This is a genomic window from Collinsella sp. AM20-15AC, assembly GCF_003471405.1.
Taxonomy (GTDB): domain Bacteria; phylum Actinomycetota; class Coriobacteriia; order Coriobacteriales; family Coriobacteriaceae; genus Collinsella.
In genome coordinates, this window is record NZ_QRJA01000003.1 from 41,243 (window position 1) to 98,621 (window position 57,379).

The window sequence follows — 57,379 nt, forward strand, 5'->3', positions numbered from 1 at the left end:
CCCCGGGGACGATGGGACCTACTCCGTCTCGCCCGGTCGAGCGCCGCGGGCCAGGGCGTCCTGGTACTCCTTGACGGCCTTGATCCTCTGCATCGGCTTCAGTCGCTCGAACATGGTGTTGCCGTGCAGGTGATCGATCTCATGCTGCAGGCACACGCAGAACAGATCGCCCGAGGCCTCATAGCGAATCAGGTTGGCGTCCAGGTCATACGCCTCGACGACGACATGGTCGGGACGCTCGATCTCGCAGTTAATCCCGGGGATAGACAGGCAGCCCTCGCTAAACGGCACCAGATGGTCACTCTGCTCAACAATAACAGGGTTGATGAGCACGTACGGGTCGTAGTCGTTCTTGTCGCTGTAGTCGCAGTCGATGGTGACGAGCTGAATAAGCTCGCCGATCTGCGGAGCAGCCAGGCCGCAGCCGCCGTTCTCGAACATCATCTTCTTCATCTTCTCGGCAAGCGCCTCGATCGCCGGGGTGATCTCCTCGATGACGGCGCACTCCTGGCGCAGACGAGGGTCGGGCGACAGTACGATTCCGTTGGCTTCCATGGCCATCCTTTCGGGTTGTTACATCAAATCATAGGCGTCGACGTCAACGCTCACGCTCACGCCGCGCACAGAGCCCACCTCTTTGAGGCAGGCGTCGATATCATCAGAGACATGGTACCCCACGGGCGACTTCACAAGCAGATGGAAGCGGTAACGGTCCTTGGCTCTCTCGATTACACACGAAGCCGGGCCTAGCACCTGCGGCACGGCACTCCCCGCCCGCAAAAAATCGGGCGCGGCGGCATGCCAGCGGCGCTTAAGAAGCTTTGCAATGCGCCCAATGTAGTCCTGCGCGTCGTCTCGGTTCGCCGACCACACCAAAATGTTGACCAGACGCACAAACGGCGGATACAGCGCGTCGCGACGCTGGTCCAGGTCGTAGTCGGTAAAGATCGAACGGTCGTGCTTAGCGACGGCGCGAATGACCGGATCCTCGGGCAGGTAGGTCTGGATGATCACCTCACCGGGACGATCGCCGCGACCGGCACGGCCCGCCACCTGTTCCAGCAGATCGTAGGCGCGCTCCCCTGCGCGGAAATCGGGCAGCTTGAGGGCGAAGTCGGCATTGACCACGCCCACGAGCGTGACCTCGGGAAAATCGAGACCCTTTGCGATCATTTGGGTGCCCAGCAACACGGCGCAATCGGCCGCATCGAACTGCTCGAGCAGCTTTTTGTGCGAATCCTTGCCGCGCGTGGAATCGGCATCCATGCGGATGATGGCGACGTCCTCGGGCAGCATCTGGTGCAGTGCGTCCTCGATCTGCTGCGTGCCCAGCCCCATTTTTGCCAGGTAGCGGCTGCCGCACTTGGGGCAACGACTCGTGGGCGCGGGATACGGCTGCACGCGCCAGGAGGATCCGCATGTGTGACATTGCAGCGTGTGCGTGCGCTCGTGATACGTAAGCGCTGTGGAGCAGTGGTTGCAGGTGGGAACGCAGCCGCACTCGCGACACATCAGGAACGGCGCAAAGCCACGGCGGTTATGCAGCAGCACGGCCTTCTCGCGACGCTCGACCACACGCTCCAAGCCCTCCATCAAGGGTTTTGAGAACATGGAGCGGCTGCCGTGTGAAAACTCACGGCGCAGGTCGGCAATGCGGACCGTAGGCAGCACGGCGAGTCCCGGGCGCTCGGGCATCTCGACACGCGTCCAGGTAGCACCGTTGTATGTACCGCGGCGGCAGCGGTCGAGGGCCTCGGCAGAAGGCGTGGCCGAGCCCAGCACAAGTGGGCAGCGATAGCGGCGCGCCATCTCGGCCGCAACCTCGCGCGCATGGTAGCGCGGGCTGGAGCCCTGCTTGTAACTGGTCTCGTGTTCCTCGTCGATGATGATGAGGCCCAAGTCGCTGAGCGGGCAAAAGAGCGCCGAGCGAGCGCCGACGACCACGCGGGCCGCACCGCTGGCAACCATATCCCACTGGTCCAGGCGCTCGCCGGCCGAAAGCCGCGAATGGAACACGGCGACCGTCTCGCCAAAGCGCGAGCGGAAGCGGCCGACGGTCTGGGCTGTCAGCGATATCTCGGGCACCAGTACGCAGGCTGAGCGGCCGGCCGCGAGCACGCGCTCGATAGCGGAAAGGTAGACCTCGGTTTTGCCGGATCCAGTGACTCCATCGACTAGGACCACGTCGCCGTGAGCGTCAAGGCGTGCGCGCTCAATCTGCGCGAGGGCCTGTCGCTGACCGTTGGTGAGTGCCATCGGGGCCTTGCCGCTCGCCGAGGACAGCGTGGTCTGCTCGTTGCAGCCACGCCAGGCGCGGCGCTCCTCCACAACCACGACGCCGCGTTTTTCGAGCGCCTTGATGGTCGCCGACATGCTGTTATAGAGAAGGTTGAGGTCGCGCGTCGTGACCGGGCCGCACTGGAGCGCCTCGATGAGTTGGCGCTGGCGGACCGCGGTCTTGGGCGGCGTATAGTCGAAGCCTTCGGGCGTGAGCATAACCCAGCGATTTTGGATGGGTTTGACGGCTGGACGTTCAACCGTCCACACGCCGTCGTCACCCTTGACCACACGCGGACTGCCGCCCGGGGGCAAAAACAGGCGCAGGCACTCGGAAAGCGTTGCGACGTACTCGTGGCTCATCCAGCGTGCGATACGGGCGGCTTCGGCGGTAAAGAGCGGTTTGCTGAGGATAGCCTCGACGGCTTTAATGCGCGCGGGGTCGAGGGCGTTGTTACCCTGCAGATCGCCCAGCTCAGGCGCAATGTCGACGACATAGCCCGCGGCGGCACGGTTACCAAAGTGAACCAGGACCGTAGATCCGATCTGCGCCTCGTTGGCAAGGGACTGGGGAATGCAGTAGGCGAATGGCTCGGACAGCGCTCGGGTAGGAATGTCGAGAACCACGCTCGCGTAGGCAGCGATGGGCTCAGGTGCAGGCTTAGGCTGAACCGAGGCAGCGGCAGGCATGAGCTTCACCAGAGCCTCCTCCGGTTCCGGCGAACCAAACAGCGACAGTTGTTGAGCCATACACCACCTCTAACGAACGGACCTGAAAGGACTGGGACAAAATAATCAGTAGTGTTTGTCCCATGGCCGATACGAGTGTCGAGCTTGTTGCGTCGCTCGAATATGGGACAAACACTACTGATTATTTTGTCCCAGCAACCCACTCATCGGTACAGAAACAAGAGCCCCGCTCGGGGTGAACGGGGCTCGGATACATGCATTTGCGCGTCTACTACAGCGCCATCGTGCGGGCGCGGTCGATGCGCGCCAGGCAATCGTCGCGGCCGACGAGCGCCATGGTCTCGCCCAGCGGAGGGCTCACCATGTTGCCGCAGACGGCGACGCGCACGGCCTGGAACACAACGCGCTTCTTGAGGTCCATCTGCTCGGGCAGCGGCTCAAGCGCAGCGTCGATGGCCTCGGCGGTCCACTCGTCCACGCCCTCGAGCGCGGCCTTGGCGGCGTCCAGGATGGCACCCATGCCTTCCTTGGCCAGGCCCTTGTTGACGGATTTCTCGTCATACTCGAGCGTCTCGGCCGTAGCAAAGATGGGAGCGGCGACGGTCACGGCGTCGGCCGGCATCTTGGTGCGCGGCTTGACGATGGCGGCAAGCGCATCGATCCAATCCTCGCCGTACTCGACGTTGCCCTCGATGAGACCCGCCTCGTGCAGCTCGGGGACCATGATCTCGTCGGCAAACTGGGCATCGGACATGCCGTTGATGTACTCGGCGTTGACCCAGTCGAGTTTCTTGGGGTCGAAGGTCGCCGGGTTCTTGGAGATGCGGTCGAGCGAGAACTTGCTGGCCAGGACATCGCGCGGAATGATTGTGGTCTCGCCGTCGAGCGACCAGCCGAGCAGCGCCAGATAGTTGACGAAGGCGTCGGACAGGTAACCAGCGTCGCGGTACTCCTCCACCGAGGTGGCGCCGTGGCGCTTGGAGAGCTTCTTGCCGTCGGCACCCAAGATCATGGAAATGTGGGCGAACGTAGGCACGGGCGCGCCGAGGGCCTCGTAGACCATGACCTGACGCGGGGTGTTGGACAGGTGGTCGTCGCCGCGGATGACATGGGTAATCTTCATCATGGCGTCGTCGACGACGGTCGCGAAGTTGTACGTGGGCGTGCCATCGGAGCGGAAGATGACAAAGTCGTCGAGCTCCTTGGCGTCGAAGGTCACCTCGCCGTGGACGGCGTCGTGGACGACGACGTCGCCGCGGTCCTCGGGCACCTTGATGCGCAGGACGTAGGACTCGCCGGCCTCGATGCGGCGGCGGGCCTCCTCGGGATCAAGATCGCGGCAACGACGCTGATAGCCCTGGAAGGGGTCCTTGCGCTCCTGCGCGGCCTTGCGGTCGGCATCGAGCTGCTCCTTGGTGCAGAAGCAGGGATAGGCCTTGCCCTCATCCCAAAGCTTCTGGGCGGCCTGCTTGTACAGGTCCAGGCGCTCGGTCTGGGCATAGGGACCATAGTCGCCGCCCACCTCGGGGCCCTCGTCCCAGTCCAAGCCCAGCCAACGCATGGCGCGCAAAATGATCTGCGTGTTCTCGTCGGTGGAACGGGTGGGATCGGTGTCGTCGATGCGCAGAATGAACGTACCGCCGTTTGCGCGGGCGAAAGCCCAGTTATAGATAGCGGTGCGGGCGCCGCCGATGTGCAGCTTGCCCGTCGGTGAGGGTGCAAAGCGGACGCGAACGTCTGATGCCATGGAAATCTCCTCGGTTGCAGGATGGATGTCTAACCGCACCAGTATAAAGCATCAAAGCAACCTCCGCACAAAGGGCACCGACCCACTCATTGGGGACTACTCATTGGGGACAGACTTAAATGACCAATCGTTGTAGTCATTGGGGACATTCTTGGTTTAAGACTGGTCATTTAAGTCTGTCCCCAATGAGTACTATTGGCTGGTCATTTAAGTCTGTCCCCAATGAGTAGGTGCGGAAAGGGTGTGAATGTTTGATTTACGCGCTATGATGTGCCCTTGCATAGAGAGCCCGGCGGAATGGTAACGGTCGCTGGGACACGTTTTTGAAAGGACAATCATGTCAGAAGAACTTCGTTCCATCCCACCCCAACACGGGTCCTTTGTTTTTACGTCGGAGTCGGTGACCGAAGGTCATCCCGATAAGATCGCTGACCAGATCAGTGACGCCGTCCTCGACGCAATCCTCGCCAAAGAAATAGAGCTCCAGGAGCAGGGCTACATCGCCCCCAACGGCGTGCCTGCCAACGCGGAGAACGTCCGCTGCGCCTGCGAGACCCTCGTGACCACCGGCACCATCATCGTTGCCGGCGAAATTCGCACCCAGGCCTACGTCGACGTACAGGAAATCGCCCGCGGCGTCATCCGCCGCATTGGCTACAACCGTGCCAAGTTCGGTTTTGACTGCGACACCTGCGGCGTTATGAGCCTCATCCACGAGCAGTCGCCCGATATCGCCCAGGGCGTTGACGAGTCCTTCGAGACCCAGACCGGCGCTACCACCGACCCGATCGACCTGATCGGTGCCGGCGACCAGGGCATGATGTTCGGTTATGCCTCCAACGAGACCAAGACCCTCATGCCCATGCCACACTACCTGGCAAGCCGCCTGGCCGAGCGCCTGGCCGCCGTGCGTCACGACGGTACCCTCGCCTATCTGCGTCCCGACGGCAAGACCCAGGTCACCGTGCGCTACGAGGAAGGCAAGCCCGTCGAGGTCACGACCATCGTCATCTCCACGCAGCACGCCGCCGAGATCGAGGACATGGGCAAGATCAAGGCCGACCTCATCGAGCACGTCATCACCCCGGTCATGGCCGCCGAGAACATGCCGTGGGACAACGCGGAGATCTACGTGAACCCCACCGGTCGCTTTGTCGTGGGCGGCCCCATGGGCGACACGGGCCTCACCGGCCGCAAGATCATCGTCGACACCTACGGCGGCTACGGCCGTCACGGCGGTGGCGCCTTTAGCGGCAAGGACTGCACCAAGGTCGACCGTTCCGCCGCGTATGCCGCGCGCTGGGTCGCTAAGAACGTGGTCGCCGCCGGTCTGGCCGACCGCTGCGAAGTCGAGCTTGCCTACGCCATCGGCGTTTCCAAGCCCCTCTCAATCATGGTCGACACCTTCGGTACCGCTAAGGTCGCCGAGGACAAGATCGTCGAGGCCGTTGAGAAGACCTTCGACCTGCGCCCGGGGGCTATCATCCGCGACCTAGACCTGCGTCGCCCCATCTACGAAAAGACGGCAGCCTACGGTCACTTCGGCCGCGAAGACGCCGACTTCACCTGGGAGAATACCGACCGAGTCGAAGAACTCAAAGCAGCCTGCGGCCTGTAAGCTAACGAGAAAAGCCACAGCCAAATAGAAACACGCCAAAAAGAGGTACCGGAACAACCGGTACCTCTTTTTTATTAACCGGTGGCGAAGATGAGTCGACATGGGACGCAGAATAGGTTCCCAGCTGATGAATTTTGCAGCAAGCGTGCCCCTACCATGTATCCTAAGTTCCGAGGGCTTTGGTATTTGGTCGATCGCGAGTTCCGCACGAGCCGGAGGCCACTTAATGTGGCCTCCGTGCGAGTCAGGACTGTAGAGCAGGCGACCAAATACCAAAGCCCTCGGAACGACGGGATAGAACAGGAGCGCATATGGCAGGCAAGCCGCAAACACTAGCTACGACCTCGGCATTCGAGATCTTGGGCCCCGTCATGGTCGGCCCCAGCTCATCGCACACCGCCGGCGCCCTGCGCTGCGCCCAAGTTGCCGCCAGCCTGCTGGAAGGCCGCATCACTAAGGTCACCTTTGGCCTGTGGAACTCCTTTGCCCACACCTACCGCGGCCACGGCACCGATCGTGCGCTCGTCGCGGGCATCCTGGGCCTCGACACCGACGACGAGAACATCAAGCAGGCCTTCGACCTCGCACGCGAGCAGGGCCTCGAATATCACTTTGACATCAAGGGCGACGACGCCTCCATCCACCCCAACACCGTCGACATTGACATGGTCGACGACACGGGTGCGACGGCACAGGTCCGCGGTGAGAGCCTGGGCGGCGGCAAGATGCGCATCAGCCGCATTAACGGCGTCGGCGTTGACATCTCGGGCATGTACTCAACGCTCTTCGTGGCGCACTACGACGTCCCCGGCGTGCTCGCCGCGCTCACCAACCTGCTCGCCTACGCACACGTGAACATCGCCTTCTGCCGCACCTACCGCACCGAAGTGGGCGGCCAGGCCTACTCCGTCTTTGAGACCGACGGCGCGCCCGACGACACTGTTGTCCCGATGCTGCGTAAGCTCGACAATGTCGATTACGCGACCTTTATCGAGCTCCCCGGTTCTGCTTCGTCGCTCTCCCCCGGCGTCTCGGCCAAGGAAATCTTCGACGACGGCGAGCAGCTGCTCGATGCGTGCGAGGAACTGGGGCTCAGCATCGGCGCCGTCATGGCCGTTCGCGAGGCGCGCCTGACCGGCGAGGCCCACGCCGTCGCCGCCATGCGCCGCGTGCTCGACGTCATGCGCGAGGAGACCACGGCCCCCATTTCCAATCCGCAACGCTCGCTCGGCGGCCTCATCGGCGGCGAGGCAAAGCTCGTCGATGCCACCGGCCGAAACGATCTGAGCACAAGCCTGATGGGCGCCGTCCAGACCGACGCCGTGGCCCACGCCATGGCCGTGCTCGAGCGCTCAGCCACGATGGGTGTGATCGTCGCTGCCCCCACGGCAGGCTCCGCAGGCGTAGTACCCGGCTGCGTGCTGGCGCTCGCCGACCACCTGCAGCTCGACGACGAACAGGTCATAGACGCGCTCTACTGCGCCGCCGCCATCGGCCTCAACCTCACCACGAGCGCCTGCGTTGCCGGCGCCGAGGGCGGCTGTCAGGCCGAGGTCGGAAGTGCGGCCGCCATGGCCGCCGCCGCGCTGGTGCAGATGCTCGGCGGCACACCCGAGCAGGCGCTCGACGCCAGTTCCATCGCGCTAAGTAATCTGCTGGGCCTCGTTTGTGACCCCGTCGGTGGCCTCGTGGAGGTGCCCTGCCAAAACCGCAACGCCATCGGCGTGGCAGCCGCCTTTAGCTCCGCACAACTCGCCCTCGCCGGCATTAAGAGCCTGGTGCCGTTTGACCAGATGGCACACGTCATGCTCTCGGTGGGCCACGCGTTGCCGGCCACGCTGCGCGAGACGGCAAAGGGCGGCATCGCGCAGGCTCCGGCCGCACTTTCGGCCTGTGCAAAATGCGGTGTGTGCGGATAGCGACAAAGAACGACTCGAAGGTGGGACAAATGTCCCACCTCTTTTGAATGCCACCGTTTCCATACCACAAACAACTAGGTAATCGCTATAATGCAAGCCCAGTAAAAACACGATGAGCCGCAAGGCGAAATTCGAAGGATATGCATACGATGTCGCAAAACGATCGAACTCAACTGATTCCCGATCCGCAGCAGCCGAGCAGGCACACCGGCGGCGTTCAATCGCCGCGTCCTATCGCGCCGAGCCGCGGTCAGCAGCGAGGTGCGGCAAACGTTTCCCAACGTCCGAACAAGCAGCATCAGCAGCGCCAGACAAATGGCAATGCGCCCAAGCAGCCCCCCACGCACGCTCGAGGCGATCGCGGCCCCGCACGCAAACCCGCCGAGAACAATAAGTCGGGCAAAAAGACGACGCTCTTTGTCGTTCTGGGTCTTATCGTCATTGTCTATATCGTAGGCGTCGTAGCGTTTTCGCAGGTAGCCTACCCCAACACCACTATCGCCGGCGTCGATGTCTCGTTCTCCAACGCTTCGTCTGCCGCCACCAAGGTCAACTCGGCTTGGAAGCACTATAAGCTCACCGTGACAGGCGATGACTTTAGCTGGACCTATCAGCCCGAGTCCGATGAGCCCATTGTCGACGGCGAAGCTGCCGCAAAAGAGATTATCAGCCGCAACGAAGCCATTGTATGGCCGGTTCGCCTTGTAGAATCCTTAAGCGGCAAGACCAAAACAACCGCTAGCTCCAACGAAGTCGATCTTGATCAAGACGTCGACCTGTCCATGCTCTCCGACACCTTTGACCAAAAGCAGTTTGAGAAGGATCTGGGCGCCGCCATCGACGAGTTTAACGAGGGGCGCTCGGGCACGTTCGAGGCCAATAGCTCCTATGACGAGCAGGCCGGCAAGTTTACCGTCGAGAAGGCGCGCTCCAACGAAAAACTCAACCGCGAGCATGTCATTAAGTATGCCGAGCTCGAGCTTGCCTCGCTGGCCGAGACCGTAGATCTTTCCAAGCTCGGCAACGATGCCTATGAGCCGCTCAATGGAACGCTGACCGATGATCAGATTCAGGCCGCATGCGATGCCGCCAACAACTTCTTGGGCGTCAACGTGACCCTCAAGCTCAACGGCGAGGATGCCGGAAAGGTTGATGGCAGCTCCGTGTTGCAGTGGATCAGCTTTGCCGATCCTGCCAACCCCACGCTCGATACGTCGCAAATCAGCAGCTGGGCAGCCGAGCTCGCGAACGGCTTTAATACCGTGGGCTCCACTCGCTGGTGGACACGCGCCGATGGCAAGCAGTGTGCCGTTGAAGGCGGTGACTTTGGTTGGTCCATCGACAGCAGCTCGCTCGCCAAGCAGGTCGAGGACGCCATTAACAACAAGCAGACCGGCGAAATCGAGATCAAGTACTCCCAGAAGGCCGACACCTTTACCGCAAAGGGAGAGCCCGACTGGAAGGCGTATATCGACGTCGATCTGTCCGAGCAGCACGCGCGCTACTATGACGAGAACGGTAATATCGTTTGGGAGGCCAACTTTATTTCTGGCAAGCCGGGAGAGGACGCCACCCCCGAGGGCGTATGGCAGATCAACAGCAACAATGGCGCCAGCAAGCTTATCGGTGCCAAGGACCCCGAGACCGGCAAGCCCAAATACGAGAGCCCGGTCAGCTATTGGATGCCGTTCGAGGGCAATATGGTCGGATTCCACGACGCCACCTGGCAAAACGACAAGAGCTTCGATAATGCCGAGTCGTACAAGTGGTGCGGCAGCCACGGTTGCATCAACCTGCGCCTGGCCGATGCAAAGGCACTTCACGACTGCATCAAAGTCGGCCTGTGCGTGGTTGTCCACTCGTAGTGCAACGCGCGCATTCCCACAACGTGGAGCCGCTGCGACCAATCTAACAGTTCCGAAAGAATCCGCCATATGCGCCCGCCTTACGCGACGGGCGCATATACTTATTGAGGAACTTTCTATAAAGGAGACGCTATGCCGAATGTCCCCACCATCACCCCAGGCCCGGATGATGCCGAGTACACGCCCGAAGGTGCCACCGAAACGATTCCTTTGATTACAAACGTACATGCCGAAAAGCAGAGCGGACGCACGAACGATACCGCCGATATCTCCGATGAAGAAGCCTATGCAAAGCTCAAGGCAAAGCGTGCCGAGCGTCGGCGCAAAAAGCTCATCCGATGCGGTATCGCCGTCGGTGTCGTTGTTGCCATCGCGCTCATTGCCATCATCGCAACGCTGGTCATCAACGCGCAACCCGCAGGCACCAACGGACCGGTGACCGACATGGTCACCGAAGGCACGTTTACCACCACAGTCGAAGCCAAGGGGCAGCTTAAGCCCATCTCGGCATCGGTCGTCTCCCCTTCTGTCGACGGTACGGTTGAAAAGATCAACGTGCAGGCCGGACAGAGCGTCAACGAGGGCGACGTACTCATGACCATTAAGAACGACGCGCTCGATAGCGCTGTTTCCGAGGCGCAGCGCGCGGTCGCGGCCGCCCAGGAAGACCTGAACAATGCAAAGGTGGCACTCGCGGCCGCACAGGCCGCACCGACAACGGACAGTGACGGATCGACCGGCCCATCGGACGCAAACGCCAACGCAAATGCCGTCTCGACCGCCCAGCGCAACCTCGCCTCGGCCCAGGCAACGCTGGAGCAGGCAACTGCAAAAGCGGCCGAGCGCACCGTAAAGGCCCCCAGTTCGGGCAACATCGTCGAGCTCAACGCCAAAGTCGGTGCCACGGTGACCGGAGGCACGATCATGGGCGAAGGCGACACGAGCGGCGGCAAGCAGTGCATGCAAATCGCCGACCTGTCCAAGATGAAGGTGACGGTTCAGGTGGGCGAAAAGGATATCGCCAAAATTGCCGTGGGCCAAAGCGCCAACGTGACCTATCCCGCGTTTCCCGATATCGTGAGCCAGGGCACCGTCACGGCTATCGCCTCGGTGGCAAACTCTGACTCCGGCTCCGGTAGCGGCGGCAGCGTGACCTTTAACGTCGACATCCTCATCGAAGCACCCGACAGTCGCCTTAAGCCGGGTATGACTGCCGAGGTCTCGGTAGTGACCGAGAAGCTCGACGACGTGGTTATGGTGCCGACCATGGCGCTGATGACCGAAGATGGCGAGCACTATTACGTCAATCTGGCCACCGATTCGGAAGGCAAGAAGACGCGCCGCGTGAAGGTGACCGTCGTGACGCAAAACGACAACGAGGCTGTAGTCGGTAAGACGCAGGTCAAGCGCGACGACCAGGGCAACGAGATCAACCCAGACGTCCCGGTTACCAAGTTACGCGACGGCGACACCATCGTGACGGATACCGGCGCAGGCATGACGGCAGACGGCGGCGACAATATGTCTGCCGACGAGGGCAAGTAATGCGTCCCGTCATCGACATCCGCAACGTGCACCGCATCTTTGAGAGCGAGGCCGGTTGCGCCCACATCCTGCACAACGTGAGCCTGGCGGTGAACCCCGGTGAGTTCGTCGCCATCACCGGCCCCTCGGGCTCGGGCAAGTCGACGCTCATGAACATCCTGGGCTGCCTGGACAAGCCGACGGCGGGTGATTATTTCCTGCAAGGGCTCAACGTCGCCGAGCTCGACGATGATGAGCTCACCGAGGTGCGCGCGCTGAGCATCGGCTTTGTCTTTCAGAGTTTTAACTTGCTGCCGCGTCTGACGGTGATCGAAAACGTCATGCTGCCGCTGTCCTACACCAATGTGCCGCGTAGCCAGCGCGAGATGCGCGCCGTGCACGCGCTGCAAGCCGTCACACTGCCGGTCGACCATTGGGACCACCGCATATCGGAACTCTCGGGCGGACAGATGCAGCGCGTCGCCATCGCGCGCGCCCTCGTCAACGACCCGCCCATCATTTTGGCCGACGAGCCAACGGGAAATCTAGACTCGACAACCGGGGCGCTCGTCATGGAAACCTTCCACAAGCTCCAGAAACGCGGCAAGACCATCGTACTCATTACGCATGACCCCGGCATCGCCGCCGAGGCCGATCGAGCCGTAACCATCCGTGACGGGCGAATCCATGACGGCGCATATGTCGCGCATACACCGAATACGTTACGCGGGGCCGTCAAAAACCTGCCCGAGATTTCTGCAACCACCAATCAGCCGAAAGGAGCGAAGGCATGAGCACCCGCGATCTTGTCCAAGAAGCCCTTCACTCGCTCGAGGCCAACAAGGGACGCAGCCTGCTCACCATCCTTGGCATCGTCATTGGCATCGCCTCGGTCATCGCCATGACTTCGCTCATCGGCGGTATCCAAAACAGCCTGGTCAACAGCCTGGGCCTCAATGCAGCCCGCATGGTAGAGATCTATTCGTCCCAAGAACTCACCGATTCGGATGTGGAAAAGCTTCGCAAACTGGTGCCGCAGATTGAGCAGATCGGCATCGTCGATAGCGCCTATTCCGAGTACAAGGTCGGGGATAAAAGCTATACCGTCATGGCACACGGCGTCGATAGCGACATGCTCGATGCCGTGGGCGCCAGCAAGCTCGTTGCGGGACGTGTCTATTCACAGGCAGAGTCTCAATCAGGCTCGCGCGTGGCGCTCATCAGCCGCGGCGGCGCCGATCAGCTTTACGGCAACGAACAGGACGCACTGGGGAAAACCATCAAGGTGTCCAACGGCGAGGTGCAGATTGTAGGCGTGATTGATGGCGGCAGCGACTCCATGGGCTCGCTCACGCTGTATATGCCACGCGAAACCATCTCCGGCCTGTTTGGCGACGAGAATCCTTCATTTCCCAGCGTGACGGCACTTGCCGCCGAGGGCACAGACATGGACGAGCTCTGCAAGACCATCGAGTCTAAGGTGCGCGCGATGAAGGGCATCTCGGAGGATGATGAGTACGACAGCGTATCGACGACCTCCATGAAAAGCGCCATCGATGCACTCAACTCGTTTATGGGCGCCTTCTCGCTCATCATGGGCGCTGTCGCCAGTATCTCACTGCTTGTCGGCGGAATCGGCATTATGAATATGATGCTTACCAACGTGACTGAGCGCATCCGCGAGATCGGTATTCGCCGTGCCTTGGGCGCCAGTCGCCGCGATATCACCGCGCAGTTTTTGGCCGAGTCCTCGGCGCTGTGCGTCACCGGTGGCCTGCTGGGTGTCCTGATTGGCTATCTGCTGGCCTGGGGCCTCGCGATGTTTGCCGCAGGATCAGGGGTTCTCAACGAGCTCGGTGCCAGTGGGGAGATCACACCGAGCTTTTCAATCGCCACGGTGCTGCTGGCCTTCGGCGTCTCCGTCGGCATCGGCGTAATCTTTGGCTTCTACCCCGCTCGCCGCGCGGCAAAGCTCAACCCGGTGGAGTGCCTACGCTACCAGTAAGCCACCACCAGCTACCAGTAAGCCACCACCAACAAGTTGCGGTGAATTAGGGACTGAATATGCTATCTAGCAGCAAAAACAGACACTATTTCACCGCAACTTATTGAAGGGCTGTTTGCGCCAGTTCTGGGCGTCGTCCTCGAGCTATTGATGGATAACGGGCTTGTACGGGTCGAGCTTGCTCGGGACGCTCCTCCTCGCGGGCGGGAGGGCGCGCAGGCGCGGCAAGCGCCTAGCGCGCGAACTCCCGTAAGAGCACGTCTTCCACTTCCCGAAGCGAAAGGGCCCCGCTTCCCTCGGCGGGACGGGTGACCACGATGCAGCGCGCTCCCACGTCGCGCGCGGCGGCGAGCTTCTCGGCCGTGCCGCCTACGGTTCCCGAGTCCTTAGTCACAAGCCACTGGGCGCCCACCTGCCGAAGCATCGCCTCGTTGAGCTCGCGGGTGAAGGGCCCCTGCATGCCGATGACGTGCGACGGCGAAAACCCCGCGTCGATGCACTTCGTTATAGCACCGGGCAGCGGGAGCACACGCACGAAGAAGCGCTCCGCGAAATCGGCGACGCTCGTGTAGGGAGCAAGCTCCTTGCTCCCCGTCGTGAGAAGCGCGCGACCCGGGTTCTCGGAGAGAAAGCGCGCCGCGCAGGCGATCGACGCGACCGGCACGACGCCTTTGGGCAGCGCCTCGACCGGGCGCGCAAGGCGCAGGCATCGTGCACCCACGGCGAGCGAAGCGGCCCGGATGTTGCCGCTTGCGAGCGTAGCGAAGGGGTGCGTGGCGTCGACAACGATGCACGCGCCGGAAAGCTCGCGCTCCATGTCGGCATCGTCGAGCCTGCCCGCATGCACCTCGATGCCCGGAAGCTCGCCCAAAAGCTCGCCTCCGTACTCGGTTGCCGCGTAGGCACGGGCGGGGATGCCCGCCCTGCTCGCCCATTCGCACAGAAGGCGGCCCTCGGTGGTGCCGGCGAAGATGCGCAGCGCCGGCGCGGATGCGGGCGCCGTCACTTCGGGCCGCCTGGGCGCGTGATCTGGTAGAGCAGCGCGTTCATAATGGCAGCCGCCACGGTCGAGCCGCCCTTGCGACCCCTCGCGACGATGGCTGGCACGCGTCGTGCGAGTAGCTCCTCTTTCGCCTCGACCACGTTCACAAACCCGACCGGCACCCCAACGACGAGCACGGGCGCGATCTTCCCCGCGTCCATGAGCTCGGCGAGGCGCAGAAGTGCTGTGGGAGCGTTGCCGACGGCCACGATGAGCGGACCCTCGATGCCGCAAGCTTTGTCCATGCTCGCAACGGCGCGAGTCGTGCCCGCGGCGCGCGCAGCCGCGGCGACATCAGGGTCGGCCATGAAGCACACGGCCTTGCAGCTGAGCTTCGCGAGCGCGGGCTTGCTTATGCCTGCGAGCGCCATGTTCGTGTCGGTGAGCACCGTGGCCCCTGCGCGCAGTGCGTCGAGCGCACAGTGCGCGGCGTCATGGGTAAACACGAGGGAATCGGCGTACGAGAAGTCGGCAGTGGTGTGGATGACGCGCTTCACGACGAGCTCTTCGAGCGGCGGGAACGTGCGGCCGCCGAGCTCTTCGGTGATGATCTCGAAGCTGCGCCGCTCGATGTCGCCGGGCGCCATCTCCTTGGAATCCATCTAGTACTCCACTCCTTCCCTTGCACATATCCCCTGCTCGTAGGGATGTTTCTTGCACCGCATCTCGGTTATGTAGTCGGCCTTCTCCACGATCTTGCGGGAAGGCGCGCGCCCGGTGAGCGCTACTTCGACGCCGCGCGCGGACATATCGAGCGCGCGGTCCACGAGCGCCTCGTCGACAAGCCCCTTCGAAAGCGCGTCGAGCGCCTCGTCGAGCACGAGCAGTCCCTCTTGCGCGCCCTCGAGCTCGGCAAGCGCGGAAGCGAGGTTCCCATCGTGCAGCTCGCACGTCGCGGCAAGTTCTTCCGACGTCATCGACCAGGTAAACTTGTCCGACACCTTCCCCGCGAACACGGGCACGCCGAAATGCTCGGCGAGCAGGCGCACCTCCCCGCTTTCGCCGTCTTTCAGGAACTGCACGACGACGACGCGGCGGCCTGCAGCGAGCATGCGAAGGGCGAGGCCCATCGCCGCCGTGGTCTTGCCTTTGCCGTCGCCATGATACACGTGGATCATACGCCCTCCTCGATAATGCGGTAGACATACTCCATGTCGAGCGCCCCGCGCACGACGTCGGCCAGGCGGTCGAACTCGCGCGCACGGTGATCGGCCGCGGACGCCGCGCCCGCAGCACCCACGACGTTCTCGGGCAGGCCGCGCATGCGCGCGAGCGAGCGCGCGAGGGCGAGCGCCACCCCCGGTTCGTCGAACAGGCCGTGGAGATAGGTTCCGAACACGTTTCCGCAGGCCGCGCCTTCTGGTTTGCCGCCAATCGTGCCCGCAGGAGCGCAGGAGACGGTCGTTTCGCCGTCGTGAATCTCGTACCCGCGCGCCATCATGCCGTTCCACGCCGAGAACGCGCCTTGGGCGCCCGTGATGCGCAGCTCCGACTGGGCGAGGCGCTTTTCCTCCTTGAACACCGTACTTGCAGGGATGAGCCCGAGCCCGCGCGCGGTGCCAGCGCCTTCCCTGCCGTGCGGGTCGGAAAGCTCGTCTCCCAAAAGCTGGTAGCCTCCGCATATGCCGAGCACCGGCGTGCCCGTGCCCGAAAGCGCGCGTACACAGGCCCCGATGCCGCTAGCCGCAAGCCAGCGCGCGTCGTCGAGCGTAGTCTTCGAGCCGGGAAGCACCACCAGGTCGGGTCGGCCCAGATCGGTCGTCGAGGAAACGTAGCGCACGCCCACGCCGGGCACGCGCGAAAGCGGGTCGAAGTCGGTGAAGTTCGACAGATGCGGAAGACGCACGACGGCGACGTCGATGACGCCGCGCGCCTCGCGGGCAGATAGGCGCGGCGCGAGCGAGTCCTCGTCGTCCAGGTCGAGCGTAAGATACGGCACGACCCCCACGACGGGAACCCCGCACATTTTCTCGAGCGGGGCCAAACCCGGGCGCAGGATTTCCACATCGCCGCGGAACTTGTTCACCACAAGCCCCCGCAAAAGCGCGCGGTCCTCGGGCGCAAGGAGAGCGACCGTGCCGTAGAGCTGGGCAAACACCCCGCCTGGGTCGATGTCGCCCACGAGCAGCACGGGGGAGGACACGGCGCGCGCGAGCCCCATGTTGACGATGTCGTTTTCGGCAAGGTTGATTTCGGCGGGGCTGCCGGCGCCCTCGATGACGATGACGTCGTTATCCTCCGCGAGCGAATCGAACGCCTCCAAAATCTGCGGCATGAGCGCCTTCTTTCGCGCGAAGTAGTCCCTCGCAGCGAAGGCTCCCTGCGCCTTGCCGGCCACGATGAGCTGGCTTCGGTGGCCGCTTTCGGGCTTGAGCAGGATGGGGTTCATGCGCACGTCGGGCGCGATGCCGCACGCCTCGGCCTGCATGATCTGGGCGCGCCCCATCTCGAGCCCGTCGGCCGTGACACCGCTGTTGAGTGCCATGTTCTGGCTCTTGAAGGGAGTCACGCGCAGGCCGTCCTGCGAAAGTACGCGGCACAGCCCCGCCGCAAGCAGGCTCTTCCCCGCGTTCGACATGGTGCCCTGGATCATGATGGGCTTCGCCCTACCCACGGGTATCGACCTCCTTCGCCGAGCCTCGGCCATCCGCGCCCGCCATAGCGCCGCTGAAAGAAGCGCCGCCCCGTTCGTCGGGTTCGCCTTCGCCCGATGCACCTTCCACCCGAAGCACGCGGCTGAACGCCATCGCAAGCCGGGCATTCTCCTTGCGCGTGCGCACCGCGACGCGGCACCAGAAACGGGACAGTACCGAAAACGAGTCGCACGTGCGGACCAAAACCCCATGTTTATACAGGCGCTCAGGGATGTCTTTCGCCGGCGTGCGGACTAAAAGGAAGTTCGCATCCGACGGCACGACGGAAAGCCCGAGCGAGGAGAGCTCGTGGGAAAGCCACGCTCGCTCGCCCGCCAATACATCGCGCGTGCGCGAGACGTATTCAATGTCTTCCAGGGCGGCGATGCCCGCGGCCTCGGCGACCGAGGAGACGGGCCACGCCTGCCCCGCCCGGCGAATCCCCTCGATGAGTTGGGCGTTTCCGCTGATCAGATATCCCAACCGCAACCCCGCCATTCCGTAGAGCTTGGTGAACGCGGAGAGCACGGCCACATGGCGCGAACACGCGGCGCGTGCGGCCACGCTCCTTTCGCAGGCGTCAGGCGCAAATCCGAGGAAGCACTCGTCCACGACGAGCAGCGCGCCCACCTGCTCGCAGCGGCAAGCCGCGGCATCGATCACGCTGGGGTCGACGAGGCGCCCCGTAGGGTTGTTCGGATTGCAGAGGTACGCCACGTCTCCCGGCCCCTCAATCGCGTGGGCGAAGGAGGCGGGCACGTCGAAGTCGTCCGCTTCAGAGAGCGGGAACTCCTGCACGCATGCGCCGTAGTACGATGCCGCCTCCGCATATTCAGAGAACGTCGGCGCGCACACGACGATGCGTTTCGGGCGCACCGCCGCGGCGAGCCGCCAGATGATGTCGGACGCGCCCGCGCCGCAGACGATAGTATCTTCGGGAATGCCCTGGTCGCGCGCTAGGGCGCGAACGAGGGCGAGGCTTTCCCTATCGGGGTAGGCGTCGATTCGAGAAAGCGCCTTGCAAGCTGCGGCGACGGCGCGCGGCGAGGGGCCTGCCGGATTCACGTTCACCGAGAAGTCAATGAGGTCGGAGGCACCCCCTTCGCAAGCGATGCCGAGCGATTGCGCGCTGCCCCCATGCGTGCGGGCGCGCAGGATTCCCCCGGCAGCCCGGGGCGCGGCGTGGTCTTTCCTCATGCCATCGCCCCCACGGCGAGCACGACCGCCGCGCGCGCGGCGCCGAAGAGGACGAGCGCGCATACGGACGCGGCGAGCATGAGCCTTGTCGCCCGGGCGATGTCGCCCCACTCGATTTCGCGGGACGCGTCGCCTATCGTCGGTTTCTCAACGAGCTTGCCGAAATACACCGCGGGTCCTGCCAGGCGCAGTCCGAGCGCACCCGCGCACGCCGACTCGGTCTGCGCCGCGTTCGGGCTCGCATGGCGACGCCTGTCGCGGCGCCAGATGCGCGCCGCCCCGCGCGCGTCGAGCCCGACGATCGGGCACACGGCGATCATGAGCAGGGCCGATAAGCGCGAGGGAATCCAGTTCACCGCATCGTCGAGGCGCGCCGAGGCGCAGCCGAAGTCGATGTAGCGCTCGTTTTTGTAGCCCACCATGCTGTCGAGCGTGTTCACCGCCTTGTACGCCATGCCCAAGGGCGCACCCCCGATCATAAGGTAGAAAAGCGGCGCGATGACACCGTCGCTCGCGTTCTCCGCCACCGTTTCCACGGCGGCGCGCGCGACGCCCTGCTCGTCGAGAACAGACGTGTCACGTCCCACGATGAGCCCGACGGCTTCGCGCGCCGCGACAAGGCCGCCCTTCGAGAACGCGCGGGCAACGGCCAGGCTCTGGCGGCGCAGCTCGCATGCCGCGAGAATCTGATAGCTCGCCCATGCCTCGGCCACGAAGCGCAAGCCGGAGTGAACCATGCCGCAAACATGCAGGATTCCCCAGGTCAAAAGCCCACACGTAAGCGGAAGCGCCACGGCGAGCAGAAGCCCTGCGGCGCGCGTGCCCGCGGACGTTTGCGGGAATGCGCCCCGCAGGCGGCCTTCGGCCCACGTGATCGCGCGCCCCATGGCGACGACGGGATGGGGAAGCCAGCGCGGGTCGCCGAAGGCAAGGTCGGCCGCGAACCCGGCGGCGACGGCAAGAATCGTCATCACCGGGCATCGCCCCCCGAAGCGGAGCGAACGTCGCGAAGGCAACGCCCATCCCAGGTGGCGGCCCATGCGCCGCCCGGCTCGGTATGCACGTCGAAGTATCCCATTTTCGGGACAGCTAGCTCGGAGAGCAGCGCTTTCACGGTACCCGCGTGAACGACGAAGACGGCGCGCCCACTCCCCTGGGCGCGCTCCGATTTGCATGCCTCCCGAAACGCCGCGACGACGCGGCGGGTGAAATCGCTCTTGCCCTCGCCATGCGGGCAGCGCGTCTCGCACCAGGAGTCCACCCAGGCGCGGTAGCGCGCATCCTCTTTAAGCTCGGCGGCGCTTCGCCCCTCGAAGTCGCCGAAATCCATCTCGCGCAGACCGGGGCACGCCATAAGCTCCGCGTTCGGGAAGAGGATGCGCGCCGTCTGGTCGGTGCGGGCCATGCCGCTCGTGATAACACGGAACACGTCACGATCGCACGCGAGGTCGCGCAAAGCGCGCTCGCCCGCGCTCGACAGGGGCTCGTCGGTGCCCGCCCCGCTGTAGCGATGGTCTTCCGTGCCCGCCGTGGCACCATGGCGCACGAAGACGACTTCCAAAGGCGCGCCCGCGCCCTGCGTCCCTCGAGGCGCATCGGCAAGGTTTCCTTTGATGACCTGGGGAATCCCGCACGTCATGCGCACGACGACGTCGGCGCGCGCAGCGAGCGCGCATCCCAGGCGCCCCGCGCGCTCGCGCCATTGGGCGTCTTCCGCACGCATGGGGACGACCCCCGAGCCGACCAAGGGCAGAATCACTGCGTCGAAGCCGATCAGCCGCTCGAGCGCCCGATCAGCGTCGAGCGCGCGTACGAGTTCCTCAGCACGGTATGCGACGCGGCCGGCAAAAGCCGCGGGCACGCCGCCCTCCGCAAGCTGCGCCGCGTCGACGAAATCGTCCGCCGCGAACCCGAGCTTTTCACGCACGAAGGTCCTCTTCCCCGAATGCGCGCCACCTACCACGAGCATCATAGGAGCATGCCCCCCGCCACCAGCATGGCAAGCATCGCGAGCTCGGCCCATTGCAGAAACCATCCGGCCAAATCCCCCGTCACCCCGCCGAAGCGGGACAGGGCAACATGGCGGTACCACGCGAGCGCCAAAAGCCCCGCCACCGCCATAAGGGCGCCGACGGCCTGAGCGCACGCGACCATCCCTGCAGCCGAAGCCGCAGCGAAAGCGCAAAGCGGCACGACGATCGCCGCGCGCTTCTTCGCAGGCGAGAGCCCCGCGGCCATGCCGTCCGCCCGCGCGGCAGGCCAGCATTCAACGGCGAGTCCCGAAAGCGCGCGGGAGAACACGAGCGAGCACAGAAGCGCGAGGAACGCCCCCGCCGTAAGCGGCAGCGCGGTGAACAGGGAAAACTGCAGAATAAGGTACACAACAACACCGATAACCCCGAAGGCGCCCGCCCGCGGATCGTGCATGATCTCGAGCTTTCGCTCGCGCGGGGCCCAACTTGCAAGCGCATCGGAGGTGTCGCAGAGCCCGTCTAGGTGGATGCCTCCCGTCACCGCCACAGGCAGCGCCACGAGCACGGCCGCGACGATGGTCGCGGGCACGCCGAGCAGGTTCGCAACGTGTCCCCACGCCGTCATGAGGAACCCTTCCGCAAGGCCCACCAGGGGAAACGCGGCAAGCGCATGGGTTGACCCGAAATCGGTCCAGGCCGATTTCGGGACGGGGATGCGCGAGAACGTTCCGAACGCCGCGCCGATTGCCTCTGCTATCTTCACCTTGTAGGTCCTTCACCTTTCATCCACACGGGAATCCCGCATACCACTTCGACTGCGCGGTCGGCCAGCGCCGCCACGCCCGCGTTCACGCGCGCGAGCGCGCGCCTCCATGCCTCGGTCCCCTCATCGTAGCGCATCCCATCGGCGAACACGTCGACGGTGACCACCACCGTATACGCAGCGGCCTGAGCGAGCCGTTCGATGCCTCCGAGCACCTCGCGCGCCGCAGCGTCGGGGTCACGTGGGGACAAGCCGCCTTCCGCGAAAAGCTCGTTCGCAACCAGGTTGCCCACGTCCTCCAAAAGAAGCGTGCAGCCGCGCGGAAGCCCGGGCACTGCGGCGCCCACGTCACGCGTGCGCTCGAGGGTGGAAAACCCCTTGCCCTCGCGCAGCGCCCGATGGCGCGCGATGCGGCGGGCGCCATCTTCCCCGAAGGGCTCCATCGTTGCCAGGTACACGCGAGGGCCGTCGTGCCCGAGGCACAGGGACTCGGCGTAGGCGCTCTTGCCGCTCGCGGCGGCGCCGATGACGAGCGTCACCGTCATTTCCCGGCCTCGAAATGCTCGTAAGCAGCCATGCCAGTCGCCGTGAACGTCTTCCCATCCCGGTACACGCGCAGCGCCGAATCCAGAAGGGGCAGATACGCCATGGCGCCCGCGCCCTCGCCCAAGTGCATGCCTGCGTCGAGGGGCGCCTTTATGCCGAGCTCGCGAAGGAGCTCCCGGCTTGCGGGTTCGCTTGATGCGTGGGTGCCCACGAGGTAGCCCAAGGCGTTGGGGCACAGGCGCGCCGCGCACAGGGCCGCCGTGCAGGATATGACCCCGTCGAGGAGCGCCGGCGCCTTCGAGACCGCGGCCCCCAGGTAGAAGCCGCACATCGCAGCGATGTCGAAGCCGCCCACCTTCGAGAGCACGTCGATCGGGTCGGCGGGATCGGGCGAGTTCGCGTCGATAGCGCGCTCGACCACGTCGCGCTTGCGCGCGAGCGAGGCGTCCGAGAGCCCCGCGCCGCGCCCGACAAGGCTCCGCGCGTCCGCCCGGATGAGCACTGCGGCCACCGCCGCCGAGGTGGTCGTGTTGCCGATGCCCATCTCGCCCGCGGCGAGAAGGCGCACGCCGGCGCGGGCAAGCCCGCACGCGACGGCGATTCCGACCTCGATCGCGCGCACGGCCCCATCGCGAGACATAGCGGAGCCGTGAGCGATGTTGCCGCTCCCCCGCCGCACGTTCGCGCGCACCATGCGCGCGTCTTCTATGCCCCGGGCCATACCCACGTCGACGGGCACGACCTCGGCACCCGCGAACGCCGCCATGCGGCAGGCGCTCGCGGCCCCCTCGCACATGTTGCGCGCGACGGCTCGCGTCACATCTTGCCCGCTTTGCGACACGCCTTCGGCAACGACCCCGTTGTCGGAGAAGAATACCGCGAGCGCACGGGGAAACTCGGCCACCTCGGCGCTCCCCTGAGCTGCGGCGATACACGCGACGGCGTCTTCAAAGTCGCCCAATCCCCCCAAGGGGTGCGCGATGGAGTCCCACGCGGCGTACGCGGCGGCACGGGCGCACTCGTCTGCGGGCGCGATCCGGGAAAGCGCGGCTTCGAGCACGGCGCCCGGCGCCGACGAGAACGCGCGCTCGACTTCCTCGCGGATGCAGGCAAGCGCGGTTTCGGTTGCTTCAGCCATGCCGCCTCCTCTCTGCGAACGACGCTGCGGCAGACGCGAACGCGCGCGCAACGTCGGGGTTCGCAGGATAGTACACATGCGGGAAGCCCGCCACCAGGGACGGGGTGGTCGTCATGCACGGCCAGCCCTTGTCGCGCCGGGGCTTCTGCGCCCAAAAGTCGCCGCCCGGGCAGGTGGACTGCCAGTAGTGGAACTCGTGCGCGCGGATGCGTGTGCCGCGCGGCCCGTAGAGCCCGTCGCGTTGGGAAGTAAGCTCCACGTACCCGAAATGGGACAGCCTTCCCCCGTTCTCGCTTGCGCCCTCAAGGGCGCCCGCAACAGGCCAGCGCCACCCCTCGCTATCGGCGATTTCGCGCTGCAGGTACAGAAACCCACCGCATTCGGCGACCGTCGGCATGCCGGATTCCACCGCGCGCCGCACCGCCTCGCGCATCGACACGTTCTCGGAGAGCTGCCGCGCATGGAGCTCCGGGTAGCCGCCCCCCAGATAGAGGGCGCTTGTCCCCCGGGGCAACTCGCTATCACACAGGGGGCTGAAAAAGGCCAGCTCGCAACCCAGGTCCTCGAGCGCGCGCAGATTCTCCTCGTAATAGAACGAGAACGCCTCGTCACGCGCGACGGCGACGATGGGCCGCGCTCCCGCGATCGGCTCCAACCGGTAAGGTTCCTCGCGGATATCGGGTGCCGTCGCCGCTATTTCGAGCAAGCGGTCGACGTCGATGCTCTTTTCCACCAGCTCGGCCATCTTGTCGATGCGCGCGGAGAGCTGCTCGACCTCGTCGGCGGTCACAAGCCCCAGATGCCGGCTTTCGAGTGAGAACGCCTCGTCGGCGGGGATAGTCCCCAAAACCGCGACGCCCGTGTGCTTCTCGATCGCAGGCGCCGCGTAGGCGCAGGCAGCGGCGCTCGTCTTGTTCAGCACGACGCCGCGCACGTTCGCACAAGGCAGGAACTCGGCGATGCCGCGGATTACGGCGGCGAGCGATAAAGACGCCCCGCGCCCGTTCACCACTAAAACGACCGGCGTTTCCGTGTCGCGCGCAACCTGGTAGCTGCTCGCGTCGGCCACGCCGGGCGCCATGCCGTCGTAGAAGCCCATGACCCCCTCGAGCACCGCGACATCCGCGCCCGCGGCGCCGCGTGCGAGCAGGGCGCGCAGCGTCGGGGCGTCAGTGAAGAAGCCGTCTAAGTTGCCCGAGCGCGCACCCACGACGCGGCGGTGAAAGAGCGGGTCAATGTAGTCGGGGCCGCATTTGAAGGCCGCGCATGCAAGGCCGCGACGCGCGAGCGCGCGCAGAAGCGCGCACGTGACGACCGTCTTGCCGCTCCCGCTCGAGGGCGCAGCGACCATGAAGCGCGGGATGGACGTGCTCATCTGGCACCGCCTTCCCCACCTGCGTCGTTGCAGTTAGCAAGCGAGACCACCTCAACGGATGGTTTCCCCTCGGTAGAGGGGTCCTCCCCGACAGGCGACTCAGCAAGCGCGCCGACTTCGGCAAGCTCGTCGGCATCCGCGCCCGCACCACGCGCGCTGACGAGGAACACGGGGTTTTGCGCCTTCATAAGATGGTGCGAGCCTACAGCCTCGGCACGGGCGGCCGACACCTGGCACGCCTCGAACCCCTTAAAGCGCGAACCCGAGAGGAGCGCGCACGCCTCGGTGAGCGTCTCAACGGTGACGCATGGCACGCACAGGCGAACCTGCGAGTTCTTCTCGAGCGCCGCCTCCACGATGGAGGGAAGCTCGCCCGCGCTCCCGCCGACGAACACGGCGTCGGGGACGGGCAGTTTCGCGAGCGCTTCGGGGGCGACACCGGGGACCGAATGCACGTTGCCGCACCCGAATGCATCCGCGTTCTCTCGGATGAGCCGCACGCCGGCCGCGTTGCGCTCGACCGCCCATACCGACCCCGCTCGCGCGACGAGCGCCGCCTCGATCGAAACGCTCCCCGTGCCGGCACCGACATCCCACACGGTGTCGGTCGCGGTAAGGCGCAGCTTCGCGAGCGCGACGGCGCGCACCTCCTGCTTGGTCATGGGAACGTCGCCGCGGATGAAGAGCTCGTCGGGAATGCCCGAGGAAGCGTACGGCCAGCGGGAGCTCGCGGCGCGGGATGCGCCCGCAGAGTCCGCCGCGAAAGAAGCCGCCGCGGGCGCAGACGCGCCGGCCGGCGCCTCGGAGGCTGCGCTAGAGCCCGCAGGCGAACCGGCGCAGCCTGCGAACTCGATAAGCATCACGTTCAAGTCGTCGAACGTCTGACCTGCGATTTCACTTGCGGTCGCGCAGGTGATGCGCTCGTCGGGGTACGACAGGCGCTCGGCCACCGTCACGCGCGCGTCCCCGAAGCCCGCCTGCACAAGCTCGCCCGAAAGACGCGAGGGGTCTTCCCCGCCCGACGTGGCGAGGAAGAGCTCACCTGCGCGCTCGGCCTCGGCCACGATGTCGCACGCCACGCCGTGAGCGCTCGCGAAGCGCCAATCCTGCCATGGACGCGCGAGGCGCGCGGCGAGATACGACGCTGAGCTTATGCCGGGAATGACGCGCACGTCCACCCGCGCGTCGCCGGAGAGCGCCTCCACCAGGCGGCGCGCGCCGCTGAACAGCCCCACATCGCCCGTCATCACGACCACGGCGCGCTGCCACGACGCCGCATCAGTGAGCGCGGCGACGATGTCCGCCGTCTTCACGAGCTCGCATCTCACCACGTCGGGCGGCACGTCGATGCCGACAAGCGCGCGATGAGCGCCGATGACCACGTCGGCGATGTCGATCGCGTCGAGCGCCGCACGCGAGAGCAAGTCGGGGTTTCCGGGCCCCGCCCCGATGATCGTTACCTTTCGCATGGAATCTCCCGATACCCGCGCGGCGTGACCATACGGCCGCCTACGCGCTTCGTGTCCGCGTTGCCGACGAACACGGTGGTGAACATGTCGGCGTCGAACTCCCCCAGCTCGGAGAGCCTGCACATGCCCGACTGCTGCCCCTCGCGCCCGATGTTGCGTACCCAGCCGCAGAGCGTGTCGGGGGCCTTCCATTCGAGCATAATCTTCGCCGCGCGCGAGAGCCTGTCGGCGCGCTTTCTGCTGCGCGGGTTGTACAAACAGATGCAGAAGTCGGCGCTCGCCACGGCAGCGAGCCTGCGCTCGATGACCTCCCACGACGTGAGCAGGTCGGAGAGCGACACGACCGCGAAGTCGTGGGCAAGCGGGGCGCCGAGCACCGCCGACCCGCTCTGAGCCGCGGTGGCCCCGGCGATAACTTCCACGTCTACATCGGGGTAGTCCTCCGCAAGCTCCAGCACGGGGCTCGCCATGCCGTACACGCCCGCGTCACCGCTGCACACGAGCGCCACGGCTTCTCCGCTCTGCGCGCGCGAAAGCACCAGGCGGCACCGTTCGACCTCGTGCATCATCGGCGTCGCGAGATGCGCCGCGTCGGGCACGGCGGCGAGCGCGAGCTCCACGTATTTCGTGTACCCCACAACGATGTCGGCCGCCTCGAGCGCGCGCCGAGCCGCAATCGTCATGCCGTCGGGGCCGCCCGGGCCGATCCCCACCACGAAGAGCTTTCCCATCACCACTCCTTAAACGAAAGATCGATAGTTACCTTGGAAAACGCGACGGTCACGCCGCCGTGAGCGAGCTTCGGGAAGATAAGTTTGCCCCCGCCCGCGAGCGCCGCGCGCTCGCACACATTGTCGACCCCCACCGTCGCGCGCACGAAATCAGATGGCGAAACGCTGCCTTCGACCTGCGACAACTCCTCTGCGGAATACGTCGCAAGCGGGATATTGCGCGCGCGGCAGAAGGCGAGCAGACCCTCCTCGTGCGCCTTCACGTCGATCGTCGCCGCCTCGCGCACGGCCGAAGGCGAGATGCCCGCCTGCCCGCACGCGAGAAGAAACGCCTCCCCGATCGCTTCGGCGCACGCACCGCGACGGCACCCTATGCCCGCAACGATGCAGGGCACGACAAGGCGAAGCGACTCGGGCGCAGGCGCCTGCGCCCGCACGCCCGCCGGCTTCCCCGTCACACCGGCGGGTACGACCTCGCCCGTTGTCTCCGCCGCGCGAACGGACGCACCCGCATTCGCGCCAGCGAACGGCGACACGACGATATCGGCCCGAGCGCGGTCGGACGCAATGTCAACCCCTTCAGGCGGCTGTCCCGAAATCGGCATGTCGGAATAGAGTGCCACGCGCCCGCCCGAAAGCAGCCGCGCCGACACTCGCTTGATAGCCTCGGGATTCGAAACGGCGAGCCCCGCACAGCGCGCCCACGTATCCACCGCCCACACGCCGCGGACGTCGGTCGCCGTGGTGATGACGGGGATGGCCCCTGCCGCGCGTGCCACAGTTTGCGCAAGCTCGTTCGCACCGCCCAAATGCCCCGACAAAAGCGGGACGGCAAAGCGCCCCGCCTCGTCGATCACCACAACCGCGGAATCGCTTGCCTTCGAGGCGACATGCGGCGCGATCGCCCGCACGGCGATGCCCGCCGCGCCCACGAACAGAAGCGCGTCCGACGCTTCCCACGCGAGCGCCGTCCATGCGCGCAGGTCGGCCTTCCCCTCGCCGAACCCGCGCGAAACGGAAACGTCCCAGCCAGGGTCATCTTCACCTGTCTGCGCGCAATCGGAAAGCGCGCGTGCGGTGCGCTCCGCCAACGCATATCCCCTCTCAGTGAACGCTATGCAGGAAACCCTCATCTAGCGCACCACCATCGTCGAGAAGTAGCTGCCCCGATCGGGCACATCGTCGACCGAGCGGTACACGCGCTCGCCCGGAAGCCCACAGTCCTCTACGAGCTCGGCACCGTCGAAGGCGCCCTCCTCGCGAAGGATGCACTTCGTGTCCGCAAGCGAGCGGCGCGCCTTCATGACCACCTTCGTCCCCGGCCAGCTGATTGCGCGGCGCACGTCGTCGTAGCCGCCGGGCACGATGTGCAGAGGCGACGACATCTCGGGCGTGAGGTCGCGCTCGAGCGCCGCGGCGACCGCGCAGAAGCTCGGCACGCCGGGAATGGCGCGCGCCTCGAACCCGCGGGCGCGCACGTCGGGCGCTATGCGCTGGAAGGTGGCGTAGATACTCGGGTCCCCCAGGTTCAGCAGCGCGACGTCGCGGACCGCATCCAGGTGCGCGACAAGCTCGCGAACAAGCGAGGCATGCTCGGCCGCGCGGCGCTCGACGTCGCGCGTCATCGAGAATCGCACGGGGATCACCGTCTTGCCTGTAAGGTCGACGGCGCCGCGCACGATGTCGAGCGCGACCATGGCCCCGTCCGCCGTCTGCGGTGCGGCGATGACCGGACACGATTCGATTGTGCGGACGGCCTTGATCGTGAGCAGCTCGGGGTCGCCAGGCCCCGTGCCCACGCCGTACCGCACGCCTTTACTCATACGTCGCCCCCAATTCCCCGATAACTGCATCGGCGCCCGACGTGCGGAAAAGCTCGCGGCGCTCGGCGTCGAACACGACCGCGGCGATGTCGCATCCGCCCGCCGCGCGGCGGCGCAACCTGTCCTCGATTGCCACAGCGAGCGAGGCGCGCGCAGCGTCCCCCACGCCGGCGGCCTCGATTACCTCGAGCGCCGCCGTGGTCGTGACCGACGACATGATCTCGCGCACAGTCTTCGTGCCCGCGCCGGCCAAGGCCGCGTGGGCGGCCAGAATCTCCGCGCGGCAGTCGGCGGTACGCGAATGGGTGTCCATGATGCCGCCCGCGACCTTCACCAGCTTGCCGATGTGTCCCACAAGAAGGACATTGGTAAATCCCTCGCGAACGCAGCAATCAATCGCATCGCCCACGAAGTTGGAGATGAAGACCACCGGCGCACCGTTTAGGTGGAAATGCCCCGAGATGAACTGCGCGCCGTAGTTGCCGGGCGTGAGCACGACTCCGCGCCGCCCCATAGCCGCATGCTGCCGGATCTCGAGCTCGATGCTGTCGCGCAAGGCAGCGAGGCTGCGCGGCTCGACGATGCCCGTCGTGCCCAGGATGGAGATGCCGTCCTCTATCCCCAGGTGCGGGTTGAAGGTCTTTTCGGCAAGGGCAACACCCTCGGGTACCGAAATCGTCACAGCGATATTTCCAGAAAAGCCGTGCGCGGCGCACACCTCGCGCACCGCCGAAGTGATCATCGCGCGCGGCGTCGCGTTGATGGCGGCCGCCCCCACCGGCTGCTCGAGCCCGGGCAACGTCACGCGCCCCACGCCCACGCCGCCATCGACGGAAACTTCCGATTCGCGCGCGGGCACGCCCTTGCTGCCCGCAGCGCCCGTGCCCGACCCCGCATGTTCCACGCGCGCGTACACGAGCACGCCGTCGGTCACATCGGCATCGTCGCCTGCGTCCTTTCGCACGGCGCACTGGGCACACCCCTCGCCGATGCATGCGTCGACCACGTTCGCCTCGACGGGCAGCCCGCCGGGGGTGACGATCGACACGCGGCCGACGGGCTTTCGTGACAAGAGCATCTCGCAGGCCGCCTTCGCCGCGAGCGCGGCGCAGCTCCCCGTGGTGTAGCCGCAGCGCAGGCGGGTCGTCCCGGTATATATGTAGTGCTCGAAGGCCACGCTAGCTGCTCGCCTTCCGATACCCCGTGGCAAACGAAGGGTCGTATAGCTTGCTGCGCTCGTACGACTCCGCTTGCGCGCCGTTGTGCGCAAGCCCGCCGCGAGCTCCGAGCACGCGGCCCACCACCACGAGCGCCGTGCGGTCGATGCCCTCTCGCGCGCCCGCATCGGCGAGCGTGCCCACTGTGCATCGCACCACGCGCTCCTCAGGCCAGGTCGCCTTGTACACGAGCGCCGCCGGCTCGTCGGAGCTGCGGCCTGCGGCCAAAAGCTCGGCGGAAAGCTCGGCGAGCATACCCGAGCTCAGGAAGATGACCATAGTCGAGCCGCTTTCCGCCATGGTGCGCATGCCCTCGCCCGCGGGCATGGGGGTGCGCCCGGAAAGCCGCGTGATCACGACCGACTGGCTGATTCCCGGCAGCGTGTATTCCTGGCGAAGCGCCGCCGCGGCACCGCAAAAGCTCGACACGCCGGGCACCACCTCGTAGTCCACGCCGCGCGCGTCGAGCGCGTCCATCTGCTCCTGGATGGCGCCGTACAGGCACGGGTCGCCCGTGTGCAGGCGCACCACTTCCTCGCCCTGCGCATCCGCCGCGCACATCACGTCGAGCACTTCCTCCAAGGTCATGTGCGCGCTGTCGTAGACGACGCAGGATTCCTTGCACTCGGCGAGCAGCTCGGGGTTCACAAGGCTCCCCGCCCAAACGACCACGTCGGCCGCGCGCAGAAGACGCGCCCCGCGCAGCGTGATAAGGTCGGCGGCGCCCGAACCTGCGCCAACGATATGAATCATCCGAGCCTTCCCTTCCCGTTTCTCATCGCAACCGTTTACGCCGCCCTTCGCACAGCGGGCAAGACACGACGCCCGCAGCGGCAATCGGCGCAAATACGTAGGCAGGAGACGCAATGCCGCCCGCCCTGGCTTTGACACGCTCACAAACGCCCACTATCATAGTGGTAGTTTCGGCAACGAGCATATGACAATCGAATAAAAGGAAACGACCGGCGCGGTGCCCACACAGTCCGCGCTGGCTTGCGGAGGGAACCAGGTGGGAATCCTGGGCAAGGGACATTACTGTGTAGGACGCGCGGGCGAACCGCCACGCGCCCCAAGCCAGACTGCTTCGCCTTTTCCTCACGGCATCGCCGTGGCGTTAGCTCCTTGTGAACCCCGAGGAGTGCGCTTCCCTTTCGAATGCAAGAAACAGGCGCGCTATCCCTTTGCGGACGAGCGCGCTTTTCTTTCGCTTGTGCCGATAAGCAACTGTCGCCGGGGGACCGGCAAACCGAGGAAAGGGAAAACCATGTCCGACCAGATGTCACGCCGCGGCTTCATGGGCGCCGCAGCAACCGGAGCCGTCGCGCTCGCCGGATTCGCGCTCGCGGGCTGCTCCAGCACCTCCGCGAGTCCCGAGAAATCGAGCGAAAAGGAGAAGGCCGTGAAGCCGGTCATTCTCGTCACGAGCTTCGGCACGAGCTACAACGACTCGCGCCACATCACCATCGGCGCCATCGAAGACGCTATCCGCGAGAAGTACTGGCAGGACTACGACATCCGCCGCGCCTTCACCGCGCAGATCATCATCGACAAACTGAAGAAGCGCGACGGCATCACGATCGACAACATGACCGAGGCGCTCGACCGCTGCGTGGAAGACGGCGTGAAGGAAATCGTCGTGCAGCCGACGCATCTCATGGCTGGCCTGGAATACGCCGACGTGAAAGACGAGCTCGACAAGTACGCCGACAAGTTCGACAAGATCTCGCTCGGCGACCCGCTGCTCACCTCCGACGACGACTACAAGAAGGTGGCCGCAGCCATTAAGGAGAACATGGCGTCCTTCGACGACGGCAAGACGGCGCTGTGCCTCATGGGCCACGGCACCGAAGCCGATTCCAACGCCGACTATGCCAAGATGCAGGAAGTGTTCAAGAACGAGGGCTTGACGCAGTTCTTCGTCGGCACCGTCGAGGCTGAACCGACCTGCGAGGATGTTATCGCCGCTGCGAGCGCCGCAGGGTACAAGAAGGCCGTGCTCGCGCCGTTCATGGTGGTCGCGGGCGACCACGCGAACAACGACATGGCAGACGAGACCGACCCCGACAGCTGGGCTGCGAAGTTCGTGGCCGCCGGCTTCGAAGTGACGTGCCTGCTCCAGGGTCTGGGACAGAACGCCGCGGTCGACGACATCTACGTCTCGCACGTGGACGACGCCATCGCCAAGCTGTAAACTCGCCGCGCACGGGGGCGCCGGTCGCGTCCCCGTGCAACGGGCATGCGCCTTCCCCGACCGACGGCGCATGCCCGTTGCATTCGCATCCCGCCCGCCCACCGCACGGCGCGGGCGGTAGAAGCGATTGAAAGGAACCCCTCCATGTTGAAGAAAACCCTCGTCTTCGCCCTGTCGGCGGCGCTTCTCGCGTTCTCGCTCGCCGGCTGCGCCGGAAATTCAAGCGACAGCGCAAAGGCAAGCAATACCGATTCCCAGGAAAAGACCGAGCAGGCGGCCGATGCAACCGAGGGCGCAAGCGCTGCCCCCATCACCGCCGACAAGGTAGCCGACGGCACCTATCCGATCACCGTAGATTCCAGCTCGAACATGTTCAGGATTGTGGACGCCCAGCTCATCGTGGAAAACGACTCCATGCACTGCGTGATGACGCTTTCCGGCACGGGCTACGGCAAGCTCTTCATGGGCACGGGCGACGAGGCTGCCGCCGCGAGCGAGGCAGACTTCATCCCCTATGTGGAAAACGGGGAAGGCAAGTACACCTACGACGTGCCCGTTGATGCGCTCGACGAGGACACCGCCTGTGCCGCGTGGAGTATTAGAAAAGAGCAGTGGTACGACCGCACGCTCGTGTTCGAATCCGCCGGCGTCGATCTGCGCGCCGACGCACTGAAGTAACGCCATGCGGTCGATTCTTCCCAAGGGGGAAAACAGGAAGCGCCGCAGCATCGCGGCGCGCGCGATCGCCTGCGTTCTCGTCGCCCTGCTCGCGCTTCCCTTCGCGGGGTGCAGTGCGAGCCCGAACGCGACCGGTGGCACGGCGCGCTCTCAGGAATACACTGTGAGTGTCTCGCTTTCCGGTGGGTCAGGGCGCGCAAGCATCGCCTCACCCACCACAATTGTGAAGGATGGCGACACCTACACCGCGACGGTCACCTGGTCGAGTTCGAACTACGACAAGATGACCGTCGACGGCGTGGACTACGCGCCCGTAAACGACGGCGGCAACTCCACGTTCGAGATACCCGTCACGCTCGACGAGGACATCGCCGTGTCGGCCGAGACCGTCGCCATGTCGACGCCGCACACCATAGACTACACGATCCACTTCGACTCATCCACCATGAAGGAGAAATCGGGCGACGATGCAAGCGGCGGCTCCCCTGCAGGAACGGCTTCAAGCGCCGCGGCCGACTTCCACAACGCCGATTTGGGCTGCGGCTGGGAGCCGACGGGGGCGCTTCAGCTTGAATACGCCGAGCACTTCACTGTCGACGAGTTCGAAGGCGGTCTGCGGCTTATCTGCGTTTCGAATGGGGAGCGTTTCCTCGTGGTGCCGCAAGATGCGAAGGTACCTGATGCGTTGAGCTCCGACATCGCGGTCATAAGGCGCCCCGCCGACAAGGTGTACCTCGTGTCGTCGGCGACGATGTGCCTGGTCGACGCGCTCGATGCGAACGACAATATCATCATGTCGGGCACGAAGGCCGACGATTGCTCGGTCGCAGGCTTCAAAAGCGCGCTCGAAAGTGGGGCGATCGCCTACGGCGGCAAGTACAGCGCGCCCGACTACGAGAGAATATCGGCCTCGGGCTGCACGCTCGCCATCGAGAACACCATGATCAACCACACGCCCGATGTGAAGGAAAAGCTGCAGAAGCTCGGGCTCGTCGTGCTCACCGAACAGTCGTCGAGCGAGCCCGAAGCACTCGGGCGCGTCGAGTGGATTAAGCTTTTCGGCGTCCTGTTCGACAAGGAAGACGAGGCCGCGCACCTGTTCAACGAGCAGAAGGCCCGCGTCGAGCAAACGTCGGGGCTCGCGTCGTCAGGTAAAACCGTGGCGTATTTCTACATTAACTCGAACGGGGCCGCCGTCACGCGGCGGGCGGGCGACTACGTGGCGCAGATGATCGAGCTTGCAGGCGGCAGCTATGCGCTCGATGACGCGCAGACGGCGTCGACGTCAGGTTCGTCAGTAACGCTCGAAATGGAGCGCTTCTACGCGACGGCGAAGGATGCCGACATCATCGTCTACAACGGCACCATCGACGAATCGGTTGCCACCTTGAACGACTTCGTAGGCAAAAACGCGCTATTGTCGCAGTTCAAAGCCGTGAAGAACGGCAACGTCTGGGTCACAAGCGCCGACATGTACCAGCAGATGACTTCTACCGCCGACATTATCGACGAGCTGCACGGGGCGTTCACCGGCGATGACGCGAGCGACTTCCATTATCTGAGGAAGCTCGGTTAGCGCCATGAGAAGCCGGCTTTCCATGGCATACGACGAATCGGGGCGCGCCGCGCGGTGTCGCGTCGTGACGGCGCTGCTCGCTGTTGCCCTCATCGTGCTCGTCGGGGCCAACCTGTGCATCGGGAGCGTGCTCGTGCCCGCAGACCACATCCCCGGCATCCTTTCGGGCGGCGCGGCCAATTCCATGGAAAGCCAGGTCATCTGGGAGATTCGCCTGCCGCGCGTGCTTTCAGCCGTGCTTCTCGGCGGGGCACTTTCGCTTTCCGGGTTCCTGCTGCAGACGTTTTTCAACAACCCCATCGCCGACCCGTTCATCTTGGGCGTCTCCTCGGGCGCAAAGTTCGTCGTCGCGCTTACGATGATCGTACTTCTTGGCGCGAACCAGGCCATGTCCTCGCCGGCCATGGTGGCCGCAGCGTTTCTGGGCTCGCTTATCACCATCGGCTTCGTGCTCCTCATCGCACGGCGCATAAGTTCCATGGCCATGCTCATCGTGGCGGGCGTCATGGTGGGATACATCTGCTCGGCGGCGACGAACTTCCTCATCGCCTTCGCCGACGACCAGTCCATCGTGAACCTGCACAACTGGTCTTTGGGTAGCTTCTCGGGTTCGAGCTGGGACGACATCGCGGTCATCGCGGTCGTGGTGATCACCGTGAGCGCATGCGTATTCGCGATATCGAAGCCCCTTTCCGCCTTCCAGCTGGGAGAAGCCTACGCGAAAAGCGCCGGCGTGAACGTCGAACGCTTCCGCGTGGTGCTCGTCCTTCTAGCGAGCATGCTCTCCGCCTGCGTGACCGCGTTCGCTGGTCCGGTGTCGTTCGTAGGCATCGCGGTTCCGCATCTCGTGAAGTCGGCGCTAAAGTCGTCGAAGCCCATCCGCGTGATTCCTGCGTGCTTCTTGGGAGGCGCCATCTTCTGCGCGGGCTGCGATTTGATCGCGCGCACGCTGTTCTCTCCCGTCGAGCTTTCCATCAGCGCCGTCACCGCCATCTTCGGCGCTCCGGTGGTTATCGCGCTCATGTTGAAGAAGCGGGTGAGGTAGATGGGGGAATTCGTGCCGCGGCCCAAAACGCTCGGAGGCGACATTCTATGCTTAGACAGTCCTGAGCTCGCACGAAAGCGCCAGAAGGCACTTTCGGCTCGTGCGGAACTGCGCGCGGAACGCCTCCTCCGAGCGGAGCCGAACCTCGAAACTCCGGTCGAAACGCAGGCTGACGGAGCGCCGCTTTTCCGCATAAGCGACCTGTCGGCGGGCTACGACAAGAAGGTCGTAGTAGAAGGCGTCGATCTGGAGGTTCGCGCGGGCGACGTCGTGGCACTCATCGGGCCGAACGGCTCGGGCAAGTCGACCATCTTGAAAACCATCACACGCCATCTGGCACCGCTTGCCGGCGCGGTCGAGCTCGACGGGCGGGAGATTTCCCGATGGAAGACGGCGGAGTTCGCAAGGAACCTTGCCGTTATGCTGACAGATCGCCCCCGGACCGAGCTCCTCACCTGCCGCGATATCGTAGAGGCGGGAAGGCATCCCTACACCGGACGAATGGGCACACTCTCGCCCAACGACCATAGTCGGGTCGACGAGGCCATGAAAACCGCACATGTGGAAGAGCTCGCCGAGCGCGACTTCATGCAGATAAGCGACGGGCAACGCCAGCGCGTCATACTCGCACGCGCCATCGCGCAGGATCCGCGTGTGCTCGTGCTCGACGAGCCCACGTCGTATCTCGATATCCGCTACCAGATCGACCTGCTGCGAATACTTCGCCACCTTGCGAAATCGCGGAATGTGGCTGTCATCATGTCCATCCACGAACTCGAGCTCGCGCAGAAAAGCGCCGACAAGGTGATTTGCGTGAAGGACGGCCGGGTCTTCCGCGCCGGCGTACCCGAGGACATATTCACGCGCGAGACGATTGGCGAGCTCTACGGCCTTCAACATGGCACCTTCAACGAGCGCTTCGGCAGCGTGGAAATTGGACGCCCGCACGGCGATGCGCACACGTTCGTCATCGCCGGCGCAGGTACGGGGTCGGCTGTGTTTCGCCAGCTCATCCGGCAGGGCAAGGCGTTCTACACGGGCGTTCTGCACGAAGGGGACATCGACTGCGAGCTAGCGCGCGACCTGGCGGCGGAATGCGTGGCCGAGCGCGCCTTCGAGCCGATCGGGGATAAAACCATAGCCCGCGCCAAAGAGCTCCTCGTCCACTGCGCGCGCCTTATCGTGTGCCCCGCCGCCTTCGGCACCATTAACGCCCGCAACGCAGAGCTCGTCGAGTTCGCACGCTCGCACGGTATCGAGGTCATGCGAGCGTGCGAAGGCGCATCGGAGGATTCCCAATTGGGGTGGAAAGGATAAACTGGACTTTCTTTTAAGGATCCTCAGGCTACAGCTCCTACGCCGGCGAGGTCTACAAGGCGCCGGAGAACCTCGTAAACAGGAATTTCCACGCCGACGAGCCCAACCTGCTGTGGCTCACCGACATCACCGAGTTCAGGCTCCCGGGCGGCGAGAAGGTCTACCTGAGCCCGGTCATCGACTGCTTCGGCGGGATGCTCGTCGCCTGGTCGATCGGGCTGCACCCCGACAAGCGCCTCGCGAACTCGAGCCTGCGCCTAATCCAAGCGAGATTCCAGACTCGACAGGCCATTGAGAGTCAGGTCGTTGGCGACCTCCGAGACGCGCTCGATAGGAACCGAGCCGTCAGACAGCGCCCATGTGCGATAGATTCCGATAATACCCGACAGCAAAAACGCCAGATAGTAGTCGAACATCTCGTCCTTGAGACCGTGGGGCAGCAGATCGCGCTCGGCAATCTCGTGCTCGAGCGGCGCACGAAGACGAGCCATAAAATCATCGAGCGGAATGTTCTCGATCAGCTGACGATTGAGCACCAGGTTGTTGCACAGCGCCTCGTTAACGGTTTTAAAGAAGGTCGCCGCCGCGCCCAGGGCGCGCTCGTTGGTGTCACCGTCCATGGAAGCAAGCGTTTTCTCGACCGAGTCGACAATCATCTCCACCACATCGACGGCAATGGCATCGAGCAAGCCATCAACCGTACCAAAGTGCACGTAGAAGGTCTTACGATCGACATTTGCCTCACGCGCGATGGCACTCACGGTAATATCGGCAAGCGGTTTATCCATCAGCAGGCGCTCAAACGCAGAAAGGATGGCATTGCGGCTGCGAACGATGCGGCGGTCGAGGCGCGGTTTGCTGGTGTCCATGGACGTGTCCCTTCAGAATGTGAGCATTCATCAACAGATGAGAGTTAATCTACGTAAGAGGATTATCCCCCATCCGGCACAAAAAAGCCCGGCAACATGAAGAACGCACGACCAACTGTTACGCCTTAGGGAGCTTCATTTTGTTCAAAGCAGCCGGGGACACACGGATGCCGTCGCCTGTCTGGCGCACATAGGCCTTATGCGACGGTTTAGCGGCCCCAGAAGCCTTCTGAGCATGCTGATTGGGATCCACGGTAACCGCATTCACAGGATGGGGCTTTGCAGGCTTAGAGGACGTCTGAGGCGATCGTCCGAGCTTGCGCATCGCGCGATCCCAGCGCGCATGGATGCTCTCGTTGTGGGCGCTCTTAAGGCCCAGCAGGGGCGCAGCCAAAATGGTCGGCGCGATAAACGTAATGAGGCGCCACAGCAGATAGCCGGCGGTCGAAGCCGACCCAAAGAAATGACCCAAGAACAATGCAAAGCCGCCCTCGGCGCCACCAGTTCCACCGGGCAAGGGGACCGCAGAGCTCAGCAGCTGGACAAAGGCGCTCGCGGCCATGACCGAGAAAAAGTCGACCTCGTGGTGGCCAAAGGCAAGCATCAGGAAATACGGCACCAGATAGAAAAACGCAAGCTGCAGCATGGTGATAAACACGGTGAGCAGCATGGAAGAAAAATGTCCGGCCGAAAGCTTGAACTTCTCGGAGAAGGAGTAGATCTCGCCATCGACAAACGAGCGCCATCCATCGATCTTAGTGGCCGAGACACCTATGCGCTCGAGCCAATTGATGATGCAATGGGCGACGCGCGTGACGGTCTTAGGCATGAGTGCGACGGCGAAGATGCCGAGCAGGATGCAGCAGTGACCGCCAAAACTAAAGACGCACAGCAGCGTCATGTCGCCATAGCGCTCGGCAAAAAACGGCATGCGAGCAAGCAATAGGATAGCGCCCCAGGCAACGAGGCCAAACTGATACACAATAAATCGGGTGAACTGCGTGGCACCCGCTTCGCCCACGTTTTGGCCCGCTTTGGTCAGGCGGTAGATCTGGGCAGGCGTAGAGCCCATCATCATGGGCGTCAGGTTGCCAAAGAAAATACCGCTCGCCTCGACCGAAATGAGGTCGCGGATACCGACGGGCGAATTGGGGTCGAGCCAGACGGCGATCGCATAGGCCACAATGCCAAAGAACAGATACATAAACATGCAAAGACACGCGACAACGAGCCAGGGCGCCTGAACGCTCGACATAGCGGCCCAGAACTGCCCCATCTGCCCGGTTACCACCAGGTAGACGATATAACCCACCAGCACGACGCCGATAAAGATGGCGCCGCGGCGTGCGCTCTTATTGTCATCGCCGCCCGAGGCCTCAACCTCGACCTGGGGCTTAGACGTATGCTGAGAGGACTCCGTCATGAGACTCCTTCTAACAGTCAAAATATCTTGGTTATTGTACCCGTAAGGGCCATAAGCAGAACGCAAAGCTCTTGTTCAAACGGGAATGACAGACAGTTGTTTGATAATAAAAAACCCGGCCTTCCGTGGAAAGACCGGGTATCAGATGCGTGGTAGCCCGTACCAGATTCGAACTGGTGATCTCCGCCTTGAGAGGGCGGCGTCCTAAACCGCTAGACGAACGGGCCACATGACATCTGCACTGCCGTGCTGCGAGGAAATATATTACGGGACAAAAAACGCAAGCGCAAGAAGAAATTCCAAATTGCCGAAATTTTGTCGCGAGGTTATGGAACGCGCAGGTCAACAAAGTAGTAAATTTGGAACGGGGCTATTTTAGCTACCCTAGGTTGAGATGAGTCAGGAGGGCTTCGCGGTTGTTGGGGATGTTGTCCTCGATCACGGCGTCGAGGGCAGCGTTGAGAAGCTGTCCCAGCTCCGGCCCCGGCTTGACGCCGGCGCGGATCAGGTCGCCACCATTGATGGCAAGCATCTTGAGTGTATAGGGCTCCCCCGCCTGCAGCAGATCGTGGGCGAGCGTACGCATCTCCTCGATCGTCTCGACGTAATAGAAGCACGAGGGCGCCTTGCCGAGCGTGTCGGCACGCTTAAGGTCCATGAGCTCGTCCATCAGACGCGGCGTATCGACACCCTCGCCCGAAAGCGCGCGCATCATATTGAGCAGGCAGGAGCGCTCGGGGCGCAGCGGCTTGTCATGGTATTTGATCAGCAGGCACACATCGCGCACCAAATCGTGCGAGAGCGCCAGGCGATCCATGATGACACGCGCCTTCTTGGCGCCGAGCTCGGGATGACCGTAGAAGTGACCGCTGCCGTCGTGATCGACCGTAAAGCACTCGGGTTTGGAAACGTCGTGCAAAAACGCCGCCCACATAAGGCTCGACGAGGGCGCGACGCCGTCGCACAGCGCCAGCTCCCCTGCCACCGTCAGCACGCGGGCGATATGCTCGTAGACGTTAAACGCATGATAGACGCTGCGTTGATCAAACCCGCGAGCGGACGCGAGCTCGGGCACGGCGGCGCAAACAAGCTCGGGGTAGCGCAGCATCGCGTCTCCCCCATGGCCGGTCGAAAGGATACCCTCGAGCTCAATGCCCACGCGCTCGCGCGCCACAGCATCGAGCAGCGGCGCGCACTCGGCAAGCGCCTGTTTAGTCTTAGGCTCGATCATAAAATCCAGACGGCAGGCAAAACGCACCGCGCGCAGCATGCGAAGCGCGTCCTCGTTAAAACGACGCTTGGGATCTCCAACGGCGCGGATGAGCTTGCGGTCTAGGTCGCCCTGACCATCGTAGCGGTCGACAAGACCACGCTCGGGATGCCAGGCCATAGCGTTAACGGTAAAGTCACGACGCGCCAGATCGTCCTCAAGCGACGCCGCACGCTCCACACTCTGGGGATGGCGGCCGTCGGTGTAAAAGCCGTCTAGGCGGTAGGTGGTGACCTCAATGCGCTCATCATCGCAAATAGCCGTGATGCCGCCAAATTTTATGCCCGACTCAACCACGGCAATATCAGCCGCTTCGAGCGCCTCTTTGGACTCCTGCCACAGGCCGCTGCAGCACATGTCAACATCGTGGCTGGGGCGTCCCATCAGGGCATCACGTACCCAACCGCCCACGTACCAAGCCTCAAGACCTGCTGCCTCAAGCGCACGCAGGACACGGATAGAGGCATCGGTCGGCTGCGTACCGTTGAGCGAAACATTGCACATGCCTATGGCCTCCTGCGACTATCAAATTGGCTATCGATTGCGTCTGCAAGAAGTCTAGCAAGAAACAGCCTCCACTGCACACGCAAGTCCGATAAACAAAAACGCATCCGTCCTGGTCTAAGACGGATGCGAAATAATTGAACTATTCAGGCAAGGTGCCGGAACTAGCAAACCTGACGGATTGCAATACCCTTCTGATACTCATCGACCTTGGCAAAATCGCCCAGACCCGGGCACTCGACCACGTTGGCGCCGGTGGCCATCGAGAGGCGCAGGGCATCCTCGACGCGCTCGGGGGCGTCGTGCCACACGGAAAGGAAGGCGGCCAGCGAGGAGTCGCCCGCGCAGACGGTCGACAGCAGCTTGACGTCGAAGGTGCGGTTGGCAAACCAGATGTGCTCGCCGTTGGAGAAGTACGCGCCGTCGCCGCCGAGCGTCAGCAGTACATTCTTAGCGCCCTTGGCGTGCAGCTCGGCCATGGCGCCCTTGACGGACTCGTCGTCGCCACCGCTCACCTTAATGCCAAAGATGTCGAGCAGCTCGTCGTCGTTGGGCTTAATGAGCAACGGCTCCATAGCAATGAGGTCGGCCAGCTGATGGCTCGAGATATCGAGCACGAACTCGGCGCCCTTCGCCTTCACGCGACGCAGGACCTCTGCCAGAAAGCCCTCGGAGGTGTTGGGGGGCAGCGAGCCGCTGATAACCAGGCAGGTCATGTCATCGAGCGAATCGATAAGCTCAAACATCTCCTGCTCGTTGGCTTCGTTGATGGCGGCACCGGCGTTGACCATGTTGTACTCGGTGTCGGGACCGGCATTGAGGAACACGTTGACGCGCGTGATGCCGTCAGTCCACACGGGCTTGACGGGCACGCCCAGGGCCTCGGCACCCTTAACGATAAACTCGCCCGAGAAGCCGGCGAAGAAGCCCAGGATCGTGGTGTCGACGCCGTAGTGGTCGAGCGTAAACGAAACGTTGAGACCCTTGCCGTTGGGGGTGTAGACAGCGTTACGGGTGCGGGTAACGGTGTTGGCGGACAGGCCATCGCAGGAGATGTTGTAGTCAATAGCGGGATTTGCAGTAAGCGTGTAAATCATGAATGTTCCTTTCACGAAGCAACGAGTTAATGAAAGTATATTCCACGCTTCGGCAAAAGGCTAGGACAACTCGGTGAACGGTGTGGAAGCGATGAAGTACGGCGGGACACCTCTCCCCCGTGGCGGAACAAAAAGGCGCCCCAGCCGAAACCGGGGCGCCACATGCGCACGAATATGTCGCGTTTCGATTACTGACGATCGAGCTTGCGGACAGCAACGCGCTTGCTATACTCATCGACGTGACCGAAGTCGCCGATGCCGACGGACTCGGCGACGTTGGCGCCGGTGGCCATAGCGAGCTTCATGGCCTCCTCGACGTTGTCGCGATCCCTGTACCACTTGTGCAGGAACGCAGCGAGGGTGCAGTCGCCGGCGCAGACGGAAGAAACCAGCTTGATGTTGAACTCACGCTTGGCGTACCAGATGTCCTCGCCGTTGGAGAAGTAAGCGTCACCGCGACTACCACGGGTGAGCAGCACGTTCTGGACGCCGGCCTCGTGAGCCAGCTTCATGGCAACGCGGACCTCGTCGTCGGTGTCGACCGGCACGCCGAAGATAGCCTTCATCTCGTGATGGTTCGGCTTAATGAGCAGCGGCTTCTTGTGAGCGAGCTCCTTGAGCTTGTCGGAGGACAGGTCCAGGACGACGTCGGCGCCACGGGCCTGAGCGTGCTCCATGACCTGAGCCAGGAAGTCAGGCGTAGCTTTGGGAGGCACGGAGCCGGAGACGATCAGGCACTCAAGGTCGCCCGCGGTGTCCAGGATGTTGTAGAGCTCCTCCTGGTGCTGCGGCGTGATCGGAGCACCAGGGTTGAGGATGCCGTACTCGTGCTGGCCATCGTTGACGTAGGTGTTAATGCGCGTGATACCGTCGGTCCAGACCGGGCGGCAGAGGCAACCCAGGTTCATGACCTCCTCGACGATGAACTTGCCCGTGAAGCCGGCGAAGAAACCGAGCGCGACGGTGTCGACGCCCATCTTCTTAAAGGCGAAGGACACGTCGAGGCCCTTGCCGTTAGCCGTGTAGCTGGCCGAGCCGGTGCGGACGTTCTCGTCGGGCTCGAGCGGAGAGCTCGAAACCGTCATGTCGACAGCCGGGTTAGCGGTTAGCGTGTAGAACATTTACAGTACCCCCTGTATATGTGAGGGCCGCGTGGCCGGCCCATTCCAACCACGCGGTTACCTCTGATACCAAATTAGCGAGCTGCGGACTCGAGCAGTGCCTTGACCTCGGCAGCGGTGTTGCAGGCGAGCGCCTTCTCGGCGAGCTCGTCGCACTCGGCCTTGGTCCACTGGCTGATGGTCTTGCGGGCGCGCAGGATAGACGGAGCGCTCATCGAGAACTCCTCCAGGCCCCAGCTGATCAGCAGCGGCTCGAGCAACGGATCGGCAGCGGCCTCGCCGCACATACCGACCATGATGCCGGCCTTCACGCCGCTCTCGATGATGTTCTTGAGCGAGCGGAGCACGGCGGGATAGTAAACCTGGTACAGGTTGGAGATGGTGTCGTTGCCACGGTCGGCGCACATGGTGTAGCCGATCAGGTCGTTGGTGCCGATGGAGAAGAAGTCGGCGACCTCGGCCAGGCGGTCAGCGAGCAGCGAGGCGGCAGGCGTCTCGACCATGATGCCGACCTCGATGTTCTCGTTGAACTTGCGACCCTCTTCGGTCAGCTCGGTCTTGCACTGCTCGACGAGCTCCTTGACGGCCACGACCTCCTCGACGCAGGTGACGAGCGGGATCATGATCTTGACGTCACCAAAGGCGCTGGCGCGCAACAGGGCGCGGAGCTGGACCTTGTACTGATCGGGGTTGGCCAGGCAGTAACGCACGGCACGGAAGCCCATGAAGGGGTTCTCTTCCTTGACCATGTGAAGGTACGGAATCTCCTTGTCGCCACCCACATCGAGCGTGCGGATGATGACCGGAGCGCCCTTGAGCGCGCTGGCGACCTTACGGTAGGCGTTGAACTGCTCCTCCTCGGAAGGAAGCTCAGCAGAGTCCATGAACAGGAACTCGGAACGGAACAGGCCGATAGCCTCGGCATCGTGATCGAGCGCGTTGGGCACGTCATCGGGGTTGCCGATGTTGCAGGCGATGATCTTCTTGATGCCGTCGGCAGTCACGGACGGCTTGCCACGGAAGGCCTCGAGAGCCGCCTTCTCGGCAGCGAAAGCCTCGGCCTTGGCGGTGTAGGCAGCGAGCGTCTCCTCGTCGGGATCGGCCTCAACGATACCCTTGCCACCGTCGACGACAACGGTCATGCCGTTGCGCAGTGCGGTGCAGCTGTTGGAAACCGAAAGGACAGCCGGGATCTCGAGGGCGCGGGCGATGATCGCGGAGTGCGACGTACGGCCACCGGTCTCGGTGACGATACCGGCAACGTGGGCCTTATCGATCGTGGCGGTCATGGACGGCGTGAGGTCGTGAACGACAACGACGGTGTTCTCGGGCAGGACGGAGAGGTCGACGACCTCCTTGCCCAGCAGCTCGGCCAGAATACCGGTGCGGATGTCGGCGATGTCGGCCGCGCGCAGGCGGAACATCTCGTCGTCCATGGACAGGAACATGTTCTCGAACATGGTCGAGGTGTCCATGAGCGCCTGCTCGGCGCAGGTGCCGCCGTCAATGGCGGCGTTGATGGCGTCAGTCATGCCCGGATCCTGAGCCAGGACAATGTGTCCGCTCATGATCTCGGCCTCGGCCTCGCCCACCGTCTCCTTCATGTGGTCGGCCTGAGCCTGGGTCTTCTCGCAGAAAACCGAAAGAGCGGTCTGATAGCGCTCCTTCTCTGCTGCCGAATCAGCAACCTCGTGCGGCTCAAACGTCAAGTCGGGATCGACGGCGACCATGACGGTGCCGATACCGATGCCCTCGGAAGCGTTGACTCCCTGATACATTCCCATTCCTCTCTCCGTGTCATGTGATAAAGCGTTTTGCCATATCCATGACAAAAGAGCGCAGCTACCTTAAGACAGGTCACTGCGCCCCCAAATATGAACTTAGTTGTTCAACATGCGACCCGTTTGAGTTCTACTCGCCAAGACCGCTCTTGATGAGCTCGATGGCAGCAGCCAGAGCCTCGGCCTCGTCGGCGCCGTCGCACTTGACCTCGACCTCGGTGCCGCAGGGGATACCAGCAGCCATGAGGGCCATCGGGGACTTGCCGTTGACCTCCTTCTCGGGGGTGACGACCGTCACGTCACAGGCGTACTTGCCCATGGTGGAGGCAAACAGACCAGCCGGACGCATGTGCAGACCCTGAGGATTAACGAGGGTAGCCTTCTCAGAAACCATAATTGACTCCTTTTTTGTGTTTAACCCCTGTCATGCATGTGGCAGGAGTCAGATTCACGACGTTGTTTATATTAACTCACATCAAACGGTTTTTCATTGTGTTTCGCACGAATTGTTGGACAGATGTCGTTCGCTGTCCGCTCGCCTGCCGGGCGGGGCGGTTAAGTTTGCTGCTCTACAGTCCTGCGCAAGACGGAAAGCACATTAAGTGCTTTCCTTTGCGTGCGGAACTCGCGACAAACTTAACCGCCCCGCCCGGCAGGCGAGCTGCGGGAACATGCTTCCGTCCAAGAAATATCGTGCAAAAGGAATTCTGGCTGAATTATTGTTCGCGTGGGTGATTCAGTCGATGAGGGCTATTTATGCCCTGTTGGGGACTAAGGAGTGTCCCGGGGTGCCGGCAGGAAAGGAACGTCCCTGAGTGCCGGGTGGTATGAAAAAAGGCGAGGACCCGTAGGGAGTCCTCGCCTTTGTTACAGGGGGCGATGTTATTCGCGTACTGTGGAATTAGACCAGGCGGGCGTTGATCGTCTTGGCGATCTCGGCGGCGTCGGTGGAACCCTTGACGATGCCACGGAAGTCCTCGTCCATGAGCGCCTCGGCGACCTTGGACAGGATCTTGAGGTGCGTGGTGCCAGCCTGTGCGCCAGGGATGAGCAGAGCGATGGCCACGTTGACGGGAGCGCCGTCCATGGTATCCCAACCGGTCACGCCGGACTCGTCCTTAGCGACGATGACGGCAGCCTCGGTAATAGCGTCGGACTTGGCATGCGGGATGGCGAACCCCTCCATCATGCCCGTGGTGCCCTCGGCCTCGCGGGCCAGGAAGGCGTTCATCACGGCGTCGGCGTCGCTGGCGATACCGGCCTTGACAGCCTGGTTGGAAACGAAGCTCAGAGCCTCGTCACGAGAAGCGAAGTCCTCGGCGACAAAGACGTTCTCGACCTTCACGAAGTCGGCAGCCTCGGCCTTGGGAGCCTCGACGGCAGCGGCCTTGGAGGCCTCGACCGGCTGAGCAGCAGCGGCGGGAGCGGCCTTCTGGTTCTTCTCGAAGTCGTACTTCTTGAAGGCCACGAACAGGATGCCACCGACCACAGCGCCGATGAGGATCGCGAGGACCCACAGCGGACCGTTCTCGACAACAGGCAGGACCAGGAAGCCACCGTGAGGCGCCGGATCGTGAACGTTGAACATAATGGTCAGGATCGAGGCGATGGAGGAACCGAGCATCATGATGGGCATGACGGGCCAGATGTTCTTGGTCATGAACGGAATGGCGCCCTCGGTGATGTGGGTGCAACCAAGGATGAGGTTGACGATACCGGCGTCATGATCCTCCTGGCTGAAGTACTTCTTGCCGACGACGACGGCGAAGGTGGTGATCAGCGGCGGAACGATGCAGGCGGCGGAGACGGCAGCCATGAAGTTGGTGCCGAAGTTGTAGGTGTCGGTGCCAACGCCGGCAGCCAGTGCCTCGGTGAGCATGGCGGTACCGGTGACGTAAGCAGCCTTGTTGACCGGGCCACCCATGTCAAAGGCGCACATGCAGCCGATGGCAAGACCCAGGACAACGGCGCCAGAGGCGGACAGGCCCTTGAGGAAGTCCATCATGGCGGTGTTGATGGCAGCCATGGGGCCGGAAATGCCGAGCATGACCAGGCCGACGATAGCCGTCGAGAACAGCGGGTACAGGAAGATGGCCTTGAGGCCGTCCAGGTTCTTGGGCAGACCGGCAAAGACCTTCTCGAGCAGCAGGATGACATAGCCAGCGAGGAAGCCGCCGACGATGCCGCCCAGGAAGCCGAAGCCCACGCCGGCGCCACCGGCGTCGATCATGCCGGTCTCGGCGTTAACAGGCAGGCCCTGGATGGCGATCATACCGGCAACAAAACCGGGGACGAGCGCCGGTCGCTTGCCGATGGATTCGGCGATGTAGGCAGAAAGCACGGGAACCATGAGGTTCATGGCGATGCCGCCGATGATCTTCAGCATAGCGGCGAAGGTGTTGTAGTCGGCAGCCGTCGAATCGAAGGACGTAATGCCCCACAGGAACGAGACGGCGGTCAGGACGCCACCGGCAACGACGAAGACCAGCATATGGCTGACGCCGTTCATAAGGTGCTTGTAGATGACGTGACCGATGGACTCCTTCTCCTCGGCCTCGTCCTCGACATCGGCAGCGGCTGCAACCGTGTTGTCGCCCTTGGCGGCGAGCGCGCGGTCAATCAGCTTACCGGCGGCCTCAACGGACAGGGCCTTGGAAACGCCAACGGAAACCATGGGCTTGCCGGCGAAACGTTCAGCCTGGACATCCTTATCGGCTGCGACGACGACGGCCTTGGCACCGGTGATCTCGCTCTTGGTGAGCTCGTTCTCGACACCGACCTGGCCATGGGTCTCGACCTTAATAGTCAGACCTCGCTCGGCAGCTGCCTTCTCCAGTGCCTCCTTAGCCATGAAGGTGTGCGCAATGCCGGTCGGGCAACCGGTGGCGGCGATGATGTCAAACTTAGCCATGTGTCCCTCCTTTTTAAGTTTTGCGCCCGCAGGCGCTCCCCTACACGCGCGTCCTTGCGCGCTTTTCCACAACTGAAAGATACCAACCTACCGTCCGCGTGAGAAGAGACAAGGCGCAATTCTCCGGTGAAAGGTTCTTTCATAACCGTAAACGGTAGGTGAAAGTTTACCATCAACACTTGAAACGGCAAGGTGTATCTTGTAATTGAAAATCCCCCTATACTATGACATTACAAAACGAGTCCGATTTTCATGCCAACCAGGAGCCATCCATGACCGATAGTAGCAAGAGCGCACTTTCCCTCATTAGTACCCATCAGGGATACAGCGAGTCCGAGCAGCGCATTGTCGACTATATATTGGAGCACCAGTCCGAGGCGCCACGCCTCACGGCGGCTCAGCTCTCGCGCGCCGCCGCCACGTCCGAGGCGACCGTTTCGCGCTTCTGCCGCAAGCTTGGCTTTGGCAGCTTCCGCAGCTTTCAGTTTTCGTTGGCGAGGGATTTGGAAAGCCAGCGCAACGAGGGCCTGACTGACGAAGTCTCGCTCGGCAATATGGAGCAGAGCCTTAAGAACATCCTGGCTGCCAAGGTGAGCGAGCTTAATGCGACCATCGACGGGATCGACCACGATACGTTGGCGGCTGTTGTGCATGCCCTTAAGCATGCAGGGGTTATTGAGTTTGCGGCTGTGGGCAATACGAACGCGGTCGCGCTCGATGCGACGTTTAAGTTTTCGCAGCTGGGCCTGCGCTGCATGGCAAGCACCATTAGCGAGACATCAATCGGCTTTGCGCTCACGTTGCGCCCGGGTGACGTCATCGTGCTCATCTCAAACTCCGGCAAATCGCGCCGACTGAATCGCATGGCAAAAGCAGCTCGCGACTGCGGTGCCACCGTAGTCGTCATCAGCAGCGACAGCAAGTCTCCACTCGCGCGCCTGGCAGACTACACTTTTAATACCGTCAACCACGAGGCGCTGCTGACGACGGGTGACTTTGCGTTCTCCAAGATCAGCGCCACGATGATCATCGAAGTTATCTACAACTTCCTGCTGCCCGAGATTGAAGACGCTCGCGAACATATCAGCTACTACGAGGAGCTCATCCAGCCGGACAAGGTCGTTGAGTAAAACGCGTAGTGGGACAAAAAATTTCAGTCTATTTTGTCCCACCAACACCGCTGATACGACCTAGCCTCGAACTTCTTCGAGCATCTGCTTTGCGTGGGCCAAGCTTGCCTCGGACTGATCGCCGCTCAACATGCGGGCAATCTCGGCGGTACGCGCTTCGCCGGTTACCTCGTCCAAATGCGTCTGGGGAACATCGCCCGGCTCCTTGCTGACAACATAATGCTTGTCGGCCATGACGGCGACTTGCGCCAAGTGGGTTACGACAATCACTTGATGCGTAGCGGCAAGATCGGCCAGCACACCAGCAAGAGCACGAGCCGTGGAGCCGCCGACACCGGCATCGACCTCGTCAAATACCAGTGTGTCGACGCCGTCAGCATTACCCAAGACCACCTTGCTCGCCAGCATGACGCGGCTGAGCTCGCCGCCCGAGGCAATGCGGCGCAGGGGACGCGGCGTCAAGCCGACACCGCTGCGATACAAAAGCTCGTAGCTTGAAGGACCCGCCGGCGTCCACTCGGCGCGCGGAAGATCACGCGACTCCCAAACGAGCTCGGCGCCGCCCATCTCCAGGCGCGCCATTTGGCGGCCAACCTCGTGACAAAAACGCGGAGCAGCGGTATTACGCGCACGCTTGAGTGCCTTGGCGGCAGCGAACAGCTCGCGCTCGGCGCTCCCGAGTGCCTCACGCGCCTTTTTGATCTGTTCATCGCCATCATCGACCAGGGACAGCAGCTCTTGCGAGCGATCGCGCATGGCAAAAACATCGTCCATGGTGGGACCCCACTGACGCAACAGGCCCTTGAGGTCGGAATACCGCTCACGCATGCGAGCGAGCTCGCGCGGGTCGAAGGCGACGCCATCGCGATAGGCACGAAGCTCGTTCGCGCTATCCTCAAGGGAGATGCAGGCATCCGAAAGCGCATCGGCAATGTCGCCCAGTTTGCGATCGACGGTAGCCATACGGGAAAGCTCTGCCACGGCGCTGTTCACGGCATCGAGCGCTCCACCTTCGGCGGCAAGCGATGCATGGGCATCGTTAGCTGTGGCAACCAGTACCTCGGCATGTTCGGAGCGCGGCAGCAGTTCCTCGAGTTCCTCATACTCACCCGGCTTGGGGTCGACCTCGCCGATGCGCTCGAGGGCAAAGCGCGCCTCCTCGACACGGCTTCCCTGCGCACGCGAGGCTTCCTCGACGCGACGGACTTCCTTGGCAGCTGCGCGCGAAGCCTTAAAGCAAGCACGGTAGCGGTCGAGCGCCTCGAGCGCAGAGCGACCAGCCCAGGCATCAACCATGGCAACATGATGCGCCGGATCGAGCAGACGCTGATGTTCATGCTGGCCGCACAGATCCATCATCACGCCGACGCGCTCCGAAAGCTCGCGTACGCTGGCGATGCGACCGTCAATTTTTACGCGACTACGGCCCTCGGCAGAAAGGCTGCGCAATACGGTGAAACCCTCCGTATCGTGCGGGCCTTCGAACAGGCGCGCCTCAACGCTGGCAAGCGCCTCGCCCTCGCGCACCGTCGACGAATCCGCGCGCTCGCCCAAAATAAGCTTGAGTGCCGAGAGCAGTGCTGTCTTACCGGCACCGGTTTCTCCGGTAAGAACGGTCAGGCCCGCACTCGGCACCAGCGTCGCCTCGCGAATGAGTGCAATGTTGGAAACCTGCAGCTCATCGATCATGACGCACTCCGTAGAACACGCGGCTCACGGAGTTATAGAAGCTCTCGGGACCGTAATCGAGAAGCAGCACATCTCCGGGACCGCGACGCACCGCCACGCTCTCGACCGTGCCATCGCAGGTAATAAACTGTCCGTCGATGGCAATCGCCGGCACGCTCGGACGATCATCGGACATAAAGATCTCGACGACATCACTCGGCGAGGTCAAAAAAGCGCGAGCCTGAATGGTATGCGGAGCGATGGGCACACAGACCATACCCGTGTAATCGGGGCTGACGATGGGGCCGCCGGCGGAAAGCGCATAGCCGGTGGAGCCGGTCGCCGTCGAAACGACGACACCGTCGCCGCGCAGGCGATCGATATGATGGCCGGACACCGTGATGTCAAACTCAACCATATCGGACAGGGGGCCGCGCGTAAGTGCCATATCGTTGAGGGCAAACGTGCGCACGACATCCTTCGTGCCATCGTCGCGCACGGACACGATATCCGCGGCGATGGTGGCGCGGCGGCTCACGTGCAGCTCACCGGACAGGGCATCGCTCACGACCTGCAGAATGTCGCGCTCCTCGGGGCTCGCAGCAGTTAAAAAGCCCAGGTGACCATAGGAAAGACCAAGGATAGGAATCTCGCGATGGTTGAGGATGCGGGCAGCGCGCAGCAACGTACCGTCGCCGCCGAGCGTAATGACCAGATCTGAGCCATCAATATCAGGCGTGCTTTGAATCTTCGATCGCTGGTCGGCAGCCCATGCGACCTCGTAGCCCTGGCGCGAAAGCCAAAGCTCGAGCATCAGGCCGCTCTCGACCGCCTCTTGCTTGTAGTAATTGGGAACCAGAAAGACCTTCATAGCGTTGCAGCTTTCTCGCTCAAAGCCGATACCTGGGATTGCAGCTCATCGTCGGTGCGTTCACCAGGGGCAAACCTTGTGCCGTACAGGAAAAACTCAACGTTGCCCTTAGCGCCATGGATGGGCGACACGCACACGTCAAGCGGGAACAGGCCCTTGGCGGCAAAAAGCTCAATCGCCGCCACGAGCGTATCGCGGCGGACGGCGGGGTCGGTCACGATACCGCGCTCGCCCACCAGCGCAGCCGGCGCCTCAAACTGGGGCTTTACGAGCGTGCAGAACGAACCCGAAGGCTTCAGGCACGCCAGCACCGCATCGATAATGTTCGCGATGCTGGTAAACGAGACATCACAAACAGCCAGGTCGATGGCGCCGGCATAGCCAAGCTCAGGCAGCTGCGTCACGTTGGTGCGCTCATGCAGCGTCACGCGATCGTCCTGACGCAACGACCAATCGAACTGTGCGCGACCCACGTCCACCGAGACAACGGTCGCAGCTCCGCGCTTGAGCAGGCAATCGGTAAAGCCGCCGGTAGAGCAGCCTACGTCCAGGCAGGCAAGGCCCGTGGGGTCGATACAAAACGCATCGAGCGCACCCTCAAGCTTAAGGCCGCCGCGCCCAACGTACGGAATGCGCCCCTTAACGTGCAGCGGCAGGCCCGGCGTCACCTTGAGCCCCGGCGAAGTCAAGCGCTCGCCGCCACTCGAGACCAAGCCGGCCATAAGAGTGCGAAGGGCATCCGCGCGATCGGCGCAGATGCCCTGTGAAATCAGTTCGTCATCGAGACGCACGCGTTTCATGAATGCCATCAACCATTCGTATCCGGAGATGCGGCCTAGCTATCCTGGGATTCGTTTGCCGCATCCTCATCGTATTCCTGCTCGAGCTTATCGGCCTCACGAGGCGTCAGCTCAAACTTGTCGACCATATCGACCGCGCGGGAGCCCAGCTCAATCGCCTCGTCAAACAGATCGAGTGAACGCTCCAAGGACGTATCCTTGGAGCGAACGGTAGCGATGATCTGGTCCAGACGGTCCGAAATCTCATCAAAGTTGCGGACGAAACCCTCTGGCATGGCTACTCCTCGACGGAGTCGACATCAGTCTCGGCGGCGTCCGCGCCCTCGGCCAGCACACCAGCCTCAGCCTGGGCAACCGCAACTTTAGCGGCAGCCTCGGCAGTCTGGGCCTCCTCGCGAGCGCGATCCTCGGCGAGCAGCTCTTGGTACAAGTCCTCGCCCGGCAGCTCCTCGCTGCGAGCGATCTTGCCCAGCACGCCGTTGACGAACGACGCGGACTGGTCAGTGCCATAGGCCTTGGCGAGCTCGACGGCCTCGTTGATCACGATGGCGTCCGAGACCTCCTCGTCGGTGAGGAAACGCATCTCATAGACGGCGATACGCAGCAGATTGCGGTCGGCGCCGGGCATGCGCATAAGATCCCAGTTCTTGGCGACGGCGCGCAGAGCGCAGTCGATGCGGTCGATATGCTCGTAAGCACCGCGGCACAGCTCCAGCGCATAGGTGTCGAGGGGACCCTTCGAGATCAGGAAATCGCCCTCGAGGACGCGCTCGAGCGGGCTGTCCGTGGCCTCGGCCTGGAACAGCAGCTGCAGCGCCTGACTGCGGGCAAGCGTACGCCCGCGATAAACCTTAAGGCTCAAAGGTTACTCCTTGGGGAAAACGAGACCGTCGATACAAACGTCAACGCGCTCGACCTCGACGCCCACCTGGGCATCGATGGCGGCGACCACGGCGGCGCGAACGGCCTCGGCGAGTTTCTTGAACGGATAGCCAAAGAACACCACGACACGCACGGTGAGTGCGAGCTTGTCGCCGATGACCTCGGCCTCGACCGCCGGCTCGGAAGCCGGGGCCTTGGACGAGAGCATCATGGAGACAAGGTTGGTGGCAAGGTCCTTGACGCCAACGGAGGCGATGCCCTCGACATCGGACACGGCGCGCGAGACGATGGCGGTCAGAACATCGGGCGAAATGCCGATGCCGTCAATCTTGATTTCCTGGGGCATGAGTCCTCCTAGAAGAGTTGGTTGCTAGACGCGGGAGACGAACTTGCCGTCGCGGGTGTCAACCTTGATGACCTCGCCCTCGTTGAGGTACATGGGGACCTGGATGACAGCGCCGGTGTCGATCGTGGCCGGCTTGGTGGAACCCTGGACGGTGTCGCCCTTAAAGCCCGGGTCGGTCTGGACGATGGTGGTCTCGATGAACATCGGCGGAGTCACGCCCATGAGCTCATCGTCGGCGAAGAGCAGCTGGCAGATGTCGTTCTCGCGCAGCCACTTGGAGTTCTCGCCCACCATGTCCTCGGGAACGGGAACCTGCTCATAGGATTCGTTGTCCATGAAGATGTAGTCGGTGCCATCGTTGTAGAGGTACTGGAACTCACGGGTGGTGAGCATGACGCTCTCGAACTTGGTGCCGGCGTTGCAGGTGTTCTCGACGACGCGGCCGCTCTTGATGTCGCGGGTCTTGTAGCGCACAAACGCGCCGCCCTTGCCCGGCTTGACATGCTGGAACTCGACGATGGTGTAGACCTTGTCCTTAATGCGGAGACCGAGGCCGTTCTTGAAGTCGGCGGTAGAAATGGTAGGCATAGCGACCTTTCTTGTTATGGGCAGAACGCACAAGCGTCCAAATTACATACGAGCGAAATTATACACTTGCAGACGGCGCCTGCAGCGAGCGCATAAAAAGAGAACGCGGGGCGTCCGAATTGCTCCGGAGGCCCCGCCCCAAACTATCTACCGAAGTAGACTAGCAATCGATGACGTGAAGGTCATGCGGCGTCTTGGTGAAGGGCTCGTAGCCGTTCTCGGTGACCACGCCGTAGTCCTCCAGACGCACGCCGCCCACGCCGGGCAGGTAGACGCCGGGCTCCATGGTGATAACCGAGCCGACCTCGATGATATTCTTGCTGCGGTTGAAGTTGGGCAGCTCGTGGATGTCAATGCCCACGCCGTGGCCCAGACCATGGTTGTAGTAATCACCATAGCCGGCATCGCCGATGATCTTCTTGGAAAGCTTGAAAATGTCGTTGCCCTCGACGCCCGGATGGATTGCGGCGACGCATTCCTCGTGCGTACGGCGCACGAGCGCGTACAGGTCGAGCTGTTCGGACGTGGGCTCGCCCATCACGACGGTACGAGTCATGTCGGAGCGATAGTCGCAGTAACCCGCGCCATAATCCATGAGAACGAAGTCGCCCTTCTCGATCACGCGGTCGCTCGGGACGGCATGCGGGTTGGCGGTGTTGGGACCGCTCGCGACGATGGAGCCAAAGGCCAGGCTATCGGCACCGTTAGCGAACATAAAGTTCTCGAGCTCGTTGCGGACCTGTTTCTCAGTCATACCGGGCTTAATATAGCCGAGCATGTGCTGGAAGGCGGCGTCGGTGATCGACTGCGCGTGGCGCATGAGCTCGATCTCCTCGGCGTCCTTGATGGCGCGCATCTTACGGATGTCGTCATGCATCAGCGGCAGCATGCAGGCAACGGAGCGGTCCTCCAGGCCACGCTGAATACCCTGGTAGAAATTGATCTGCATGTCGTCCTCGACAGCGCAGACGCGGCACTTGTTGGCCGCGATCTTGCCGGCGACCCAGCCGGGGATGGTGCCCTCGTCCATGTCGTAGACCCAGGGGCTGCCGGCGGGCGTGTTCTCCTCAAAGCTGTTGAGATAGCGCGAGTCGGTATGGAACAGGCACTGGTCAGCCGTAATAAACGCAGCGTGCGGGAACTCGAAGGTGTAATCGAAGACGCCCTTGACGCCCGTAAGCCAACGAAGGTTGGCCTCGTCGCGCACCACGATAGCGTCGTAGCCGCGCTCAACCATCAGGGCACGGACACGCTCGATACGACCGGCAGGACCGGCAGCAAACTCAGACATGCAGATTCCTTTCTTGTTGTCTTCATAAAGACGGGACGGGCTCAATCAACGTACGGAATCGCGAGCGATTCGCAACCGATTGGAAACCCGCCCCTCAACATGATACGAAAGACGATGGATGTCAATAAATCCTAGAGAAGTTCGTTGCGAGAAGCCAAGTATGCGTGAGCATGGCGGTCGAGAACCTCGTCCTCAACGCTCGTTAGACGAATGGCGCCGAGCGCCGCGGGCAGCGGCAACATGCTGCGGTTCGAGCGGACAAACTGCTGCCTGCGGAACTCCTCGATATATGCGGCAGGCTCCAGATCGAAGGCAAGCTCCTCGATACCAAAGTCCTCCAGGCAGTCATCGACCTCAAAGACGTAATCGATATCGAAGTCGCAGGCATCATGTGCTAGGCGCGCCTCAAAGCGCATGCCCTCGGACAACAGCTGGTAGGCAGGCACCTGCGCCGCGGCTTTGCCCAGGCAGACGCGCAGAGTACGCCCCCCTGTCTTGCCAAAATCGAGCGCATGGCGGGCGCTCGGGTTCGTGGCCATCAGTACGTCCTTACGGGCAGTCTGAGACCACTGAACGGCATTGACGAGCGCGACCTCCTCGCCCGCGAGAATCTCGGGAATGGTCTCGGTAAACTGATTCCAGCGGGACTTGCTGCTCGAAAGCATGGTGCCAACAAGTACCGCATAGCCGAGCTTGAGGTCCTCGGGGTCCGCCTCGCGTACAAGGTCGAGGTCACACACGACCAAGCCCGGCTCGGGACGGAACGCGATAGCGGGAAGCGCATGCGCCGACGAGGCAACAAGCGGCTTCATGGTCGTCGCGACCGTGAGCATGGCGTCGAACGTCGTCGGCAGCAAGGCGCACTCGGTGCGACCGCACCACTGATTGGCGCACCAGCAAACAACCGAGCAGGTCGCCGTGTCGCCGACAGCGACAACGAGATCATCGCAGGTAATGCCGTTAGCCGACAGCGCGCCAAAGACGGTATCGGCATCGACCAGCGTAGCACCGGCAGGCGAAACCTCGAGGACGAGCGGCGACACGGCAAAACCGGCGTCAACAAGTGCATGCTCGACAACCTCGCCAAAACGCTCGGATGTGGCGTCGTTCCAAACCACCATCGCACGCTTAGGCTTGCCCACAGCCGAGGCAAACATGCGCGAAAGCTCCTCGAACGCCCCCAATCCGACGCGGACATCGACACTGCGGTTTTGGAAATTGATAAGTTGACGGCGAATCATAGCAGTCCACGCTCCAAAAGCATCTCGGCACAAAGGTAGGAAACGTCCTCGAAGGACTTGTTGCGAATATCAAGGGTAATATCGGCCGCCTGGCGATACAGCGGACGGCGATGCTCAAACAAGCGCGCAGCGTGCTCGGGCGAGCGGAAATCGGGCCGGGTATCGGAGCGACGAATCTGGCGCAACGAGTCCTCAAAGTCGCCTTCGAGGTACACACAGGTACCCATCTCGTGCATCAGCTCAATATTCACCGGCGTCTCGACGATGCCGCCCCCGCACGATACCAGCAGGCTGCGTTCGCTTTGAAGCGAACGGAGTGCCGAGGTCTCGAGCTCGCGAAAACGATCCTCGCCCTCGGTCTCAAATATCTCGGTCACCGACTTGCCGCATCGACGCACAACCAAGCGATCGGTATCGATGAATCGACGCTTGAACATAGTGCCCACATTGCGCGCAAGCGTCGACTTGCCCGCGCCCAAAAAGCCGATAAAGAAGATATGGTCGCAGCCGTGTTTGATGTGCTGAGACATGGCGAAACCTATTCCTCGCAGGGAAGGTCGCGCAGGGCCCGGCGCTCAAAGATACGGAAGATCTGCGTGTACCACAGGTCCTGGGTTGCCTGCGGCTTGACCAGAATAGTGTCAACGCCGGCAAAGTTACCGCTCCAAACGTCCGTGTACAGCTGATCGCCGACCAGCACCGCCTCGTCTGCCGTGGCGCCGAGGCGCTTAAGACCCGCCTTCAAGGCAAACGGCGCCGGCTTCATGGCGTGGCTGATGGCCTCGAGTCCCAGCTCGCGTGCAGAGCTCATGACCTGATCGCGATGCCAGTTGTTGGACACCATGCACAGCTTAAAGCCTTTGGCGCGGGCGGCGTCGAGCCAAGCGGAAACCGCAGCGGGAACCTGCTCGGTGTCGCGCGGCACCAGAGTGTTATCGCGATCGAGCAGAATGGCGCGTTTGCCGTCGGCCCACAGGGTATCAAGGTCGATGCGATCGACCGAGGCAACGTATCGTTTGGGGCTAAAAATCCTCATGCTAATTCCAAGACAGTTGATGCTCTTCGTAGGTTTGCGAGAAGTACTCCTCGTCCTGTGTAATGTAGAAATACAGGTCATCGGAGTCGGTCGGCTCAAGCGTGGCCTTGAGTGCCTCGAGCGACGGAGAGCAGATGGGCGTGGGCGGCAGGCCCTCGTGCTTATAGGTGTTATACGGGCTATCGCTCTGC

General features: G+C 63.1%; 52 protein-coding genes, 1 tRNA gene and 1 pseudogene (1 of these 54 only partly in view). 13 read left to right on the forward strand and 41 right to left on the reverse strand.

Annotated elements, in window-relative coordinates; genetic code table 11:
• Positions 1-18: 18 nt before the first annotated feature.
• The 3 genes from def to gltX form a co-directional block, all read right to left on the reverse strand.
• Positions 19-555, reverse strand: coding sequence for a peptide deformylase (gene def / locus DW233_RS01760; protein WP_118266389.1), 537 nt, complete (start codon positions 553-555; stop codon positions 19-21).
• A gap of 18 nt (positions 556-573) precedes the next feature.
• Complete coding sequence (priA, locus tag DW233_RS01765) at positions 574-3,027, reverse strand: primosomal protein N' (RefSeq protein WP_118266390.1); 2,454 nt, start codon at positions 3,025-3,027, stop codon at positions 574-576.
• Between the two features lie 211 nt (positions 3,028-3,238).
• Positions 3,239-4,714: a glutamate--tRNA ligase gene (gene gltX, locus DW233_RS01770; protein ID WP_118266392.1), complete on the reverse strand. Its 1,476-nt coding sequence runs from the start codon at positions 4,712-4,714 to the stop codon at positions 3,239-3,241.
• 337 nt (positions 4,715-5,051) lie between these two features.
• On the opposite strand from gltX, the gene metK reads away from it, so the two are divergent.
• The 6 genes from metK (at position 5,052) to DW233_RS01800 (ending at position 13,645) form a co-directional block, all read left to right on the forward strand.
• Positions 5,052-6,332 (forward strand): methionine adenosyltransferase, encoded by a 1,281-nt coding sequence (gene metK / locus DW233_RS01775; protein ID WP_118266394.1) that lies wholly within the window; start codon positions 5,052-5,054, stop codon positions 6,330-6,332.
• Between the two features lie 311 nt (positions 6,333-6,643).
• Positions 6,644-8,251, forward strand: coding sequence for an L-serine ammonia-lyase, iron-sulfur-dependent, subunit alpha (sdaAA, locus tag DW233_RS01780; protein WP_118266395.1), 1,608 nt, complete (start codon positions 6,644-6,646; stop codon positions 8,249-8,251).
• 149 nt (positions 8,252-8,400) lie between these two features.
• The gene (locus DW233_RS01785; protein WP_158567782.1) at positions 8,401-10,116 is read left to right on the forward strand and encodes a L,D-transpeptidase; all 1,716 of its coding nucleotides are present in this window, start codon (positions 8,401-8,403) and stop codon (positions 10,114-10,116) included.
• A 132-nt stretch (positions 10,117-10,248) separates the two neighbouring features.
• Positions 10,249-11,661 carry an efflux RND transporter periplasmic adaptor subunit gene (locus tag DW233_RS01790; protein ID WP_118266398.1) on the forward strand — a complete coding sequence of 471 codons (1,413 nt, stop codon included), beginning with the start codon at positions 10,249-10,251 and terminating at the stop codon, positions 11,659-11,661.
• Complete coding sequence (locus DW233_RS01795) at positions 11,661-12,434, forward strand: ABC transporter ATP-binding protein (RefSeq protein ID WP_089571814.1); 774 nt, start codon at positions 11,661-11,663, stop codon at positions 12,432-12,434. Before DW233_RS01790 ends, DW233_RS01795 begins: the two co-directional genes overlap by 1 nt.
• Positions 12,431-13,645: an ABC transporter permease gene (locus tag DW233_RS01800; protein WP_089571812.1), complete on the forward strand. Its 1,215-nt coding sequence runs from the start codon at positions 12,431-12,433 to the stop codon at positions 13,643-13,645. Before DW233_RS01795 ends, DW233_RS01800 begins: the two co-directional genes overlap by 4 nt.
• A 232-nt stretch (positions 13,646-13,877) precedes the next feature.
• On the opposite strand, the gene cobK is transcribed toward DW233_RS01800, so the two are convergent.
• From cobK to cobM, 17 genes are read right to left on the reverse strand one after another with little or no spacing between them, the layout of a single operon-like run.
• Complete coding sequence (gene cobK, locus DW233_RS01805; RefSeq protein ID WP_117633800.1) at positions 13,878-14,651, reverse strand: precorrin-6A reductase; 774 nt, start codon at positions 14,649-14,651, stop codon at positions 13,878-13,880.
• Entirely contained in the window at positions 14,648-15,289 is a 642-nt protein-coding gene (locus DW233_RS10315; protein ID WP_199574561.1) for a precorrin-8X methylmutase, read from the reverse strand. Before DW233_RS10315 ends, cobK begins: the two co-directional genes overlap by 4 nt.
• Complete coding sequence (locus tag DW233_RS10320; protein WP_089571806.1) at positions 15,290-15,805, reverse strand: cob(I)yrinic acid a,c-diamide adenosyltransferase; 516 nt, start codon at positions 15,803-15,805, stop codon at positions 15,290-15,292.
• Positions 15,802-17,301: a cobyric acid synthase gene (locus DW233_RS01815; RefSeq protein ID WP_233502852.1), complete on the reverse strand. Its 1,500-nt coding sequence runs from the start codon at positions 17,299-17,301 to the stop codon at positions 15,802-15,804. Before DW233_RS01815 ends, DW233_RS10320 begins: the two co-directional genes overlap by 4 nt.
• On the reverse strand, positions 17,294-18,517 hold the full coding sequence (locus tag DW233_RS01820) for a histidinol-phosphate transaminase (protein ID WP_158567783.1): 1,224 nt from the start codon (positions 18,515-18,517) through the stop codon (positions 17,294-17,296). The genes DW233_RS01815 and DW233_RS01820 overlap by 8 nt, the downstream gene beginning before the upstream one ends.
• The gene (cbiB, locus tag DW233_RS01825; RefSeq protein WP_118266401.1) at positions 18,514-19,488 is read right to left on the reverse strand and encodes an adenosylcobinamide-phosphate synthase CbiB; all 975 of its coding nucleotides are present in this window, start codon (positions 19,486-19,488) and stop codon (positions 18,514-18,516) included. Before cbiB ends, DW233_RS01820 begins: the two co-directional genes overlap by 4 nt.
• Positions 19,488-20,444, reverse strand: coding sequence for a histidine phosphatase family protein (locus tag DW233_RS01830; protein WP_233547902.1), 957 nt, complete (start codon positions 20,442-20,444; stop codon positions 19,488-19,490). The genes cbiB and DW233_RS01830 overlap by 1 nt, the downstream gene beginning before the upstream one ends.
• 41 nt (positions 20,445-20,485) lie before the next feature.
• Positions 20,486-21,253, reverse strand: coding sequence for an adenosylcobinamide-GDP ribazoletransferase (gene cobS, locus DW233_RS01835; RefSeq protein ID WP_089571795.1), 768 nt, complete (start codon positions 21,251-21,253; stop codon positions 20,486-20,488).
• The gene (locus tag DW233_RS01840) at positions 21,250-21,798 is read right to left on the reverse strand and encodes a bifunctional adenosylcobinamide kinase/adenosylcobinamide-phosphate guanylyltransferase (protein ID WP_089571793.1); all 549 of its coding nucleotides are present in this window, start codon (positions 21,796-21,798) and stop codon (positions 21,250-21,252) included. Before DW233_RS01840 ends, cobS begins: the two co-directional genes overlap by 4 nt.
• Complete coding sequence (gene cobT / locus DW233_RS01845) at positions 21,795-22,937, reverse strand: nicotinate-nucleotide--dimethylbenzimidazole phosphoribosyltransferase (protein WP_117564100.1); 1,143 nt, start codon at positions 22,935-22,937, stop codon at positions 21,795-21,797. The genes DW233_RS01840 and cobT overlap by 4 nt, the downstream gene beginning before the upstream one ends.
• The gene (locus tag DW233_RS01850; protein ID WP_233502793.1) at positions 22,930-24,312 is read right to left on the reverse strand and encodes a cobyrinate a,c-diamide synthase; all 1,383 of its coding nucleotides are present in this window, start codon (positions 24,310-24,312) and stop codon (positions 22,930-22,932) included. Before DW233_RS01850 ends, cobT begins: the two co-directional genes overlap by 8 nt.
• Complete coding sequence (gene cbiE, locus DW233_RS01855) at positions 24,309-25,781, reverse strand: precorrin-6y C5,15-methyltransferase (decarboxylating) subunit CbiE (protein WP_089571789.1); 1,473 nt, start codon at positions 25,779-25,781, stop codon at positions 24,309-24,311. The genes DW233_RS01850 and cbiE overlap by 4 nt, the downstream gene beginning before the upstream one ends.
• Positions 25,769-26,512, reverse strand: a complete 744-nt coding sequence (cobJ, locus tag DW233_RS01860) for a precorrin-3B C(17)-methyltransferase (protein ID WP_118266404.1) — start codon at positions 26,510-26,512, stop codon at positions 25,769-25,771. Before cobJ ends, cbiE begins: the two co-directional genes overlap by 13 nt.
• Positions 26,512-27,603 carry a cobalt-precorrin 5A hydrolase gene (locus tag DW233_RS01865; RefSeq protein WP_233547903.1) on the reverse strand — a complete coding sequence of 364 codons (1,092 nt, stop codon included), beginning with the start codon at positions 27,601-27,603 and terminating at the stop codon, positions 26,512-26,514. The genes cobJ and DW233_RS01865 overlap by 1 nt, the downstream gene beginning before the upstream one ends.
• Before the next feature lie 42 nt (positions 27,604-27,645).
• Positions 27,646-28,335, reverse strand: a complete 690-nt coding sequence (gene cobI / locus DW233_RS01870; protein ID WP_118266407.1) for a precorrin-2 C(20)-methyltransferase — start codon at positions 28,333-28,335, stop codon at positions 27,646-27,648.
• Positions 28,328-29,512, reverse strand: coding sequence for a cobalt-precorrin-5B (C(1))-methyltransferase CbiD (cbiD, locus tag DW233_RS01875; RefSeq protein ID WP_255413621.1), 1,185 nt, complete (start codon positions 29,510-29,512; stop codon positions 28,328-28,330). The genes cobI and cbiD overlap by 8 nt, the downstream gene beginning before the upstream one ends.
• A 1-nt stretch (position 29,513) precedes the next feature.
• Complete coding sequence (gene cobM / locus DW233_RS01880) at positions 29,514-30,305, reverse strand: precorrin-4 C(11)-methyltransferase (protein WP_118266409.1); 792 nt, start codon at positions 30,303-30,305, stop codon at positions 29,514-29,516.
• A gap of 511 nt (positions 30,306-30,816) precedes the next feature.
• On the opposite strand from cobM, the gene DW233_RS01885 reads away from it, so the two are divergent.
• The 6 genes and pseudogenes from DW233_RS01885 to DW233_RS01910 form a co-directional block, all read left to right on the forward strand.
• Positions 30,817-31,743, forward strand: a complete 927-nt coding sequence (locus DW233_RS01885) for a sirohydrochlorin cobaltochelatase (RefSeq protein WP_089571781.1) — start codon at positions 30,817-30,819, stop codon at positions 31,741-31,743.
• Between the two features lie 144 nt (positions 31,744-31,887).
• The gene (locus DW233_RS01890) at positions 31,888-32,421 is read left to right on the forward strand and encodes a hypothetical protein (protein WP_118266411.1); all 534 of its coding nucleotides are present in this window, start codon (positions 31,888-31,890) and stop codon (positions 32,419-32,421) included.
• Positions 32,422-32,425: 4 nt separating this feature from the next.
• Positions 32,426-33,997 carry an ABC transporter substrate-binding protein gene (locus tag DW233_RS01895; RefSeq protein WP_147357113.1) on the forward strand — a complete coding sequence of 524 codons (1,572 nt, stop codon included), beginning with the start codon at positions 32,426-32,428 and terminating at the stop codon, positions 33,995-33,997.
• A 22-nt stretch (positions 33,998-34,019) separates the two neighbouring features.
• Positions 34,020-35,042: an iron ABC transporter permease gene (locus DW233_RS01900; protein WP_117800211.1), complete on the forward strand. Its 1,023-nt coding sequence runs from the start codon at positions 34,020-34,022 to the stop codon at positions 35,040-35,042.
• The gene (locus DW233_RS01905) at positions 35,043-36,359 is read left to right on the forward strand and encodes an ABC transporter ATP-binding protein (protein ID WP_118266414.1); all 1,317 of its coding nucleotides are present in this window, start codon (positions 35,043-35,045) and stop codon (positions 36,357-36,359) included.
• Between the two features lie 29 nt (positions 36,360-36,388).
• Positions 36,389-36,613 (forward strand): annotated as a pseudogene (locus DW233_RS01910) (DDE-type integrase/transposase/recombinase); the annotation flags it as partial.
• A gap of 3 nt (positions 36,614-36,616) precedes the next feature.
• Here the strand turns inward: DW233_RS01910 and DW233_RS01915 are convergent.
• The 9 genes from DW233_RS01915 to DW233_RS01955 all read right to left on the reverse strand — a co-directional run bounded on the left by DW233_RS01915 (position 36,617) and on the right by DW233_RS01955 (position 47,335).
• Positions 36,617-37,228 (reverse strand): TetR/AcrR family transcriptional regulator, encoded by a 612-nt coding sequence (locus DW233_RS01915; RefSeq protein ID WP_118266416.1) that lies wholly within the window; start codon positions 37,226-37,228, stop codon positions 36,617-36,619.
• A gap of 118 nt (positions 37,229-37,346) precedes the next feature.
• On the reverse strand, positions 37,347-38,651 hold the full coding sequence (locus tag DW233_RS01920; RefSeq protein ID WP_118266417.1) for a lysylphosphatidylglycerol synthase transmembrane domain-containing protein: 1,305 nt from the start codon (positions 38,649-38,651) through the stop codon (positions 37,347-37,349).
• Positions 38,652-38,801: 150 nt separating this feature from the next.
• Positions 38,802-38,878, reverse strand: a tRNA-Glu gene (locus DW233_RS01925).
• 152 nt (positions 38,879-39,030) lie between these two features.
• The gene (locus DW233_RS01930) at positions 39,031-40,425 is read right to left on the reverse strand and encodes a CCA tRNA nucleotidyltransferase (RefSeq protein ID WP_118266418.1); all 1,395 of its coding nucleotides are present in this window, start codon (positions 40,423-40,425) and stop codon (positions 39,031-39,033) included.
• 164 nt (positions 40,426-40,589) lie between these two features.
• On the reverse strand, positions 40,590-41,522 hold the full coding sequence (locus tag DW233_RS01935) for a 1-phosphofructokinase family hexose kinase (RefSeq protein WP_118266420.1): 933 nt from the start codon (positions 41,520-41,522) through the stop codon (positions 40,590-40,592).
• A gap of 188 nt (positions 41,523-41,710) precedes the next feature.
• Entirely contained in the window at positions 41,711-42,643 is a 933-nt protein-coding gene (locus DW233_RS01940) for a 1-phosphofructokinase family hexose kinase (RefSeq protein WP_099431686.1), read from the reverse strand.
• A 74-nt stretch (positions 42,644-42,717) separates the two neighbouring features.
• Positions 42,718-44,421, reverse strand: coding sequence for a phosphoenolpyruvate--protein phosphotransferase (ptsP, locus tag DW233_RS01945; protein WP_118266421.1), 1,704 nt, complete (start codon positions 44,419-44,421; stop codon positions 42,718-42,720).
• A gap of 133 nt (positions 44,422-44,554) precedes the next feature.
• A complete protein-coding gene (locus tag DW233_RS01950; protein WP_022094575.1) occupies positions 44,555-44,818 on the reverse strand; it encodes an HPr family phosphocarrier protein in 264 nt (87 codons plus the stop codon).
• 507 nt (positions 44,819-45,325) lie between these two features.
• Positions 45,326-47,335, reverse strand: coding sequence for a fructose-specific PTS transporter subunit EIIC (locus DW233_RS01955; RefSeq protein WP_118266423.1), 2,010 nt, complete (start codon positions 47,333-47,335; stop codon positions 45,326-45,328).
• 272 nt (positions 47,336-47,607) lie between these two features.
• On the opposite strand from DW233_RS01955, the gene DW233_RS01960 reads away from it, so the two are divergent.
• A complete protein-coding gene (locus DW233_RS01960) occupies positions 47,608-48,465 on the forward strand; it encodes a MurR/RpiR family transcriptional regulator (protein ID WP_233547904.1) in 858 nt (285 codons plus the stop codon).
• 60 nt (positions 48,466-48,525) lie between these two features.
• On the opposite strand, the gene DW233_RS01965 is transcribed toward DW233_RS01960, so the two are convergent.
• The 12 genes from DW233_RS01965 to mltG all read right to left on the reverse strand — a co-directional run.
• The gene (locus DW233_RS01965) at positions 48,526-50,154 is read right to left on the reverse strand and encodes a DNA repair protein RecN (protein ID WP_118266426.1); all 1,629 of its coding nucleotides are present in this window, start codon (positions 50,152-50,154) and stop codon (positions 48,526-48,528) included.
• The gene (locus DW233_RS01970) at positions 50,144-51,004 is read right to left on the reverse strand and encodes an NAD(+)/NADH kinase (protein WP_117758136.1); all 861 of its coding nucleotides are present in this window, start codon (positions 51,002-51,004) and stop codon (positions 50,144-50,146) included. Before DW233_RS01970 ends, DW233_RS01965 begins: the two co-directional genes overlap by 11 nt.
• Positions 51,001-51,804, reverse strand: coding sequence for a TlyA family RNA methyltransferase (locus DW233_RS01975; RefSeq protein ID WP_118259566.1), 804 nt, complete (start codon positions 51,802-51,804; stop codon positions 51,001-51,003). Before DW233_RS01975 ends, DW233_RS01970 begins: the two co-directional genes overlap by 4 nt.
• 35 nt (positions 51,805-51,839) lie before the next feature.
• Positions 51,840-52,079, reverse strand: coding sequence for an exodeoxyribonuclease VII small subunit (locus DW233_RS01980; protein WP_118266427.1), 240 nt, complete (start codon positions 52,077-52,079; stop codon positions 51,840-51,842).
• A gap of 2 nt (positions 52,080-52,081) precedes the next feature.
• Positions 52,082-52,666 carry a transcription antitermination factor NusB gene (gene nusB, locus DW233_RS01985; RefSeq protein ID WP_118266429.1) on the reverse strand — a complete coding sequence of 195 codons (585 nt, stop codon included), beginning with the start codon at positions 52,664-52,666 and terminating at the stop codon, positions 52,082-52,084.
• A 3-nt stretch (positions 52,667-52,669) separates the two neighbouring features.
• Positions 52,670-53,032 carry an Asp23/Gls24 family envelope stress response protein gene (locus tag DW233_RS01990; RefSeq protein WP_035138197.1) on the reverse strand — a complete coding sequence of 121 codons (363 nt, stop codon included), beginning with the start codon at positions 53,030-53,032 and terminating at the stop codon, positions 52,670-52,672.
• 24 nt (positions 53,033-53,056) lie between these two features.
• On the reverse strand, positions 53,057-53,620 hold the full coding sequence (gene efp / locus DW233_RS01995) for an elongation factor P (RefSeq protein ID WP_006233983.1): 564 nt from the start codon (positions 53,618-53,620) through the stop codon (positions 53,057-53,059).
• 160 nt (positions 53,621-53,780) lie between these two features.
• The gene (locus DW233_RS02000; RefSeq protein WP_117842478.1) at positions 53,781-54,911 is read right to left on the reverse strand and encodes a Xaa-Pro peptidase family protein; all 1,131 of its coding nucleotides are present in this window, start codon (positions 54,909-54,911) and stop codon (positions 53,781-53,783) included.
• A 131-nt stretch (positions 54,912-55,042) separates the two neighbouring features.
• On the reverse strand, positions 55,043-56,152 hold the full coding sequence (locus DW233_RS02005) for a hypothetical protein (RefSeq protein ID WP_118266431.1): 1,110 nt from the start codon (positions 56,150-56,152) through the stop codon (positions 55,043-55,045).
• On the reverse strand, positions 56,149-56,682 hold the full coding sequence (locus DW233_RS02010) for a shikimate kinase (protein WP_099431675.1): 534 nt from the start codon (positions 56,680-56,682) through the stop codon (positions 56,149-56,151). The genes DW233_RS02005 and DW233_RS02010 overlap by 4 nt, the downstream gene beginning before the upstream one ends.
• 8 nt (positions 56,683-56,690) lie before the next feature.
• Positions 56,691-57,188 (reverse strand): YqeG family HAD IIIA-type phosphatase, encoded by a 498-nt coding sequence (locus tag DW233_RS02015; RefSeq protein WP_118266432.1) that lies wholly within the window; start codon positions 57,186-57,188, stop codon positions 56,691-56,693.
• 1 nt (position 57,189) lies between these two features.
• On the reverse strand, positions 57,190-57,379 hold the end of the coding sequence (gene mltG, locus DW233_RS02020; protein WP_233547905.1) for an endolytic transglycosylase MltG. The gene runs 1,244 nt beyond the window's last position; only the last 190 of its 1,434 coding nucleotides appear in the window; its start codon lies beyond the right edge, outside the window; the stop codon is at positions 57,190-57,192.

Excerpts from the sequence above, each read along its gene's own strand:
- def (WP_118266389.1), bottom strand. The coding sequence starts at position 555 with ATGGAAGCCAACGGAATCGTACTGTCGCCCGACCCTCGTCTGCGCCAG.
- priA (WP_118266390.1), bottom strand. The coding sequence starts at position 3,027 with ATGGCTCAACAACTGTCGCTGTTTGGTTCGCCGGAACCGGAGGAGGCT.
- gltX (WP_118266392.1), bottom strand. The coding sequence starts at position 4,714 with ATGGCATCAGACGTTCGCGTCCGCTTTGCACCCTCACCGACGGGCAAG.
- metK (WP_118266394.1), top strand. The coding sequence starts at position 5,052 with ATGTCAGAAGAACTTCGTTCCATCCCACCCCAACACGGGTCCTTTGTT.
- sdaAA (WP_118266395.1), top strand. The coding sequence starts at position 6,644 with ATGGCAGGCAAGCCGCAAACACTAGCTACGACCTCGGCATTCGAGATC.
- DW233_RS01785 (WP_158567782.1), top strand. The coding sequence starts at position 8,401 with ATGTCGCAAAACGATCGAACTCAACTGATTCCCGATCCGCAGCAGCCG.
- DW233_RS01790 (WP_118266398.1), top strand. The coding sequence starts at position 10,249 with ATGCCGAATGTCCCCACCATCACCCCAGGCCCGGATGATGCCGAGTAC.
- DW233_RS01795 (WP_089571814.1), top strand. The coding sequence starts at position 11,661 with ATGCGTCCCGTCATCGACATCCGCAACGTGCACCGCATCTTTGAGAGC.
- DW233_RS01800 (WP_089571812.1), top strand. The coding sequence starts at position 12,431 with ATGAGCACCCGCGATCTTGTCCAAGAAGCCCTTCACTCGCTCGAGGCC.
- DW233_RS10315 (WP_199574561.1), bottom strand. The coding sequence starts at position 15,289 with ATGGATTCCAAGGAGATGGCGCCCGGCGACATCGAGCGGCGCAGCTTC.
- DW233_RS10320 (WP_089571806.1), bottom strand. The coding sequence starts at position 15,805 with ATGATCCACGTGTATCATGGCGACGGCAAAGGCAAGACCACGGCGGCG.
- DW233_RS01820 (WP_158567783.1), bottom strand. The coding sequence starts at position 18,517 with ATGAGGAAAGACCACGCCGCGCCCCGGGCTGCCGGGGGAATCCTGCGC.
- cbiB (WP_118266401.1), bottom strand. The coding sequence starts at position 19,488 with ATGACGATTCTTGCCGTCGCCGCCGGGTTCGCGGCCGACCTTGCCTTC.
- DW233_RS01840 (WP_089571793.1), bottom strand. The coding sequence starts at position 21,798 with ATGACGGTGACGCTCGTCATCGGCGCCGCCGCGAGCGGCAAGAGCGCC.
- cobT (WP_117564100.1), bottom strand. The coding sequence starts at position 22,937 with ATGGCTGAAGCAACCGAAACCGCGCTTGCCTGCATCCGCGAGGAAGTC.
- DW233_RS01850 (WP_233502793.1), bottom strand. The coding sequence starts at position 24,312 with ATGAGCACGTCCATCCCGCGCTTCATGGTCGCTGCGCCCTCGAGCGGG.
- cbiE (WP_089571789.1), bottom strand. The coding sequence starts at position 25,781 with ATGCGAAAGGTAACGATCATCGGGGCGGGGCCCGGAAACCCCGACTTG.
- cobJ (WP_118266404.1), bottom strand. The coding sequence starts at position 26,512 with ATGGGAAAGCTCTTCGTGGTGGGGATCGGCCCGGGCGGCCCCGACGGC.
- cobI (WP_118266407.1), bottom strand. The coding sequence starts at position 28,335 with ATGAGTAAAGGCGTGCGGTACGGCGTGGGCACGGGGCCTGGCGACCCC.
- cobM (WP_118266409.1), bottom strand. The coding sequence starts at position 30,305 with ATGATTCATATCGTTGGCGCAGGTTCGGGCGCCGCCGACCTTATCACG.
- DW233_RS01885 (WP_089571781.1), top strand. The coding sequence starts at position 30,817 with ATGTCCGACCAGATGTCACGCCGCGGCTTCATGGGCGCCGCAGCAACC.
- DW233_RS01890 (WP_118266411.1), top strand. The coding sequence starts at position 31,888 with ATGTTGAAGAAAACCCTCGTCTTCGCCCTGTCGGCGGCGCTTCTCGCG.
- DW233_RS01895 (WP_147357113.1), top strand. The coding sequence starts at position 32,426 with ATGCGGTCGATTCTTCCCAAGGGGGAAAACAGGAAGCGCCGCAGCATC.
- DW233_RS01900 (WP_117800211.1), top strand. The coding sequence starts at position 34,020 with ATGGCATACGACGAATCGGGGCGCGCCGCGCGGTGTCGCGTCGTGACG.
- DW233_RS01905 (WP_118266414.1), top strand. The coding sequence starts at position 35,043 with ATGGGGGAATTCGTGCCGCGGCCCAAAACGCTCGGAGGCGACATTCTA.
- DW233_RS01915 (WP_118266416.1), bottom strand. The coding sequence starts at position 37,228 with ATGGACACCAGCAAACCGCGCCTCGACCGCCGCATCGTTCGCAGCCGC.
- DW233_RS01920 (WP_118266417.1), bottom strand. The coding sequence starts at position 38,651 with ATGACGGAGTCCTCTCAGCATACGTCTAAGCCCCAGGTCGAGGTTGAG.
- DW233_RS01930 (WP_118266418.1), bottom strand. The coding sequence starts at position 40,425 with ATGTGCAATGTTTCGCTCAACGGTACGCAGCCGACCGATGCCTCTATC.
- DW233_RS01935 (WP_118266420.1), bottom strand. The coding sequence starts at position 41,522 with ATGATTTACACGCTTACTGCAAATCCCGCTATTGACTACAACATCTCC.
- DW233_RS01940 (WP_099431686.1), bottom strand. The coding sequence starts at position 42,643 with ATGTTCTACACGCTAACCGCTAACCCGGCTGTCGACATGACGGTTTCG.
- ptsP (WP_118266421.1), bottom strand. The coding sequence starts at position 44,421 with ATGTATCAGGGAGTCAACGCTTCCGAGGGCATCGGTATCGGCACCGTC.
- DW233_RS01950 (WP_022094575.1), bottom strand. The coding sequence starts at position 44,818 with ATGGTTTCTGAGAAGGCTACCCTCGTTAATCCTCAGGGTCTGCACATG.
- DW233_RS01955 (WP_118266423.1), bottom strand. The coding sequence starts at position 47,335 with ATGGCTAAGTTTGACATCATCGCCGCCACCGGTTGCCCGACCGGCATT.
- DW233_RS01960 (WP_233547904.1), top strand. The coding sequence starts at position 47,608 with ATGACCGATAGTAGCAAGAGCGCACTTTCCCTCATTAGTACCCATCAG.
- DW233_RS01965 (WP_118266426.1), bottom strand. The coding sequence starts at position 50,154 with ATGATCGATGAGCTGCAGGTTTCCAACATTGCACTCATTCGCGAGGCG.
- DW233_RS01970 (WP_117758136.1), bottom strand. The coding sequence starts at position 51,004 with ATGAAGGTCTTTCTGGTTCCCAATTACTACAAGCAAGAGGCGGTCGAG.
- DW233_RS01975 (WP_118259566.1), bottom strand. The coding sequence starts at position 51,804 with ATGAAACGCGTGCGTCTCGATGACGAACTGATTTCACAGGGCATCTGC.
- DW233_RS01980 (WP_118266427.1), bottom strand. The coding sequence starts at position 52,079 with ATGCCAGAGGGTTTCGTCCGCAACTTTGATGAGATTTCGGACCGTCTG.
- DW233_RS01990 (WP_035138197.1), bottom strand. The coding sequence starts at position 53,032 with ATGCCCCAGGAAATCAAGATTGACGGCATCGGCATTTCGCCCGATGTT.
- efp (WP_006233983.1), bottom strand. The coding sequence starts at position 53,620 with ATGCCTACCATTTCTACCGCCGACTTCAAGAACGGCCTCGGTCTCCGC.
- DW233_RS02000 (WP_117842478.1), bottom strand. The coding sequence starts at position 54,911 with ATGTCTGAGTTTGCTGCCGGTCCTGCCGGTCGTATCGAGCGTGTCCGT.
- DW233_RS02005 (WP_118266431.1), bottom strand. The coding sequence starts at position 56,152 with ATGATTCGCCGTCAACTTATCAATTTCCAAAACCGCAGTGTCGATGTC.
- DW233_RS02010 (WP_099431675.1), bottom strand. The coding sequence starts at position 56,682 with ATGTCTCAGCACATCAAACACGGCTGCGACCATATCTTCTTTATCGGC.
- DW233_RS02015 (WP_118266432.1), bottom strand. The coding sequence starts at position 57,188 with ATGAGGATTTTTAGCCCCAAACGATACGTTGCCTCGGTCGATCGCATC.